The organism is Pseudomonas sp. GW101-3H06 (assembly GCF_059424605.1).
In genome coordinates this window covers 397,877-455,377 of the sequence record NZ_JBWKZO010000001.1, presented here as the reverse complement: position 1 = coordinate 455,377, position 57,501 = coordinate 397,877, and the positions used below count along the sequence as shown (strand labels likewise).

At 56.6% G+C, this 57,501-nt stretch carries 53 protein-coding genes and 2 tRNA genes (2 of these 55 only partly in view); 32 read left to right on the top strand and 23 right to left on the bottom strand.

The genetic code is table 11. The features are described 5' to 3' along the window. The 4 genes from AC07ZE_RS02135 to AC07ZE_RS02120 form a co-directional block, all read left to right on the top strand. Positions 1-350 carry the 3' end of an AsmA family protein gene (locus tag AC07ZE_RS02135; RefSeq protein ID WP_207260606.1) on the top strand. The gene continues 1,879 nt to the left of window position 1, outside the view, so only the last 350 of its 2,229 coding nucleotides appear in the window; its start codon lies off the left edge, out of view; it ends in the stop codon at positions 348-350. Further along, a complete protein-coding gene (gene mutY, locus AC07ZE_RS02130; protein ID WP_207260590.1) occupies positions 347-1,414 on the top strand; it encodes an A/G-specific adenine glycosylase in 1,068 nt (355 codons plus the stop codon). The genes AC07ZE_RS02135 and mutY overlap by 4 nt, the downstream gene beginning before the upstream one ends. Further along, on the top strand, positions 1,411-1,683 hold the full coding sequence (locus AC07ZE_RS02125) for an oxidative damage protection protein (protein WP_095192313.1): 273 nt from the start codon (positions 1,411-1,413) through the stop codon (positions 1,681-1,683). Before mutY ends, AC07ZE_RS02125 begins: the two co-directional genes overlap by 4 nt. 102 nt (positions 1,684-1,785) lie before the next feature. After that, a tRNA-Phe gene (locus tag AC07ZE_RS02120) sits at positions 1,786-1,861 on the top strand. A 106-nt stretch (positions 1,862-1,967) separates the two neighbouring features. Here the strand turns inward: AC07ZE_RS02120 and AC07ZE_RS02115 are convergent. Then, the gene (locus AC07ZE_RS02115) at positions 1,968-2,417 is read right to left on the bottom strand and encodes a carboxypeptidase regulatory-like domain-containing protein (RefSeq protein WP_207260578.1); all 450 of its coding nucleotides are present in this window, start codon (positions 2,415-2,417) and stop codon (positions 1,968-1,970) included. A 276-nt stretch (positions 2,418-2,693) separates the two neighbouring features. Between AC07ZE_RS02115 and AC07ZE_RS02110 the strand changes: the two genes are divergently transcribed. The 3 genes from AC07ZE_RS02110 to AC07ZE_RS02100 are packed head-to-tail and all read left to right on the top strand — an operon-like array spanning position 2,694 to position 4,568. Then, the gene (locus tag AC07ZE_RS02110) at positions 2,694-3,656 is read left to right on the top strand and encodes an alpha/beta hydrolase family protein (RefSeq protein WP_207260576.1); all 963 of its coding nucleotides are present in this window, start codon (positions 2,694-2,696) and stop codon (positions 3,654-3,656) included. 36 nt (positions 3,657-3,692) lie between these two features. Beyond that, positions 3,693-4,109: a hypothetical protein gene (locus tag AC07ZE_RS02105; RefSeq protein WP_207260566.1), complete on the top strand. Its 417-nt coding sequence runs from the start codon at positions 3,693-3,695 to the stop codon at positions 4,107-4,109. A gap of 6 nt (positions 4,110-4,115) precedes the next feature. Then, positions 4,116-4,568: a hypothetical protein gene (locus tag AC07ZE_RS02100; RefSeq protein WP_207260565.1), complete on the top strand. Its 453-nt coding sequence runs from the start codon at positions 4,116-4,118 to the stop codon at positions 4,566-4,568. A gap of 87 nt (positions 4,569-4,655) precedes the next feature. Here the strand turns inward: AC07ZE_RS02100 and gabP are convergent, their stop codons facing one another. Continuing rightward, entirely contained in the window at positions 4,656-6,047 is a 1,392-nt protein-coding gene (gene gabP / locus AC07ZE_RS02095) for a GABA permease (protein WP_207260564.1), read from the bottom strand. A gap of 564 nt (positions 6,048-6,611) precedes the next feature. Between gabP and AC07ZE_RS02090 the strand changes: the two genes are divergently transcribed. The 14 genes from AC07ZE_RS02090 (at position 6,612) to AC07ZE_RS02025 (ending at position 21,534) form a co-directional block, all read left to right on the top strand. Then, positions 6,612-7,385 carry an ABC transporter ATP-binding protein gene (locus tag AC07ZE_RS02090; RefSeq protein ID WP_007972784.1) on the top strand — a complete coding sequence of 258 codons (774 nt, stop codon included), beginning with the start codon at positions 6,612-6,614 and terminating at the stop codon, positions 7,383-7,385. Positions 7,386-7,398: 13 nt separating this feature from the next. Then, positions 7,399-8,148, top strand: a complete 750-nt coding sequence (locus AC07ZE_RS02085; protein ID WP_207260561.1) for an ABC transporter substrate-binding protein — start codon at positions 7,399-7,401, stop codon at positions 8,146-8,148. 78 nt (positions 8,149-8,226) lie between these two features. Beyond that, positions 8,227-8,922 carry an ABC transporter permease gene (locus tag AC07ZE_RS02080; RefSeq protein ID WP_060544038.1) on the top strand — a complete coding sequence of 232 codons (696 nt, stop codon included), beginning with the start codon at positions 8,227-8,229 and terminating at the stop codon, positions 8,920-8,922. Beyond that, on the top strand, positions 8,919-9,608 hold the full coding sequence (locus tag AC07ZE_RS02075) for an ABC transporter permease (protein ID WP_095192339.1): 690 nt from the start codon (positions 8,919-8,921) through the stop codon (positions 9,606-9,608). Before AC07ZE_RS02080 ends, AC07ZE_RS02075 begins: the two co-directional genes overlap by 4 nt. After that, positions 9,589-10,818, top strand: a complete 1,230-nt coding sequence (locus AC07ZE_RS02070; RefSeq protein ID WP_207260559.1) for a methyltransferase — start codon at positions 9,589-9,591, stop codon at positions 10,816-10,818. Before AC07ZE_RS02075 ends, AC07ZE_RS02070 begins: the two co-directional genes overlap by 20 nt. Before the next feature lie 314 nt (positions 10,819-11,132). Then, positions 11,133-11,660, top strand: coding sequence for a serine acetyltransferase (locus AC07ZE_RS02065; RefSeq protein WP_207267747.1), 528 nt, complete (start codon positions 11,133-11,135; stop codon positions 11,658-11,660). A 104-nt stretch (positions 11,661-11,764) separates the two neighbouring features. Beyond that, positions 11,765-11,840: transfer RNA gene (locus AC07ZE_RS02060), tRNA-Thr, on the top strand. Between the two features lie 172 nt (positions 11,841-12,012). Beyond that, on the top strand, positions 12,013-13,335 hold the full coding sequence (locus AC07ZE_RS02055) for a tyrosine-type recombinase/integrase (RefSeq protein ID WP_207260557.1): 1,323 nt from the start codon (positions 12,013-12,015) through the stop codon (positions 13,333-13,335). Positions 13,336-14,540: 1,205 nt separating this feature from the next. After that, positions 14,541-15,518 (top strand): integrase domain-containing protein, encoded by a 978-nt coding sequence (locus AC07ZE_RS02050; RefSeq protein WP_207260555.1) that lies wholly within the window; start codon positions 14,541-14,543, stop codon positions 15,516-15,518. A 427-nt stretch (positions 15,519-15,945) separates the two neighbouring features. Further along, positions 15,946-16,845 (top strand): phosphoribosyltransferase-like protein, encoded by a 900-nt coding sequence (locus AC07ZE_RS02045; protein WP_207260553.1) that lies wholly within the window; start codon positions 15,946-15,948, stop codon positions 16,843-16,845. A 2-nt stretch (positions 16,846-16,847) separates the two neighbouring features. After that, positions 16,848-18,839, top strand: a complete 1,992-nt coding sequence (locus AC07ZE_RS02040) for an ORC-CDC6 family AAA ATPase (protein WP_207260550.1) — start codon at positions 16,848-16,850, stop codon at positions 18,837-18,839. Continuing rightward, positions 18,836-19,738: a hypothetical protein gene (locus AC07ZE_RS02035; RefSeq protein WP_207260548.1), complete on the top strand. Its 903-nt coding sequence runs from the start codon at positions 18,836-18,838 to the stop codon at positions 19,736-19,738. Before AC07ZE_RS02040 ends, AC07ZE_RS02035 begins: the two co-directional genes overlap by 4 nt. A gap of 28 nt (positions 19,739-19,766) precedes the next feature. Continuing rightward, positions 19,767-21,017 carry an Eco57I restriction-modification methylase domain-containing protein gene (locus AC07ZE_RS02030; protein WP_207260540.1) on the top strand — a complete coding sequence of 417 codons (1,251 nt, stop codon included), beginning with the start codon at positions 19,767-19,769 and terminating at the stop codon, positions 21,015-21,017. 358 nt (positions 21,018-21,375) lie between these two features. Further along, a complete protein-coding gene (locus AC07ZE_RS02025) occupies positions 21,376-21,534 on the top strand; it encodes a DUF4102 domain-containing protein (RefSeq protein WP_207267906.1) in 159 nt (52 codons plus the stop codon). A gap of 585 nt (positions 21,535-22,119) precedes the next feature. On the opposite strand, the gene AC07ZE_RS02020 is transcribed toward AC07ZE_RS02025, so the two are convergent. From AC07ZE_RS02020 to AC07ZE_RS02000, 5 genes are all read right to left on the bottom strand, one after another. After that, complete coding sequence (locus AC07ZE_RS02020; protein WP_207260538.1) at positions 22,120-22,893, bottom strand: NYN domain-containing protein; 774 nt, start codon at positions 22,891-22,893, stop codon at positions 22,120-22,122. 1,089 nt (positions 22,894-23,982) lie between these two features. After that, positions 23,983-24,648 (bottom strand): glycosyltransferase family 25 protein, encoded by a 666-nt coding sequence (locus AC07ZE_RS02015; protein ID WP_259331923.1) that lies wholly within the window; start codon positions 24,646-24,648, stop codon positions 23,983-23,985. A gap of 243 nt (positions 24,649-24,891) precedes the next feature. Next, positions 24,892-25,602, bottom strand: coding sequence for an SDR family NAD(P)-dependent oxidoreductase (locus tag AC07ZE_RS02010; protein ID WP_207260536.1), 711 nt, complete (start codon positions 25,600-25,602; stop codon positions 24,892-24,894). Between the two features lie 42 nt (positions 25,603-25,644). Next, on the bottom strand, positions 25,645-26,301 hold the full coding sequence (locus AC07ZE_RS02005) for a DsbA family oxidoreductase (protein WP_207260534.1): 657 nt from the start codon (positions 26,299-26,301) through the stop codon (positions 25,645-25,647). Further along, positions 26,298-26,516: a tautomerase family protein gene (locus AC07ZE_RS02000; RefSeq protein ID WP_095192344.1), complete on the bottom strand. Its 219-nt coding sequence runs from the start codon at positions 26,514-26,516 to the stop codon at positions 26,298-26,300. The genes AC07ZE_RS02005 and AC07ZE_RS02000 overlap by 4 nt, the downstream gene beginning before the upstream one ends. Positions 26,517-26,721: 205 nt before the next feature. On the opposite strand from AC07ZE_RS02000, the gene AC07ZE_RS01995 reads away from it, so the two are divergent. Next, positions 26,722-28,344, top strand: a complete 1,623-nt coding sequence (locus tag AC07ZE_RS01995; RefSeq protein WP_207260532.1) for a TIGR04141 family sporadically distributed protein — start codon at positions 26,722-26,724, stop codon at positions 28,342-28,344. 77 nt (positions 28,345-28,421) lie between these two features. On the opposite strand, the gene AC07ZE_RS01990 is transcribed toward AC07ZE_RS01995, so the two are convergent. Continuing rightward, the gene (locus tag AC07ZE_RS01990) at positions 28,422-28,706 is read right to left on the bottom strand and encodes a helix-turn-helix domain-containing protein (RefSeq protein ID WP_207260530.1); all 285 of its coding nucleotides are present in this window, start codon (positions 28,704-28,706) and stop codon (positions 28,422-28,424) included. A 478-nt stretch (positions 28,707-29,184) separates the two neighbouring features. On the opposite strand from AC07ZE_RS01990, the gene AC07ZE_RS01985 reads away from it, so the two are divergent. After that, positions 29,185-29,466: a DUF3077 domain-containing protein gene (locus AC07ZE_RS01985; protein ID WP_207260522.1), complete on the top strand. Its 282-nt coding sequence runs from the start codon at positions 29,185-29,187 to the stop codon at positions 29,464-29,466. Positions 29,467-29,535: 69 nt separating this feature from the next. Here the strand turns inward: AC07ZE_RS01985 and fic are convergent, their stop codons facing one another. From fic to AC07ZE_RS01935, 10 genes are all read right to left on the bottom strand, one after another. Continuing rightward, positions 29,536-30,660, bottom strand: coding sequence for a protein adenylyltransferase Fic (gene fic, locus AC07ZE_RS01980; RefSeq protein ID WP_207260520.1), 1,125 nt, complete (start codon positions 30,658-30,660; stop codon positions 29,536-29,538). A gap of 281 nt (positions 30,661-30,941) precedes the next feature. After that, positions 30,942-31,715 (bottom strand): DeoR/GlpR family DNA-binding transcription regulator, encoded by a 774-nt coding sequence (locus tag AC07ZE_RS01975; protein ID WP_207260518.1) that lies wholly within the window; start codon positions 31,713-31,715, stop codon positions 30,942-30,944. A 55-nt stretch (positions 31,716-31,770) separates the two neighbouring features. Next, positions 31,771-32,772, bottom strand: a complete 1,002-nt coding sequence (gene pdxA / locus AC07ZE_RS01970; RefSeq protein ID WP_095192348.1) for a 4-hydroxythreonine-4-phosphate dehydrogenase PdxA — start codon at positions 32,770-32,772, stop codon at positions 31,771-31,773. A gap of 5 nt (positions 32,773-32,777) precedes the next feature. Then, positions 32,778-34,058: a four-carbon acid sugar kinase family protein gene (locus AC07ZE_RS01965; RefSeq protein WP_207260516.1), complete on the bottom strand. Its 1,281-nt coding sequence runs from the start codon at positions 34,056-34,058 to the stop codon at positions 32,778-32,780. Continuing rightward, positions 34,055-35,068: a 2-keto-3-deoxygluconate permease gene (locus AC07ZE_RS01960; protein WP_095192350.1), complete on the bottom strand. Its 1,014-nt coding sequence runs from the start codon at positions 35,066-35,068 to the stop codon at positions 34,055-34,057. The genes AC07ZE_RS01965 and AC07ZE_RS01960 overlap by 4 nt, the downstream gene beginning before the upstream one ends. Positions 35,069-35,362: 294 nt before the next feature. Further along, on the bottom strand, positions 35,363-36,649 hold the full coding sequence (locus AC07ZE_RS01955; RefSeq protein ID WP_207260514.1) for an OprD family porin: 1,287 nt from the start codon (positions 36,647-36,649) through the stop codon (positions 35,363-35,365). A gap of 343 nt (positions 36,650-36,992) precedes the next feature. Further along, on the bottom strand, positions 36,993-37,205 hold the full coding sequence (locus AC07ZE_RS01950; RefSeq protein ID WP_207260513.1) for a hypothetical protein: 213 nt from the start codon (positions 37,203-37,205) through the stop codon (positions 36,993-36,995). Positions 37,206-37,450: 245 nt separating this feature from the next. Continuing rightward, on the bottom strand, positions 37,451-38,557 hold the full coding sequence (gene aguA, locus AC07ZE_RS01945; RefSeq protein ID WP_095192354.1) for an agmatine deiminase: 1,107 nt from the start codon (positions 38,555-38,557) through the stop codon (positions 37,451-37,453). Between the two features lie 5 nt (positions 38,558-38,562). Next, entirely contained in the window at positions 38,563-39,441 is an 879-nt protein-coding gene (gene aguB / locus AC07ZE_RS01940) for an N-carbamoylputrescine amidase (RefSeq protein WP_207260511.1), read from the bottom strand. A gap of 285 nt (positions 39,442-39,726) precedes the next feature. After that, positions 39,727-42,639, bottom strand: a complete 2,913-nt coding sequence (locus tag AC07ZE_RS01935) for an aminotransferase (RefSeq protein ID WP_207260509.1) — start codon at positions 42,637-42,639, stop codon at positions 39,727-39,729. A gap of 179 nt (positions 42,640-42,818) precedes the next feature. On the opposite strand from AC07ZE_RS01935, the gene AC07ZE_RS01930 reads away from it, so the two are divergent. The 3 genes from AC07ZE_RS01930 to AC07ZE_RS01920 are packed head-to-tail and all read left to right on the top strand — an operon-like array spanning position 42,819 to position 46,514. Next, entirely contained in the window at positions 42,819-44,627 is a 1,809-nt protein-coding gene (locus AC07ZE_RS01930) for a sensor histidine kinase (protein WP_207260507.1), read from the top strand. Continuing rightward, entirely contained in the window at positions 44,624-46,018 is a 1,395-nt protein-coding gene (locus tag AC07ZE_RS01925; protein ID WP_207260505.1) for a sigma-54-dependent transcriptional regulator, read from the top strand. Before AC07ZE_RS01930 ends, AC07ZE_RS01925 begins: the two co-directional genes overlap by 4 nt. A gap of 40 nt (positions 46,019-46,058) precedes the next feature. Beyond that, positions 46,059-46,514 (top strand): YiiD C-terminal domain-containing protein, encoded by a 456-nt coding sequence (locus AC07ZE_RS01920; protein ID WP_207260503.1) that lies wholly within the window; start codon positions 46,059-46,061, stop codon positions 46,512-46,514. A 61-nt stretch (positions 46,515-46,575) separates the two neighbouring features. Here the strand turns inward: AC07ZE_RS01920 and cysQ are convergent, their stop codons facing one another. Continuing rightward, on the bottom strand, positions 46,576-47,403 hold the full coding sequence (cysQ, locus tag AC07ZE_RS01915) for a 3'(2'),5'-bisphosphate nucleotidase CysQ (protein WP_207260501.1): 828 nt from the start codon (positions 47,401-47,403) through the stop codon (positions 46,576-46,578). Continuing rightward, positions 47,400-47,966, bottom strand: coding sequence for an ADP compounds hydrolase NudE (nudE, locus tag AC07ZE_RS01910; RefSeq protein ID WP_207260499.1), 567 nt, complete (start codon positions 47,964-47,966; stop codon positions 47,400-47,402). Before nudE ends, cysQ begins: the two co-directional genes overlap by 4 nt. 90 nt (positions 47,967-48,056) lie before the next feature. On the opposite strand from nudE, the gene yrfG reads away from it, so the two are divergent. Then, positions 48,057-48,719, top strand: coding sequence for a GMP/IMP nucleotidase (gene yrfG, locus AC07ZE_RS01905; RefSeq protein ID WP_207260496.1), 663 nt, complete (start codon positions 48,057-48,059; stop codon positions 48,717-48,719). Between the two features lie 121 nt (positions 48,720-48,840). Here yrfG and lysM read toward each other — a convergent pair whose 3' ends face one another. Beyond that, a complete protein-coding gene (lysM, locus tag AC07ZE_RS01900; protein WP_207260494.1) occupies positions 48,841-49,290 on the bottom strand; it encodes a peptidoglycan-binding protein LysM in 450 nt (149 codons plus the stop codon). 147 nt (positions 49,291-49,437) lie between these two features. On the opposite strand from lysM, the gene AC07ZE_RS01895 reads away from it, so the two are divergent. From AC07ZE_RS01895 to AC07ZE_RS01880, 4 genes are all read left to right on the top strand, one after another. Further along, positions 49,438-50,325 (top strand): LysR family transcriptional regulator, encoded by an 888-nt coding sequence (locus AC07ZE_RS01895; protein WP_207260492.1) that lies wholly within the window; start codon positions 49,438-49,440, stop codon positions 50,323-50,325. Between the two features lie 92 nt (positions 50,326-50,417). Beyond that, the gene (gene fdhD / locus AC07ZE_RS01890) at positions 50,418-51,257 is read left to right on the top strand and encodes a formate dehydrogenase accessory sulfurtransferase FdhD (RefSeq protein WP_207260490.1); all 840 of its coding nucleotides are present in this window, start codon (positions 50,418-50,420) and stop codon (positions 51,255-51,257) included. Continuing rightward, positions 51,254-53,602 (top strand): FdhF/YdeP family oxidoreductase, encoded by a 2,349-nt coding sequence (locus AC07ZE_RS01885; protein WP_207260488.1) that lies wholly within the window; start codon positions 51,254-51,256, stop codon positions 53,600-53,602. Before fdhD ends, AC07ZE_RS01885 begins: the two co-directional genes overlap by 4 nt. Before the next feature lie 359 nt (positions 53,603-53,961). Further along, the gene (locus AC07ZE_RS01880; protein WP_137805909.1) at positions 53,962-54,453 is read left to right on the top strand and encodes a glycine zipper domain-containing protein; all 492 of its coding nucleotides are present in this window, start codon (positions 53,962-53,964) and stop codon (positions 54,451-54,453) included. A 65-nt stretch (positions 54,454-54,518) separates the two neighbouring features. On the opposite strand, the gene AC07ZE_RS01875 is transcribed toward AC07ZE_RS01880, so the two are convergent. Both AC07ZE_RS01875 and AC07ZE_RS01870 read right to left on the bottom strand, forming a co-directional pair. Further along, complete coding sequence (locus AC07ZE_RS01875; protein ID WP_207260479.1) at positions 54,519-54,950, bottom strand: acyl-CoA thioesterase; 432 nt, start codon at positions 54,948-54,950, stop codon at positions 54,519-54,521. Between the two features lie 92 nt (positions 54,951-55,042). Then, on the bottom strand, positions 55,043-56,977 hold the full coding sequence (locus tag AC07ZE_RS01870) for a RecQ family ATP-dependent DNA helicase (protein WP_207260477.1): 1,935 nt from the start codon (positions 56,975-56,977) through the stop codon (positions 55,043-55,045). Between the two features lie 265 nt (positions 56,978-57,242). On the opposite strand from AC07ZE_RS01870, the gene AC07ZE_RS01865 reads away from it, so the two are divergent. After that, on the top strand, positions 57,243-57,501 hold the 5' end (the start) of the coding sequence (locus tag AC07ZE_RS01865) for a S8 family peptidase (RefSeq protein ID WP_207267744.1). Its footprint extends 806 nt past the window's final position; 259 of the gene's 1,065 nt are visible here — the first part of the coding sequence; its start codon is at positions 57,243-57,245; its stop codon lies off the right edge, out of view.

Below are 57,501 nucleotides of genomic sequence, written 5' to 3'. Positions count from 1 at the left end.
CGGACCTGAAAGTGCGCATCCCGGGCATGACCGTCAACGGCAACGGTGATATCGATCTGCGAGTACTGGGCATGGACTACCGCGTGGGCATCATCGTCGAAGGCGACAAGAGTGACATGCCGGACCCGGCTTGCCAGGTGAGCGAGAGATTCGTCGGCATCGAATGGCCGCTGCGCTGCCGTGGCCCGCTGGAACTGGGCGCCAAGGCCTGCCGGCTGGATAACGAGCGCATGGGTCAGGTCGCGAGCAAACTGGCTGGCGAGCGGATCAGCGACAAAATCGACGAAAAACTTGGCGACAAGGTCAGCCCGGAACTCAAAGATGCACTCAAGGGGCTGTTCAAGCGATGAGAGCCGAGCAGTTTTCAATGGCGGTGCTGGAGTGGTACGACCGCCACGGCCGTCATGATTTGCCTTGGCAACAGGACATCAACCCCTATCGGGTGTGGGTCTCGGAAATCATGTTGCAGCAAACCCAGGTCAGCACGGTGCTGAACTACTTCGACCGTTTCATGGCTTCGCTGCCAACCGTCGAAGCCCTGGCCGCCGCACCGGAGGACGAAGTGCTGCACCTGTGGACGGGCCTGGGTTACTACACCCGCGCGCGCAATCTGCAGAAAACCGCGAAGATCGTCGTCGAGCAATACGGCGGCGAATTTCCCCGGGACGTGGAAAAACTCACCGCATTGCCGGGCATCGGCCTGTCCACCGCCGGGGCCATTGCCAGTATCAGCATGGGCCTGCGCGCGCCGATCCTCGACGGCAACGTCAAACGGGTCCTGGCGCGATTTACCGCGCAAGCGGGCTATCCCGGCGAGCCAAAGGTCGCCAAGCAGCTATGGGCGAACGCTGAGCGCTTCACGCCACATGATCGGGTCAACGCCTACACCCAGGCGATGATGGATCTTGGCGCGACGCTCTGCACCCGCAGCAAACCGAGCTGCCTGCTCTGCCCGCTGGAAAAGGGCTGCGAAGCGCACATGTTGGGTCTGGAAACCCGTTATCCGATCCCCAAGCCGCGCAAAACCGTCCCGCAGAAGCGCACGCTGATGCCAATGCTTGCCAACGGTGAGGGCGCGATTCTGCTTTATCGCCGCCCTTCCACGGGCCTGTGGGGTGGTCTCTGGAGCTTGCCGGAGCTCGACGACCTCGATGACCTGCAGCATCTGGCTTCGCAACATTCGCTGGAACTGGGCGTCCAGCAGGCGTTGCCGAGCCTGGTGCACACCTTCAGCCATTTTCAGTTATCCATCGAACCCTGGCTGGTTCAGGTCCAGGAGACAGGCCATCACGTGGCCGAGGCCGACTGGCTCTGGTATAACCTCGCCACCCCGCCGCGCCTGGGCCTCGCCGCCCCGGTCAAAACCTTGCTCGAACGCGCGGCCGTCGTATTGAACGCAGGAGAGTCGTCATGACCCGCACCATCATGTGCCGCAAGTACAAAGAAGAATTGCCTGCCCTGGAGCGCGCCCCGTTCCCGGGCGCCAAAGGCCAGGACATTTTTGACCACGTCTCGGCCAAGGCCTGGGCCGATTGGCAAAAGCACCAGACCCTGCTGATCAATGAAAAGCGCTTGAACATGATGAACGCCGAAGACCGCAAATATCTTCAGGGCGAGATGGACAAGTTCTTCTCCGGCGAGGATTACGCCAAGGCTGAAGGTTACGTGCCGCCCGCTGAGTAACCCCGTGAAATCGGGGGTCGGATCGTAAGCGACGGTAATAATTAAATTTTTTTGAAAACTTGCTTGACGACCCCCTGAAAAACCCGTTTAATGCGCCCCGTTGCCCAGATAGCTCAGTCGGTAGAGCAGGGGATTGAAAATCCCCGTGTCGGCGGTTCGATTCCGTCTCTGGGCACCAAATACCGAAAACCCTGAATCGAAAGATTCAGGGTTTTTTTTATGCCTGCGGTTTGATAAGTGGCCTCCCTGCCCGACTCCATGAGATAGCTACCCGCCCCCGCGCCTCAGCTATCACTGTTCCAGTGGAAGACCAGATTACGAGCCGCACCGCTTCCTATATCCGCAGTATCACGCCGTACCTCGCCATTGCGCGTCGCGATCACGGTGTACTTGCCGGCAGGCAGCTGAACATATACCAGCGGTCCCGCCTCATTCAGCGTCAACACGGGTTGCCCTGAGGCTTTCTGGATAACGACATCCACGTCAGGAATGTATTTATTGTCCGGTCCGACAGCGAAGGTCATGTGCAAGTTGTAGCCAGCTGTTTGCTGGATGGCCTTCGACTCATCTACACCGATACCGCCCGACAAATAGGGAATCCCGTTTTGCTGCTGCTGTTGAACCTGCACGCCCGAGCTATCGATAGGCTCAAGATTGGCGGCAGTTGTCACACCTGAGAACATCAGCGCGCCGACTGCGGCAACGGGCAACATGAATGAATGGACATACTTCATGATGACGACTCCCGGGCTCTGAAGAACCCATCTGTTACTTAATTTTTGATTTCTGGCGCAGTCATCGGGTTTTAGATCAATTTGTGCTTGAGCTCACTACGAAACGTACTATGTGACACTCCCTATACCGCTCTTGCGCCCCGAAGCTGCTCCCGACAACGCCCAGCGGCACGGGATGCACGCCACCTGAACATCTCCGTGCAATCCAATGGGCCCTGTTGTCCAGACGTGGCGTGAAGATTATCGTGGGCAACTCCCCGCAAAGGTCCAACACCGATGAATTTGCAGGACACGCCCTCACGGGCCCCTACACAAATCGAGTTGCAGCTGACAGGCGATGTATCGGGTGAATATTTCAAGCAACCCGCCGCCGACGGTTACTTGTTGGGCGGTTTTACCTGGCGCCACGCTGCCCGGGATACGTCTCGCGCGGTCGTCATCATCAACGCCGCCACCTCCGTCCGCTGCCGACACTACTCGCGCTTCGCCGATTACCTGTTTGCCAACGGCTTCGATGTCATCACCTATGACTATCGCGGTATTGGCGAGTCGCGCCCGGCATCGATCAAAGGATTGAAGGCGTCATGGTCCGATTGGGGGGCCCTGGATTTCGAGGCGATGCTCAAGCGCGCACAGCATGAGTTTCCCGGCCAGCCGATCGATGTCGTCGGTCACAGTTTTGGAGGTTGTGCAGCGGGCCTGGGAGCGTCCGGACAACTCATCCGACGCTTGGTGACGGTCGGTGCGCAGTTCGCTTACTGGCGCGATTACGCGCCGGCCCATCGCTGGCGGATGTTCGGCAAATGGCATGTGGTGATGCCGATAGTGACGATGATTTGCGGTTACTTTCCCGGCAAGCGCCTCGGCTGGCTCGAAGACACGCCGGCGGGGGTGGTTCGTGACTGGAGCACGCCCACACCGCTCTACGAAAAGCGCCCCAGCGGCCAGGACAGCCATGTCGGGAACTTCGCCGCGGTCACCGCGAAAACCCTGGCGATCAGCATCAGCGACGATCCCTACGGCACCATCCCGGCCATCGAACGCCTGCTCGGCTACTTCACAAGCAGCACCAACACCCACCTGCGCATCGCCCCCGAAGACATCGGCGAAGCAGAAGTCGGACATTTCGCCTTTTTTCGCAGCGCATACCAAGCCACACTATGGCCCATTGCATTGTCCTGGCTACAAAACGGCGAACTGCCCCCCGAGACACCCGGGCGAACAGTGCCACGCAGCTGAGACACTGCCCTCTCAACGAATGACGGAACGACGCCCATGGCCTCCGCCAACAAGCAGCAAAAACGCGCCTCCCGCGCCAAGGCCAAGGCCAAGCAGAACCGCAGCCAACGCGCCGCCGCGCCGGTCGAACTGGACCCGAACGATGATCGCATCGATTTCGAGTCGGTGGACCTGACCGAACTGTTCAAGAAAATGATCGACGCGCAAAAAGTCAGTCAGCAAGCCATGTGCATCGCCTTCCTGGAAGACCCGCTGCTGGAGCTGGTGTACGAGCAGGAGGGCGAAGAAGGTGCAATGGACTTCATCCTCGCGGCGTTGATCGAATACCGTCAATGGTCCGCCGAAACCGACGAAGCCGGCGCCCTGGCGTGGATCGAATCCCCAGCCTTCCAGGCTGACTACGTGGCAGCGTCCGACGTTATCGCAGCCCAAACCCAACAGAAACCGAACTGAGTTCCCATGGCCTCCCTGAACAAGCAACAGAAACGCGCCAAACGCGCCAAGCTCAAAGCCAAGCAAATCAACATCCACGGCAGAAAGCCCGCCGCGCTTGACGATGACCTGGGTGAAATCGGCGAGCCGATCCCGGAATACACCCTGGCGATGTTCAGCAAGATGCGCGATGCGGAAGCTGTCAGCCGTAGTGAAATGCTCGCCGTACTGCTGACGAACCTCGCTTTTATCATCATTGACCATCCAGAACTGCTGGACATGGAAAACGCCGACGACGAAGGCATGGCCGCTACCCACCTGGCCGCCGACATGCTGATCGACTACCGCATGTGGGCCGACGGCATGGACCGCGACGCCGCTCAGGCTTGGCTGACCGACCCACAGTTCATTGCTGACTTCGGCGACGCACTGGACGTCTACCGCCAGTCGGTGGATGCGCCGGAAGAAAAAACCGAATAAGGCTTCCAACTCAAACAAAAACGGCCGCTCGTCATCACTGACAGCGGCCGTTTTTTTACTTCAACAATCTGCCTTGAGTCAGAAGACTCAGCGCGCGACTGCCGCCACACCGCGCTCGATGCGACGACGGCGGGCAACCAGCAAGCCGGCAGCCACCACCAGAGCGCTGAGCAGGCCGGTCGCAAGGATTTCCACGCGGTGGGCGTCCTGGAACAGCATGATGGTCAGGGCCGCGACGATGAATACAATCACCGCGTAGGTAAGGCCCGGAAACAGCCACATGCTGAAGACGATTTTCTCGCCGCGAGCCATGCGCTGTTTGCGCATGCGCAGTTGCGAGATCGCAATCACCAGGTACACCAGCAGCGCAATCGCGCCAGAGCTGGCCAGCAGGAATTCGAACACCGCCGCCGGGGCTACGTAGTTGGCGAAGGTTGCCAGGAACGCTGCGCCAGTGGACAGCATGACCGCCCAGTACGGGGTGCCGCTTTTGTTGGTGCATGTGGACACGGCCGGTGCATCACCGCGCTTGCCCAGGGAGAACAACATGCGCGACGACGTGTAGAGCGCCGAGTTCAGGCAGCTGGTCACGGCGACCAGTACCACGATGTCGACGATCATCTTGGCATTCGGGATACCCATGCGCTCAAGCACGGTCTGGTAGGAACCAAGGCTGGCCAGAACCGGATCGTTCCATGGCACCAGGGCCACGACGATGAAGATCGATACGAGGTAGAACAAGCCGATGCGCCAGATCACCGAGTTGGTGGCCTTGGAGATTTGCTTGCCAGGATTCTTCGATTCCGCGGCCGCGATGGTCACGATCTCGGTACCCATGAAGGAGAACATGGTGGTCAGGATGGCACCCAGCACCGCGCCCATGCCATTTGGCAGGAAGCCTTGGGTGTCGAACAGGTGTGAAACGCCGCTGACCTGGCTGCTCGGCAGGAAGCCGAAGATCGCCAACACGCCGAGGACGATGAAACCAATGATCGCCACAACCTTGAGCAGGGCAAACCAGAACTCGAACTCACCGTAGTTTTTCACGCTGAACAGGTTGGTCACGGTCAGCAGCATGGTAATGACCAGGGCAAAGGCCCAGATGTCCACGCCAGGAAACCAGGCGTGCAGGATAGTTGCGGCGGCGTTGGCCTCCAGAGGGATGACGAGCACCCAGAACCACCAGTACAACCAGCCGATGGTGAAGCCGGCCCAGTGACCGATTGCACGATCGGCGTATGTCGAGAAAGAGCCGGTGTCTGGCGAGGCAACCGCCATTTCACCCAGCATGCGCATCACCAACACCACCAACATACCGGCGGCGGCATAGGCCAACAGCACGGCCGGGCCTGCAGCAGCGATGGCGTGGCCCGAGCCAACGAACAGGCCGGCGCCGATAACCCCGGCGATCGACAGCATGGTCACATGACGCGGTTTAAGCCCCTGTTCGAGGCCGTTAGAGCTTTGGGTACTGCTCATTGAAACTACCTTTGTAAGGAAAAGCGAATGCATGCATCCCGTTTGAATTTCCCTTCTGTAAAAAGAAACAAACGGGGCGTTCCGGAATCTGCACGCAATAATTGCGCCAAAATGTTTCAAAACCCTCTACCCCGGCGATCTCACCCTGACCGGACAGTCATCGCAACTCATTGATAATAATGGCACTTTGCCAAATCGTTACCCTGCGACTCACTTTGTGAACGAAACAGCGCACCGGGAACACACCTCGCAATCCCTTAACGCACAGTAAAAGTGCGGATCGGCAACCTTTGGCCTGTTAGCGCTTCCAACCCCCCGCCAAAGCTGGCAACATCGCGCCCTTTTTTACGCGACAGCCACCGCGCTTTTACCTGCGGGCAGGGTTCAAACGGCTGTTCGGTTGTTGATGGGGCGACAGTCTGCTGCGTCGATGCGACAACCTGTCACATGCCACCTGCTTACTGCCCGTAGCGCTGTTGGCTGCCTTTGAAACGCTATGCTAGCTTGGCCGCCTCGCCAGGAAGGCCACCAACAGCAGGAGCGAATACACAATGAGGAACGCACATGGCTGAGGCCACGCCCGCGCTTGAAATCCGCAACTTGCACAAACGCTACGGCTCGCTGGAGGTGCTTAAAGGCATCTCGCTGACCGCCCGCGACGGCGACGTGATCTCGATCCTGGGTTCCTCCGGCTCCGGCAAGTCCACGTTCCTGCGTTGCATCAACTTGCTGGAAAACCCGCATCAGGGGCAGATCCTGGTGGCCGGCGAAGAACTCAAACTCAAGGCCGCGAAGAACGGCGAGCTGGTCGCTGCCGATGGCAAGCAGATCAACCGCCTGCGCAGCGAAATCGGTTTTGTGTTTCAAAACTTTAATCTTTGGCCGCACATGAGCGTGCTCGACAACATCATCGAAGCCCCGCGCCGCGTGCTCGGCCAGAGCAAGGCTGAAGCCATTGAAGTAGCCGAAGCCCTGCTGGCCAAGGTCGGTATCGCCGACAAGCGCCACGCCTACCCGGCGCAACTGTCCGGCGGGCAGCAACAACGCGCAGCCATCGCCCGCACCTTGGCCATGCAGCCCAAGGTCATCCTGTTCGATGAGCCGACCTCCGCGCTTGACCCGGAAATGGTCCAGGAAGTACTTAATGTCATCCGCGCACTGGCCGAAGAAGGCCGCACCATGCTGCTGGTAACCCATGAAATGGGCTTTGCCCGTCAGGTCTCCAGCGAAGTGGTGTTCCTCCACCAGGGCCTGGTAGAAGAGCAAGGATCGCCACAGCAGGTGTTTGAAAACCCGCTTTCGGCGCGCTGCAAACAATTCATGTCCAGCAACCGCTAACGGAGCTACCCGCATGCAGAACTACAAAAAGGTCTTCCTGGCTGCCGCCGTCACCCTGGCCTTTAGCGCCAGCGCCATGGCCGAAAACCTGAAGATGGGTATCGAAGCGGCCTACCCGCCGTTCAACAACAAAGATGCCAGCGGCAACGTTGTCGGCTTCGACAAGGAAATCGGCGACGCCCTGTGCGCCAAGATGAAAGTCGAATGCACCGTCGTCACCTCCGACTGGGACGGCATCATCCCGGCCCTGAACGCCAAGAAATTCGATTTCCTGATCTCGTCGATGTCGATCACCGACGAGCGCAAGCAAGCGGTGGATTTCACCGACCCGTACTACTCCAACAAGCTGCAGTTCATCGCCCCGAAAAACGTCGATTTCAAGACCGACAAGGCTTCGCTGAAAGGCAAGATTATCGGCGCCCAACGAGCGACCCTGGCCGGCACTTGGCTGGAAGACAACATTGGCGATGACATCACCATCAAGCTCTACGACACCCAGGAAAACGCCTACCTCGACCTGACCTCCGGTCGTCTGGACGGCATCCTGGCCGACAAATACGTCAACTACGAGTGGCTGAAAAGCGACGCCGGCAAGCCCTACGAATTCAAGGGCGACCCGGTGGAAGAAAGCGACAAGATCGGTATCGCGGTACGTAAAAACGACCCGATTCGCGACAAGCTGAACACCGCGCTGAAAGAAATCGTCGCTGACGGCACCTACAAGAAGATCAACGACAAGTACTTCCCGTTCAGCATCTATTGATACTGACCTGCCGGACCGGCGTCGCCTTGTGATGACGCCGGTCCCCGGCCTTGCCTGCCGCGATTTGAAAAGAAATCCATGATTATCGACCTCTACGGATTCGGCCCGGCGCTCGCCGCTGGCGCGCTGATGACTGTGAAACTGGCACTCTCGGCCCTGTGCCTGGGGCTGGTACTCGGTCTGCTCGGCGCCTTGGCCAAGACTTCCCCGTACAAGCCGCTGCAATGGCTTGGCGGTACTTACTCGACCCTGGTTCGCGGCATCCCGGAATTGCTCTGGGTACTGCTGATCTATTTCGGCACGGTCAACCTGATGCGTGCGCTGGGCGAATTCTTCGGTAACCCCGACCTGGAACTCAATGCCTTCGCCGCCGGTGTGATTGCGCTGGGCCTGTGCTTTGGCGCCTACGCCACGGAAGTGTTTCGTGGCGCGATCCTCGCCATTCCCAAAGGCCATCGTGAGGCCGGCGTAGCCCTGGGCCTGTCGAAATGGCGGATCTTCACCAAGCTGATCATGCCGCAGATGTGGCGCATCGCCCTGCCCGGCCTGGGCAACCTGTTCATGATCCTGATGAAAGACACCGCGCTGGTATCGGTGATCGGCCTGGAAGAAATCATGCGTCACGCACAAATCGGCGTGACCGTGTCCAAACAACCGTTCACCTTCTATATGGTGGCCGCGTTCATGTACCTGGGTCTGACGATTCTGGCCATGACCGGCATGCACTTCCTGGAAAAACGCGCCGCTCGCGGCTTCGCGAGGAGCACCCAATGAACTGGGAAGTCATCATCAAGTGGCTGCCGAAACTGGCCCAGGGTGCAACCCTGACCCTGGAACTGGTGGCCATCGCCGTGATCGCCGGCTTGCTGCTGGCGATTCCACTGGGCATCGCCCGCTCGTCGCGCCTGTGGTGGGTGCGGGCATTTCCCTACGGCTACATCTTCTTTTTCCGTGGCACACCGCTGCTGGTTCAGCTGTTCCTGGTCTACTACGGGCTGGCGCAGTTCGATGTCATCCGCAACAGCTCGATGTGGCCTTACCTGCGCGATCCGTTCTGGTGCGCCACGGCGACCATGACCCTGCACACCGCGGCCTACATCGCCGAAATCCTGCGCGGCGCCATTCAGGCGATTCCACCGGGCGAGATCGAAGCAGCACGCGCGCTGGGCATGTCAAAGCCCAAGGCGCTGTTCTACATCATCCTGCCACGGGCGGCACGTATCGGTCTGCCGGCCTACAGCAACGAAGTGATCCTGATGCTCAAGGCCAGCGCCCTGGCCAGCACCGTGACCTTGCTGGAACTGACCGGCATGGCCCGCACCATCATTGCCCGGACCTACCTGCCGGTAGAGATCTTCTTCGCTGCCGGCATGTTCTACTTGCTGATGGCTTATGTGCTGGTGCGCGGCTTCAAGCTGCTGGAGCGTTGGCTGCGCGTCGATGCCTGCCAAGGGCGTTGATTCCCGCGTGTTGACGGGCGAGGCCCTGCTCGCCCGCTTCACGGCGCTGGATGCTTTTCTGACAACGCATCAGGCCCTGTGGAAACCACGGCCGTTCACGCACCTGCAACTTCCCTGGGAAACTTCCTACACTGAGTTGGCCCTCTGGCTGCGCGGACGGTCGCTGGAAGATGCGGAAAACGCACACAACCAACCTGCCCTTTTAGATGCGCCGGAGCCTTTTGCGACCTTGGCGGCGAAGTCTCTTGCGCTGAGTAGCGTGGATGAATTGCCCGCCCACGCGCTGGAAGCGGCGGGCCATCGATTAAATGTCGATGTGCCGGGGCGCAAGTGGCAGCAAATCGAAGCCTTTGCCAGTCGCCTGCTGTTCACCCATGCGCCCAAGCATTGGCTGGACTGGTGTTCGGGCAAAGGGCACTTGGGAAGACGCTTGCTGCAAACCGGCCAACAGCTGACTTGCCTGGAATATGACCCGGCACTGGTCGCCAGCGGCCAGGCTTTAAGTCAGCGCCATCAACTGCATGCGCTGCATATCGAGCAGGATGTACTCGCTGTCGATGTGGCCACGTTATTGAACGCCCAACACACACCCGTCGCACTGCACGCCTGCGGCGATCTCCACGTGAGGTTGATTCAGCTCGCCAGCGCTGCAGGCTGCAAACAACTCGCCATTGCTCCTTGCTGTTACAACCGAATCAGTCTTCCCCGGTACTCGCCACTTTCCTCGGCCGCCATGGCCGCCGACCTACAGCTGTCTCTCGATGATCTGGCGTTACCAATGAGCGAAACCGTCACCGCTGGTGCACGCGTCCGACGCCAACGCGACAGCTCCATGGCCCGACGCCTGGCCTTCGACCTGCTGCAACGGCAACTGCGCGGCGTTGACGAATACCTGCCAACACCTTCCCTGCCCAGCGCCTGGCTGGACAAGCCCTTCGCCGATTACTGCCAGCATTTGGCCCACCTTAAAGATTTATCCACAATCGGCCCGCAGGATTGGCCGGTTCTGGAAGCCGCAGGTTGGCAGCGCTTGGCGCAGGTGCGCAATCTGGAGCTGCTGCGCGGACTGTTTCGACGCCCACTGGAGCTTTGGTTGGTACTCGATCGCGCACTTTTCCTCCTCGAACAGGGTTACAAGGTTCGTCTCGGCACTTTTTGTGAAACCCCGCTCACACCGCGTAATTTCCTGATATTGGCAGAACACACCTAAGACCCGAACCTGTGGATAACTCTGTTGATGAAATATCGTGGATCCAATATTTTACAGCTGTTTCAGGGGTGAAACGTCACTGTTCAGTTTTCGTACACTTGGATAAAAAACCAGAAAAACAGTGATTTGCGAACAGTTGAGAACGGATCCACAAATTCGTCATATACCCCGTGCATTGCGAATCCCGTTGTGCATAAGCATTTAAGCAAAAGACATATCTGTTGAAATTTGGGCAGAAAGTGAGCGTAGGAATCGTGATAGCCAGCAGCTACTATCAAAGACCTCACAACACCCACAATCAACAGGGCCATGTTTTGAATCTGGACACCTTGGTAGAACATTGGCGGTCGGAAGTCTCGAACAAGAAAAAACGCGGAAGCCGCACGGGGCTCATCAGCAACATCCTCAAGCGGACTCGCAAGAACAATGCCCTGCGCTACTTGTTCATGTTTCGACTGGCCCAGTACTTTTATTCCGGAAACGGTTTTGCGCGCTGGTATGCCAAGCGTCTTGAGAGAAAACTCAACCTCAAGTACGGCGTCGACATCAGCATCGACGCCCAAATTGGACCGGGATTTCGCATCGGCCACCTGCCGGGCGTAGTGATCACCGGCGAAGTCAAAATCGGCCGCGACTTCTTCATCCGGCAAAACACCACGATTGGCATCAAGACCCTGGGACTGAACAGCTACGACCTGGTCATCGGCGACAATGTCAGCGTGGGCGCCAACAGTTGCATCATCGCGGACACCCTGACAATCGGCGACAACGTCATCATCGGGGCCATGTCGTTCGTCAACAAAGACATCCCGTCGGGCACCACGTTTTACAACCCTCGATGAGGCTCAGTGCACACCAGAAATCTTCCACAAAGGCCTGCGCAAAAATAGTCAGAATTCAGGGGTTTACAGAACCAACCCAATCGCTATAATCGTCGCCCTGACACGCCGGTATAGCTCAGATGGTAGAGCAACTGACTTGTAATCAGTAGGTCCCGGGTTCGATTCCTGGTGCCGGCACCATCCAAGGTTCCATAGAAAGCTTTCAAAATCTCTGGAACCCCCGAAAAACCCGCCTTCTGGCGGGTTTTTTCGTTTTGGCGTTCCGTCAGATTCCGTCAAAATCTGTTGGATTCCGACCGTTTTAGGGATAGATATAGGGGTAAGGTCATTCGATAAAGGGAGGAGTACCCTTATGTCGCGCACCACTGCACCACTCTCCGATTCGGCTTGCCGCGCAGCCAAGCCCACCGACCGCGCCTACAAGCTTTTCGACGGCGACGGCCTCTACCTCCTCGTCCAACCCAATGGCCGTAAAGGCTGGCGTCTCAGGTATGTAAAACCTGATGGACGCGAAGGACTGACTTCGTTCGGCAACTACCCCGTGGTTGGTCTCGCCGATGCGCGCCACAAGCGCCTGGAGCTCAAGCGGATGTTGGCGGAAGGCGTCGACCCCATAGAGTCCAAACACCAAGCCAAGACGCAGGCCGCAATCCAAGGCCGAACCTTTGAAAGCGCGGCCCTGGACTGGCACAAAGCGATGTCTGCCAAATGGGCACCGGGCCATGCCAAGACGGTTCTGAGCCGCCTCAAAACCCATGTCTTTCCACTGATCGGCGCTCGCTCTATTGTCGACTTGGACACCCATGACCTGATGCAACCTCTGGAAGCGATCCAGGAGCGCGGCACAATTGACGTAGCTTTAAGGGTACAAAACTACCTGCAAAGCATCATGCGCGAGGCGAAGCGTGCTCGACAGATCGCGGCAAACCCTGCCTCCGACCTTGAAGGTTTGATCAAAGCCCCGAGGGTTGTTCACCGCCCAGCGTTACCCTTATCGCGTCTGCCTGAATTGCAGGAGCGCATTGAGGGTTATAACGGCCGCGTACTTACCCGGCTGACGGCCATGCTCTCGCTGCATGTATTTGTCCGCTCCAGTGAACTGCGCTTTGCCCGTTGGAATGAATTTGACCTCAAGCGCGGCACCTGGGAGATTCCCGACACCCGTCCCGCGTTGGACGGCGTCCCCTTTTCCACAAGGGGTACAAAAATGGCCGGGGATATCCATCTTGTACCCTTATCGCCGCAAGCCGTGGCCCTGCTTGAACAGATCCGCGTCCTCACCGGTAAATTCGACCTGGTGTTTGCAGGCGATACCAAGCCCTGGAAACCCATGTCTGAAAACACGGTGAACAGCGCGCTTCGAAAGATGGGCTACGACACCAAAACCGAAATCTGCGGCCATGGCTTTCGTTCGATGGCCTGCAGCGCACTGATCGAATCAGGATTGTGGTCGGAGACAGCCATTGAACGGCAGATGAGCCACAAGGAACGCAACAACGTCCGCGCCGCTTACATCCACAAGGCCGAGTTCATCGAGGAGCGCAGGCTGATCATGAACTGGTGGAGCCGGTACCTGGAGGCCAATCGGCAGGAGCATGTCACCCCGCACGAATTTGCCAATCAGACCGGGGCGAACGTCACGCGACTCAAGGCGAAAAGCCGCTTGAGGGAGTAGGCCGTTAGCCTACTCCTCGTCCTGCCCACCCATGTGCGCTTTGTACGCCTGCTTTTCATGAGTCTGCCCCAAGCATCGATCATCGGCGCGTCAATATGATTGCTCAACAAGCAGCCATCATCGTTTCGCTGCATATCCAGTTCGACGTTATGTTCGGAGCTAGCCCCGTTATGTTCGGAGCTGCTGGCGTAATGTTCGGAGCTCTGCAGCGGACCTACGAACACTTGCTCCCGCGTAGGCAGGTCACACGGCCAAAAGCCAATCGCCAATCGCCAATCGCGGCGCAGCAAAGTAAGCGTACGTTCTCGAAATCTCGATGATCCGCTTGTCCACGCGGGTCCATCCAAACAGGGCTGCAAAGCCGCCCTGCTTGGATGGACCTCACTTAAAAAATCTAAAACCCATGCAACTGTCTGTGGAAAACCACAGATTTCCACCGGTGGATAATTTCATCCACAGCCGCAGAACTCCCGAAAATTAGAGTCTTGACCCGAATTATCCACAGGCGTAGAAAAGATCGGGCAAAGTGCTGTCGTTGACAGCAACCCAGGTAGCCAGAACCTTTGAGGCTACGCCACACCGTGGTGGTTCTCCCCAAGTGCGATTAGCGTCCGGCGGCTCGCACGGTCACAGCGATGTGATGGATGCCTACTTTTACCAGTGTGCCCACTGCGGCAACTCATCCCCTTTCATAGCTGCCCTGCAGCAACCTATCCGCGTAGTCATTTCCTTGCGCCAACCTGCGCCCGTCTCTTTCTCCAGGAAAGAGACGGGCGCTCCTACCGCTGCTGCAGCACAACTCGTACAAGGCTTTGCGGCATTCCCCCTCGTGACAATCGGCGCGACAAACACCGAAGTCACCAGCAACAGCGTTGCGGATGATGGTGCCGCAGCCCACGGAATGGACTGCACCTGACTGACAGTCAGGCATGCCCCGGTCATCGCATAGCTGCCTTCACCCAACTCAGGATCTCGCGGCATTGGTCTCGTCAGCCAATGCAGCCTCCACCCGCCCACTTTCTCGGAAGTGCTCAGGAGGCCAGATCATGAGATGCCCAAGCTCCCGGTCGTAAGGAGCCGCCAGTCCCGCGTTAGTGGACAACCCTCACAGGTCGCAGGGGCCTTGATCCCTGATAACACTCAACATTCGTGGCGGGATGACGTGGGGAAAGTTTTACAAGTGTGGCTTCGAGAGGGGATTGGTCATGGGATTGGTCGGTAGACGTGAAGGGCGCAATTTTGGATGGGGCCGGCAAATGAGCTATGCAGGACCACAGGCATTAAAGGATATGTTTGGAGAAGGTCACTACGGCACGGTCAAAGCACACAGCGACCGCTGGCAGGCCTTTGTGCGTTGGTGCAGATCAAAAGATGGGCCGGGATTCAATGATGCGAGGCAAATTGATCGACAGACGCTGGCGGACTATGCCGCACATTTACGCGGCTTGGTAGAGCGCGGTGACTTAGCGATTTCCACAGCACATAATCGTCTGTCAAGCGTGAACAGAACACTGGCCGCGCTTCGGGCCGATCGATGCGTGAAATTGACCAGTCCAAGTGCGGCCCTAGGAATGCGGCGAAGAACTGTTCGTACTGTGGCTCCACAAGGACAAGACGCCATGCAAGTGGCTCTGATCCTGAATTCCTTACACGATAGATACCCTATTGCAGCGGCTATAGCTCTACTTGCCCGCGCTACCGGCATGCGTTTACGCGAAGCCATTTTGGCCGACCTACCCCGACTTACGCGCGAAGCCGACCGCCTTGGTAGGATCAATATCCAGGATGGCACTAAAGGCGGCCGCCGTGGAGCCAACGCGCCGCGCTGGATCAATCTGGACCGTTCCATTAGCTACGCTCTCAAATACGCCGAGCAGATGTCACCCAAGGGCAGTCACAACTTACTAGCTTTGGAACAAAGCTACCGCGACTTTCAGCAGAAAGTTGTACGCCCTGCACGATTACTGCTACACGAAAATGGACTCAAAGGCTTTCATGAACTGCGAGCAGCTTACGCGTGCGGCCGCTACGAACAGATCACCAACCATGCAGCCCCCATCAACGGCGGAAAGTGTAGGAAGCTTGATCCAGGCCTCGATAAAAGTGCAAGACTCAAAATAAGTTACGAACTTGGACATAGTCGTATAGACATCGTCTCAGCCTACATAGGTGGGCAAACATGAGAGAATCAGTAGATATTAGACTTTTTCTTACTGCTGTACTGTCTGGAGCGACAAGTACCCGAATACGCCATGTCAAACAAGGAGAAATCATACAACTGGCCATTTCGAAACGCTGGAGCAAAAAATCTCCTTGGACTTGGCAGAAGAAACATCTGCTTTGGTTCCTCCAGCAAAGTCGAACAGTGCATTCACCTGCTACGCATTACCGCTATGTTCTCACCATTCAGCTCATTGCGACCAGGCTCGGAAAACCATGGAAATTTTAACAGCGTTGTCGCCTAGGACACGGAGCACCGGTGTAGATTCGCGGCTAACAATTTGCTAGGCTGCATCCAGTTCTTATTTCAGGCCCCCTAAAAAAACGAGCCGTGACACTGGAAGAGATCAAGCCAATGCACCGAGTCGAAACCAGATCAAAGGATAAGATATGACCTCTTACAAGGAGTTACTCGACGAAACCCAGGAATACTCCTTAAAAGTCAAACAGTATGCCAAACTCCAGATTGAACAACGCATCTGGGACTCAATTACCAGTAATGATTTAGACAATTGGCTTAGCAATTTCAAAAATACTGAAGAGCAATTGCTATCAGCAATACTTCTAGAGAGCTTAATATCACGCTCGGAAGCCCAGACGACCTCAATATTAACAAGCGCATTACAATGCTCGCTACCCAATGCCAAATACAATACGCCAGAAGAAATATTCGAAGGAGTTGACTACATCAAGCAACTCACTTCCAGGCAAGTAATAGACTCAATTCGAATTGTACCTGTAATTAGAGACTTAGACCCTCCAACCAAAAGTGGACCTTCCATCGCCAGAATGTACAAGAGACAACTAGGCGTTAACGAAAAGTACATGATCTGGCCATGGCTAATAAAAGATAGCATCCCAAAAGGGACAAATTCGTTTGTATTTATTGACGACGTATTAGCTAGCGGCCAGCAAGCATCTGAGTTCTTTACAGCCTACGAACTACACAAGTATGAAGAAGTACACTTCTCATACATACCTCTTCTGGCGCATGAAGAAGGTATTAATCGATTGAAGCTGGACCACCCATATATAAACATCAGTCCAGTGGAAAGAATAGACCACGGTAACAGTCTATTTAAAAATGAACGTTTTAGCAGCATCACAGACCTAGAACAACTTTATTTGAAAGTCGCGAAAAAATATATAAATCGAAGACTATTCAACCAGATGCCGACTGGATACAACTCCCTCGCATTGACTTTCTCATATCACCACGCAACGCCCAATGCTAGCCTACCGCTATATTGGTATGAAAGCGACAAATTTTACCCATTGGTGAGGCGTTAATAATGCATGATTCCACATCTGAAATATCACAAGTCAAACACTCGCTGACCAAAAATAGATCAGAACATCTTGGAAAAGATGTTTGGAGCGATTTCGTAATACCACGATTTTTTAATCGAGTACCTCTGATATCGACCATGCCTATCAGGCTGGAAGGTGGCCGTGGCAGCGGAAAGACAATGCTTCTACGATACCTGTCATACCATAGTCAATTTTCTGGGGATCGGAAGAAGCTACCAGAGAATGCTGCTGACAGCGTGGGCCTATACTGGAAGGCCGACACCCAATTTCTTCGCATAATGCAGAAGCGCAGTCTGTCTGATGAAGACTGGTCCCCAGTATTTGATCATTACCTAAATCTCAGACTTGGACTTGAAGTTTTATCCAGCATAAAATTAATTGCAAATAGCGCTTATGAGGCAGTGGATAAAGTCTCGCTCACCAATGTTATTTTTGAAGGCGCCTTGGACTTCGGATTTGAAAACACAAGCTTTGAAGGTGTTCTCAAGGAAATCGGAAGCCGAATTCGAAAGACAGATACGATAATTCAAAACGTAAGCGGAATTGACACCTTAGAGAAACTCCCAGTTTCCTTCTTACACTATTTAGTGGAATCAGCAAAAGAGCAGATCCCAGGTTTGGAGCAAACAGTTTTTTCTGTATATATAGATGAATATGAAAACTTGCTAAACTACCAGCAACGGATAATAAACACCAGAATCAAACACTCCGAACCGCCACTTATTTTCAACATAGCCATTAAACTCAATGGCATGTCAGAGACACAAACACTTAGTGACGAGCGCTTGGAGAACAAAGCCGACTACGCAATCGTCAACCTTGACGCAGAAATTGAACGAAGCGGGTTTGATGATTTCGTCTCCGAGATATTTCTTAAAAAACTCAGCGAAGCTTCGCCGACTATAGCTAAAGAGCTGAAAATCGACCTGAATGCCTGCTCCAATCCGGATAACCTGGAATACAGATTCAGCGCTGAGTATCGAAGACATTGCCGGGAAATTGTCGAAGGTATATTCCCTGGTCGCTCACATCAAGATCTGGCAGACGAAATATTCGAAACATCAAGATACTATAATAAACTAACGTCTGAAATAGAGCGCGCACTAATAATGCGTCACTCCTCACTTAAAGCAGAAGACTTCATTCTTCAAAACTATCGAAAGGCGTCCATAGTTTGCTCTTCCTTGCTTTACAGAAGGAACTTAGACCCAGAAAAAATCAAAGCAGAACTTGATAAGCTAGTAAGTAATATCGACAATAAATTCACTAACAAGACAGACTGGGAGCATAACAACTTCATCGGTTGTTACCTAAGAATAATCCGTTCGCACAAGGCAGGAAGCACATTTTACTCAGGATTTGATGTGTACTCGGCGCTTTCGGGGAAAAACGTTCGTCACTTTTTAGAGCTTAGCAAAAGCGCATTTAGCTTGCTCGACGATTCCACGCTTACTGAAAAATTTATTATAGACAGAGCTTTGCAACACATTGCAGCAAAAAACACTAGTGATGAGCTAGTGAAAGAGATTACTAGGTTCACGCCCCTCGGCTCACAGCTTAGTAATTTTGTGAAAGCACTAGGAAGAATCTTCCAACTTTGCCAGGACAAAGAGACTCAAAGCGAAACAGAAGTAACTCATTTCGGAATTAAAGAAGATGATAGCCCGCTAACTGAAGAAGATGACAAGTTTTTCAAAGAGGCTGAAAAATGGGGCGTTCTTCAAGCTATCGAATCGACTAAGAACAAGTCCAGTGCATCCGCAGCAATTTATGACTATGTACTAAATCCCGTGTACTCTCCATTTTTTCTTATAAGCTATCGCAAGGGAAGGAAAATCGAGATAGAATCATCTACCATTCGTCAAATGTATTTGCTTGGCGAAGCCGCAATTACTAAAGAAGTTCGAAAAAAAATGCGATTGTCTGGACTAGAAGACTCCACCGTTCAGCCGAAGCAGGCGACATTATTATGATAGACATTCGGTCGGCCTATACTGAAGAAGATTACTCATTCAAAACTGAATTCTCACTTGGAATTTCAGGCTGCGCCATTGACGATCGAACCAGATATTCTATTGAAATTGTAAAGCGCCAGTCTGCGAACTCTTTAACCATAGAATATAGAAAGGAAACCCTTGACCTTGCCGTAGGGGGAGACTCTATCGAATGCCACGAATTGGCCTCATACCTGCAAAGCCTGGAGCTCACATCTATAATAATTGACTCTACGAGTCTGGACATTCCGGAACTAGCGTTAATCTTGAAATCATTGCACAGTCTCAAAGGCCTAAAGATTGTAATTATGTATGTAGAGCCTGCCGAGTACTCAACCGGTGCAAAAAAGATGTTGGAGCATGAGGAGTTTTCTCTATCAGATGAGATTTCTGGATTCGAAGGAACAGGTATACCAACCATTTCTATGCCAGTCGAAAGCGAACTCGGTCGTAGGTTTATTTTTTTTGTAGGATTTGAGGGTGGCAGGCTCCAAAATGCTATAGAAACATATGATGTAGCAACTGATGAAGCGCGAATTTATTTTGGCCTACCTGCATTTAAACCGGGCTGGGAAGTAAAATCAATTCGTAGGAATCTACAAGCTCTGCACGATCAATCCTTCAGTACTAGAATAGGATACTGTAGCGCCAGCAGTTGTACAGATGCGCTAAAATCCATATACAAAGTCAAATCTAACGATGCAGAAACGATTAACTACCTCGTACCATTAGGCACGAAACCTAATTCATTAGCTGCGATACTGATGATGCTAGAGTTTCCAGACACGACCCGATTACTGTACGATCAGCCTGACAAGCGTAGCGAGCGAAGCCGGGGAGTCGGGCGTCGCCATTACTATCATTACATGGTTCCGTAAATTGCACTATCATAGAACGCCGCATGCCGTGGTTAAGCTTTTGAAACGGCACGTACCAAAAACTGCTAAAAAAATATTGGAACCTGCGGTTGGAGAAGGTGCGTTGCTTGATGCGCTGTGTAGCTCTCAACTCAACGAGAGTTTGACACTTTTAGATATAGACCCTAAGAGGCTAGACGCGATACGCGTCATGCATAGCGGTCTCTCATTAATTTCTGCCGACTTCATTTCATGGTCTTCAGAAAACCATGATCATAAATATGACTTAATTATAACCAACCCCCCATTTTCTGCCAGATCAGAAAATTGGATAAGCCATGAGAACAAGAAACTTCCCATAGAGCTGGTTTTTTTTAGGAAGTGCGTAAGTCTTCTCCAAAAAGGCGGTACGCTTTTGGCAATAGTGCCAGACACTTTAGTCAACTCATCGCGACTGGAAGATGAACGAAAACAATTCGCTTCTGAGGGCGCATTTGTTTATGCATATCAGCTACCGGCAAGAACCTTTTTCAATATCGAAGGGGCATTCTATCTGCTGGTATTTAAGAAGGGCATAAAACAGTCTTGCGTGACCCTTCGAAACACTAATGGCAGTGCAGATTTAAAAATCTCCGCTAAAGACTTTGCACGCCTTGGGCACCGACTAGACCACTCATTTTATAAAAGTACTTTCTTGCTTGAGAGACTCGTTTCATCAAGCGCACAACCCCTTCTGAAATTATGCAAAATTGGTCGCGGACCAATCCGAAATAACTACAAAGATAAATCTTACGTTCATTCTGACTCTTTTGAAAACGGAGCTTGGCGCAGTTATCGCAACTCCCCATCTGAAGCTCTATGCATTGGAGTTAAGCGAGTATCCAGAGATGCACATCTTTCATTTGGACTATTCCCTATTAGCGCTATTCCCAGTAGCACTGACTGCATAATATTTATACAGCCGCACACAGCCGACGTGCTTAATATATTATTTTATTTGAAAGCTATTTTTTCAAATGACTCCGGAAAATCTATGCTCCTAAAGGGAGCAGGCGCAAAGTTCATCCAGGTTGATGCATTAAACAAGCTTCCTTACTTCAACCTTGCTGAAAAATATCCTTCGGAGTTTATGGCTTATAAAGAATCATATGAAAGCTTTGATTTTTCGGCTTGTACAAAAATCGAAGCTGCAGTCTACACTTCAATGATTTGGGGCTCAAAAGTTTCCACAATTCACACGATTCGTGGTCAAACTCAAAACACTAAGCCATCCCTACTCCAGGCGGCCATAACAAGCTAAGCTGAGTCTGGCTAAGCTTTAATTAAAAACCATAATCCCTCTATATTGCTTACCATGCTCGTCCGATAATAGCTCTAACGCTCAACCGTTGAGACTATGAGAGGATAATCGATGGGGTATAATTTTTCTGTTCGAAAAAAATTATCAACAAAAATATATAGTTATATTTAGGTTCGACTCCTGGTGCCGCACCACATTAGGCTCCATTGCATTCCATCGAATGCTCTGGAAGCTCCGAAAACCCGCCCTTTGGCGGGTTTTTTCGTTCCATGACCCTCTGTCGGGATCCAATAAAATCCCCCTTCCCCGAGGGTATGTTAGGGGTACTGCGATTTTCCGGTCAGGAGCGCGTACCCCTATGCCACGTCTAGCGATCCCTCTCAGCGACCTGGAATGCCGCACGGCCAAAACCCGCGAACGCGCCTACAAACTGTTCGACGGCGGCGGCATGTACCTTTTCGTCAAACCCAATGACGTGAGACGGGCGCTCCTACCGCTGCTGCAGCCCAACTCGTAAAAGGCTTTGCGGCATTCCCCCTCGTGACAATCGGCGTGACAAACACCGAAAAGTCACCAGCAACAGCGATGCCGATGATGGTGCCGCAGCCCAAGGAATGGATTGCACCTGACTGACAGTCAGGCATGCCCCGGTCATCGCATCACTGCCTTCACCTGACTCAGGATCTCGCGGCTTTGGTCTCGTCAGCCAGCGCAGCCTCCACCCGCCCACGTCTTCGGAAGTGTTCAGGAGTCCAGATCATGAGATGCCCAAGCTCCCGGTCGTAAAGAGCCGCCAGTCCCGCGCTAGTGGACAACCCTCACAGGTCGCAGGGGCCTTGATCCCTGATAACACTCAACATTCTTGGCGGGATGACGTGGGGAGAAGCTTCAACGTTTTGACTTCGAGAGGAATTCGAAGAGCTTGACGCTAAACATAAAATCCAAAATTGCCATGGTTATTCCTCTTGGAGTGTTCAAAATTCGTAAAGCTACGCAGACGCTTTTGAACATTCGAAATCTGTTCTGAAACAAATCTGAAACCATTATGAACACGTTCAGAGTCAAATCTGAAAGCTTTCAGAACGTGGTCTGAGGCTTGTAACTACGATGTGCTCGTTTCGGCCTGGTGGGGCGTCGTGAGGCTTGATTTACGTGTGTTCTTGATAAACATCGCGGTTCCTCCGTGGCGCATATCGATCTCGAACAGCTCAGACATGCGAATGAGATCGCCCAGCGTACGATGCCCGTAATTGACTGCTGAGAACGAGCTGTTGTTACGGATGAATTGACCGACCTGACTGAGATGGGACCACCCTGCATCGTCTGCGGTTTTCTCTGCTGCTGTCCTCAGCAATCGGACAAGGGACGTGTCGCTGCGCAGCTCGTTCCGGGTTCGCTTCGTGGATAGCGGTGGATCGCCCTCGGCAGCTTTCTCCTGATCGTCGCTCATCAGGTTCTCTGTGTAGATAAACTGAGAGCAGGCATCTACGAACGGCTTGGGAGTCTTCTTCTCGCCAAAGCCATACACTGGCAGGCCGCTTTCAAGCAGTCGCAGCACAAGCGGGGTGAAGTCACTGTCGCTGGTCATGAGTGCGAAAGCATCGACGTTTTTGCTGTACAGCAAGTCCATTGCGTCAATGATCATTGCAGAGTCAGTGGCGTTCTTGCCTTTCGTGAAAGCGAACTGCTGCATGGGTCGAATAGCGTAGGGGTGGACCTTCTCGACCCAGCCTGCAAGGTGCGGAGAACTCCAATTGCCGTGAGCGTGCCTGATGTTCACCATGCCATATTTGGCAAGCTCATCGAGCACACCGCCGATAGCGGCGTGGCTAACGTTGTCGCAGTCAATCAGCAGTGCTATCCGTTTCGACTCCACGATGAATCCTTATCAGTCTCGATGAGTCGCCACTATGTCATCAGGCAAGCACGGCCTTCAAGACTCAGTGCTGGCCTGTGGTGCGGCTGGAGTTGGGACACTCACGCCAGACATTTCATTTTTCACAGTCGATGTGCAGTGTCGTCGTAAGCGGGCTTTTTCTCTATCGCTGCGCTGGTCCCTCAGGCCGACATGGAGACGTGCTTCGGGTCGATTGCAGCCCTTCGCGTCAGGCTGCTATCGGCCATCTGCTGCCTGCCGCCACGGCAGCTTTTGGCAGATTCCTGCCTATTCTCTACGGAAGGGATGATCGACAACGCTCAAATTCAGGAGGTTTACCATTCGTATGCGGCTCTGAATTACTTACAGACCGACAATGTGCTGACATCTAAAAAATCCCGAATTCGATTCCACCGAACGCCATAACTAGCTGATTTATTTATAGTTACTAGTTGGGGTACGCCGAATTTTCCAGCGAACTCCAGACGCCCGGAAAACCTAGTCTCAGCGAAACATACCGTTCGTCTGGTGCCGCACCATACAAAACAAAGGCTCGCAGCAATGCGGGCCTTTTGTTTATCCGCAATACGTAACAAGCGACCTAATAAGAACGCCGTCTTTCGAGTCATCATCACCTGTAGGAATACGGTCATGTCGTGGATCGACTATGCGTTGAGTCTTATGGACAAAAGCTGGCTGGTACGCTGCTTGGGATCGTAGGTCTCATTTTCGGCTTGGTGACCTACCTATGGACTCGCAAGCGCACCAGCTTGGGCTATGTCCACCTGGGCGAGCATTTATTAGGCAGTACCTCAGATACATTGCGGATCTGCTCCACGTACTTTTCAAGGCGCAGGTATCCAAAGAGTCTTCATACAGAAGCTCTTGAATAAGGCTTGCGCGCGCCTGCCCGCAATAACTCAACCGCGCTTTTTGGGTTGACCCAAGGGAAAGTGGGTTAGGAAGGTTAGTTTCTTTCTGCTCGCGCTATAAGCCTTGTGCTGCGCGGTTTTGCGACGACCATCACCGGTTAGGTTTTGGTTAGCGAAAGGTTATTTCCTAACCTTTATAAATGTTAGATACCCAATCTCAGAACCTTACCCGCAGCACCGTTCGCCAAATATTCTTGAGCAACGATCGCCGGTGTTTTTTCCAGTTGCGCTCCCACCACTCATCTTCATTGATGGCAACCTCCAGGATATTACTGCCTGCCACAGCCGCCCCGTGCTGACGAAAAAGCATGGGAAACACGCAATGTTGTTTGATCTGCTGCTTGAACACGACATCGACTGGCTTGCCGGAGTAAGGCGTTTCGGCCAAGACCCGGCAACCTTCGCGAGAGATGATGTAGGCATGGAGCGCAACCACTTCACCCCGGGCAACGAATGGGAACCACGTCAGCCACGTTCGGCCCATGCTGTATCCCAGATGCAGTGACTGGAATTTTTTGCCCCGTACAAACCGATTTACCCATCGGACCTGCGTGGCGCAAAGTTTGTAGGGTTTCGCGTCGTCCTCGAAGATCAGGACTCTTTGCCAATTTTCAGCCAGGGCCCTTCTGGCGAGTGCTTGATGCGACTCAAAACATCCCTGTACCGGGTCGCTGCAGCGTTCCGTAACGAAGAATTCAATCGGGTTGGAAATCAGGGTTGCGACCGCCTGTTCGAACAATGCACGTCGGTCTTCGCGTTCACTCAATGAAATGCAGAACACGCGATCAACGTCGAAAGAGACCTTTTTCAGTGTGCCCTCCATCAACGGCGGTCCATTTCCGACAGACCGTGATCGCGATGCAGCTTCAAGTACTCCACTGGAAATCCTTCAGTGACCTTCCCGTGACCCCGTGCCACGGAAAAGCACCAATGATCATCAAGAAGTCGCCACTGCGTATGTCAGACGCTTCTGAAAATGCAGCCCCTCACCTCACTTACCCCCCAAAAACAAAGCCCTCGTAGCAATACGAGGGCTTTGTTGTTTCTGTCGTTGAAAACCCAGGTCTTAGTGACCCGCGCTCTGACCGCCATCAACGTGCAGGATTTCGCCGGTTACGAACTTGGCGCCGTCCAGGTACACGACTGCGTTGGCGATGTCATCGATGTCGCCCATGTGACCGACCGGGTGCAGTGCGCCCAGCGCGGCGTGGGTTTCTTCGCCGTGCATCGGAGTTTTGATGATGCCAGGCGAAACTGCGTTTACCCGAATGCCGCGCTTGGCGTACTCGATGGCCAGGGATTTGGTCGCCGCGTTCAGGCCACCTTTGGTCAGCGAGGCCAGTACTGATGGCACGCCGTCGATGGCGTGATCAACCAGGCTGGTGGTGATGTTGACGACGTGGCCGCTGCCCTGTTTTTCCATCTCGGCGATGGCCAGCTGGGTGATGTAGAAGAAGCCGTTGACGTTGACCGACAACACATTGGCGTAGTCTTCAGCGGTGTATTGGGTGAACGGCTTGGCGATAAAGATGCCGGCGTTGTTGACCAGCGTGTCGATACGGCCAAAACGGGCGATGGCTTCACGAATCACGCGCTGGGCGGTTTCCGGTTCGCCGATGTCGCCTGCCACGGTGAGGATGTCCGGATCGGTGGACGGCTTGATCGAACGCGAAGTGGCGACGATCTGGTAGCCGAGTTCACGGAAGGCCTTGACCATGCCGTCGCCGAGACCTTGGGACGCGCCAGTGATGACGATGACTTTTTTCGAATTGCTCATGATGTATACCTCTAACAATAGTGGGATTTGAAATTCGATAAATCAGGCTTCAGCAGGGGCCGTCGCCATTTGTCTCAACATTTGTTCGTAGTACTCGACCGATTGCGAACCGGACACCAGGTGACGGCCGTTCAACACCATGGCCGGGACTGAATTGATGCCGTGCTGCTGGTAAAACGCCTCAAGCTCACGCACTTCCTCGGCAAAGGCACCTGACACCAGCACCTGCTGTGCACGGGCCTCGTCCAATCCCGCTTCACCCGCCAACCGCACCAGCGTCTGCTGATCACTCGGGTTCTGGCCTTCGCTGAAGTAAGCGCGAAGCAGGATTTTCTTCAGCGCCACCTGACGCCCTTCTTCCAGTGCCCACAGCAACAAACGGTGAGCGTCGAAGGTGTTGTAGAAGTGCGTGCGCTTCTCCAGATCGAACTTGAAGCCAATGGCCGCCCCGCGCTCGATCTGCATCTTTTTGCCGGAAGCGACGTCCTCGGCAGTGCGCCCGTATTTGCGCATCAAGTGCTCGACGGCTTTCTCGCCTTCGGGCGGCATGTTCGGGTTCAGCTCGAACGGCTTGTAAGTCAGCGCTACCGAAACCTCGCCCGCCACGTTCTCGATCGCCTGCTCCAGCGCCGTTGCGCCCAGGGCGCACCATGGGCACACCACATCGGAGATGAAATCGATGGTCACCGACGCCGTCATGACTGCCCCTCTTGCGCCAGTTGCTTGCGGTATTGAGTGGTGGTGATCCCGGCGTAGCCCCAGTTATCGGTGTCGACTTCCTCGATCACGATGTGGGTCAGGTCTGGGCGCTTGTTGAGGACGCGTTCCAGTGTTTCAGTGATTTCGGCGATCACCTGAGCTTTCTGCTCAGTGGTAACGCCGTCGCGGGTAATGCGTACGCTTACGAAAGGCATTGAGGAATCTCCAGTGACCTGCCCGTCGGGGTGATGGGTAGGTGTTGGAGCTCAATGTAGGGAGTTCGCTGGAGGGGATAAAGGTGGGGGCGGGAACATCATTAGTTACGTGGTGTAATTAGTCACAAATTTGTAGGGGCCTACCCCTAATTAATTTCATTTTGATATCATTTCTGGACCCAAGCGTCTCACGGAAAGAATCGCTATGCTCAAACCAAAAGAAAGAAAAGAGCGCAAAGAAAAGCTATCGATATATTTAGCGAAAAATCATAAAAGCAATGACCTCGAGCTATTAAAATTGGAGAATGCCAACTCTCCGATAGAGCTAAAAATTTCAGGTGTAGAAAATGCTCACTTGTACATTAAAAAAGAACCACCTATACACTCACCTCCTTGGACTCAACTATTCAAATCAAGACCTGAAGTACCTATAGGTGCGTTTGGAAACAGTAGCAGTGTTGGCGCAGCCCTTATAATCGGAGTACATCAACACAAATTCATATTGACATTCGGCACCGGCTTTCACCTTCTACATGAAGAAGCCATTGAACGAGATTTTGGATTAAAAGTCACATTAAACTCTGTACACCCAGATAAACTTCGAAGCTTAGACAAATCTAGTTATGACCACAACCCGTTAAACTCCAGAACCCAAAGCACAAAAGAAGTCGATATTTTTGACCTTCATATAGATGCAGAAATCGAAATGCTTTACGCTGTAACAGGAAGTTCAACAGTTGATTTATTTGGAACTCATGTCACTGGTCGCGATGCATTCACTATTACAACCAGCTTAGACCTAGACCACCTATATGAGATCTTGGAAGAGACGATAGTCAGGTACAAGCAAAAACTTCCTGAAATATTTGAATGGGTGGACAACGTAAGCAAAGTTCGGGACTCTGACCATATTGCCATTCTTGACTTGGAACTAGAAAAGGTTTTATCCGGCCCCAACCTTTCAAGTCTCTGGCTCGGCGAACCTGAGATCGTCGACTGGGAAAGCCAGATTGGTTACTCATTCGACATGTACCCCAGAACTGAGCGATATGCGGTACTTGATTTCCAGCATTTGCTAGCACACTTAAAATCGAAATCAATGCCACTGAGCATCGACTCGCTTAAACACACTCTCGTGCACATTAACGATCATCAATACCACTCTATAAAAAATTGGTCTGCATATAAATGTCTCTATGCAGAAATCAACTACAGCGGAGACCATTACATACTGCGAAACTCAATCTGGTATAAAGTCAACGATGAATTCGTAAAATCAATTGATCAACACCTTTCAAAACTTACAACCTATAACCACACTTTCCCAATTTACACCCAGAGCAGGGAAGATGATTATAACCTTGCCCTTATCAGTGACCCGTCATTTGAGTTACTTGACAAAAAAAATATTAGAATCGGAGGATCATACGACAAACTTGAGTTCTGCGACCTAATAAGAAATGGTTCCGACTTAATTCACGTGAAATATTATAGAAGTTCAAGCACCTTAAGCCATCTATTTTCACAAGGATGCGTCTCGGCTGAAGCTTTTATCAGAGATGTAGAATTCAGAAAAAAGCTGAATTCCAAGCTGCCACCGTCAATTCAGTTGACAAACCCAACACTCCGCCCCAACCCTCATGACTACAAAGTAATATACGCAATCGCCACATCAAAAAAAATACCGCAGGAACTACCATTTTTCTCAAAAGTAACATTGAAAAACGCACTAAAAGTCTTATGGGGATTAGACTATGCTGTAGAAATCGCTGCGATTGCTGTCGATCCATTACTTAAGATCAAAAAAACCTACAAACCAAAGCAATAAAATACCAAATATGAAAAACGGACAGATTCATTTTTGAACCATCGGTACTACCTCACAATGAAACCCGTTCATTTAAATCAGATCCTTTGAAGGTCACGTAATGCTTCAGGATGCTGACTCGCGACACGCAGCAGCGTCTGTGCCGCTCCTGTCGGCTGCCGCCGTCCTTGCTCCCAGTCCTGCAACGTCCGCAAACTTACCCCAATCAGCTTCGCGAACGCGCTTTGGGAAACACCTACTTTGGCCCGCGCCTTAGCCGCCGCTGACAGCGGCACCTCTGTCACACGGGCAGCTTTGTCGGCTTTCATTTGCCGCACAGATTCCAGAAAATCCTGCTGGAATTGCTCCAGTTCATTGACCATTGCAGATTTCCAGGACTGTGAAGATGAGGCCGACCATACGGCTTTGCCGTATAGATAAGCAATGCACTTTTGCTATTCGATCAGCGGCGCAAGATCTCACAAAGGCAACCTCTCCACCTTACGCCACCACCTGGCCACGATTGCGCATCTTCCTCCCTCAAGCTACCTTCGTGCCGTCGCTGCCAATTCAGCGACCGGGCCTGATAACCCGGGTAATATGTAGGCGCTTCAGCGCCCAATCACGATTGTCGGCGTTTTTTTATACCCGCTCATTCGTGCAATGGCGGCTGTGCGTGGGAGACCTTCGAGTCTGCCGGTTTCCTACATTTCCGGTTTATCAGCCTGCGCACAGCTGCCACCCATTCGCCTGATAACGAACGTGACAGCTCTACCAAATGTAGGAGTTGCTAATGAACGCAGTAGATCCGTCTAGACCACCGGTCGTACACCACCACCGCGCAACTGCCGGAGGTGCCCAATGACCAACCCCCAAGACCTGAAAACCATCGGCCTCACCCCCTTCTCCTACCACGCCAACGAACCGCTGTTCCGCATCAGTGCCGGTGTTCCAGTCGTTCAGGCGCTGTACCACGCCTCCGACTTACTCCACGTCGCCAAACTGCTCGCATCAGACGCCGCCATGGTTCGCGATAGCGACCGGCATGCCTGGGCGTCGCACTTTTTGCAGGATATGAGTAAGGCGATCATTGATGATGTGGTGAAGGTATTGGACGCGCCGATGAACAATCGCGGTCAATAGCGCCATTACATAGATCCAAGCACACTAAAAAGCCCCGAATCATTCGGGGCTTTTTTTTCGACTCACGTGTTAGCCGGCGTAATGTCTGAACTCATTACTATCGCGACTAAGCAACTGCATCAGCTTCGGATGGATAAACAGCTTCTCTTTACCTACCTGAACCTCCTCAAGCACACCAATGCTCACCAAATCTTTCAGGTGACGCGAAGCAGCCTGCCGCTGAGCAACCTTCTTGTCGACCACGTTGCTAATGCGGCAATAGGGTTGTTCGAAGATGACGTCCACCAATTCCCGTGAGTAGGTTTTGGGTAATTGGTCACGCACAAATTGAGTGGTGTGTTCGGACAATGCGCGTATTGCGGCAATTTTGGCTGTCGTCCAACGCGCGGTTTCCTCTACTGCACTGAGCATGAACAACAGCCATGGCTCCCACGCCTGTTGGGTCGTCACCTCCAGCAGGAGTCGATAGTAGTCAGCACGCTGGGCAATGATGTAGCGACTGAGGTAGAGAATCGGCAGATTGAGCAGGCCTTCTTGAATCAAAAACAACGTATTGAGGACCCGTCCGGTACGACCATTACCGTCGACAAAAGGATGGATAGCTTCAAATTGATAATGCCCGACCGCCATGCGAACCAGAGGGTCTAGATCGGTTTCGTTGTGCAGAAAGCGCTCCCAGTTGGCGAGAAGGTTGCGCAGGTGGTCTTCTCCCTCGGGCGGGGTATAGATGACTTCACCGGTCCGGTCATTGGCGAGCTGCGTACCGGGTGTGCGGCGGATATCCAGTTTCGCGCCCTTCAACGTGCGGCAGATTTCCACGGCGGTGTTGGTGGAAAGCGGCCGTTCAGTCAGGGACTGGAAGCCTTGGCTCAGTGCCGTTCGATAGCGCAACGCTTCTTTGGTCGCCGGGTCTGCTTGGTTTTCCATGTCCTGGGCATGCTGGAACAGCAAATCCGTGGTGGTGACGATGCTTTCTATTTCAGAGCTCGCCTTGGCTTCCAGCAACGGAATGGTATTGATCAGAACGGTCTGGTTAGGAATCAACTCTGCTGCCTGTTTCAACTCGGCCAATGCAGTCCGTGCCTCAATGCATTTTTTGAGGACTGCACGTGTTTCCAGCTCAATTTCTGGTGGTAACAGTGGGAGTTGGTTGTATGGCCTGTCAGCCTGCCATGGCAGCAGCGGTTCGGTCATGGATGCGATCCTGATCATTTTGTATGTTTTTTGAGCAGAGATAGCCCTCACTCATGTCGCCAGTGTAGACATGTGTGCTTAACGTGTCGCAATTTTCGACTTTTTGCGACACGTCTTGGGAACGTGTCGTCGCGGACGACATGTTGGCGACACGTGTTATCGAAAATGAGTTTTGGCGACATGAGTGCTGTGGCGAGAGAATCTACGCGCTGGATATCAGATTTTCTGGGGCCGCTACGCAGCCCAACGCGAGCAAGCTCGCTCGCCACAATGTTTGAGTGTCAATCGACCGATACGGTTTCCACAGTGATTTGCGCAATCGCGTGAAACGGCGCAAGCAAAGCCTCATCGGCGGTAGCGCCGGTGATCAACCGCCATTCCCGCTCGATCGGCGTCCAGTGTTGCTGGCGAGCGCGGCCCAGTTTGTCGGTGTCGGCGAGGACGACGATTTGGGCGGCACGTTTGATGATGCATTCCTTGAGATACGCCTGCTGCGCACTCGCTTCGCACAAGCCGAATTCCGCGACGACACCGTCCGCGCCGAGGAAGGCTTTGTCGACGCTCAACCGGCTCAACGTCAGCTCTGCCAACGGCCCTAACGTGCTCATGCTCGAACCACGCAAGTCACCGCCGATCAGGGTCAGGCGCACGCCCGGTGCGTTGGCCAGGGTCATCACGGCGAGCAGGTTGTTGGTGACCACGTGCACGTCCTGGCGCGAGCACAGGTGATGGGCCAATGCCGCGCAGGTGGTGCCGCCGTCGAGCAGGACGGTGTCGCCGTCCTGAACGTGGGCCGCTGCTGCAAGGGCGATGGCGTCCTTCTGTTCCCACTGGCTGGTCTTGCGCTCTTCCAGCGAGGCTTCCGGCTCATGGACGCCCACCACCGCGGTGGCGCCGCCATAGGTGCGGACCAGGTGTCGCTGTTTGGCGAGCATGGTCAGGTCGCGTCGCACGGTTGCTTCCGAAACCCCGAGCGCCGCGCTCAATTGCTCGACGTTGGCATCACCGATGCGCACGAGTTCGAGGATGGCGCGGTGACGTTCGGACACTTTCATGGCGGGTCTCGTTGTTTGGACGGTGGTCGATCTTACACGACAGCGCCGCCGCCGCTCATCCCCGTCGCGTGGCCAGCTCCGCACCCTGACGCAGGGCTTCGAGCAGGCTGCGTTCATCGGCGATGCCCTTGCCGGCGATATCGAAGGCGGTGCCGTGGTCGACCGAGGTGCGGATCACTTCCAGGCCCACCGTCACATTCACCCCGGCTTCCAGCCCCAGCACTTTGACCGGGCCATGCCCCTGGTCGTGATACATCGCCACCACCAGGTCGAAGTCACCGCGTCCGGCGCGGAAGAACAGCGTGTCGGCCGGCAACGGGCCGGTCACGTCCAGACCACGCTCCTGCAGTAGCTTCACCGCCGGGATGATTTTTTCTTCCTCTTCGCCATAACCGAACAGGCCGTTTTCACCGGCATGCGGGTTGATCCCGCACACGCCAATTCGCGGACGGGCGATGCCGGCCTTGATCAATGTAGCGTTGCCACGCTCGATGGTGCGCTGGACCAGGCCCGGCTCGATTTTGCGGATCGCGTCGATGATGCCAATGTGGGTCGTGACGTGGATCACCCGCAGCTGCGGCGCCACCAGCATCATCGACACTTCGTCGACGTGGGTCAGGTGCGCGAGCATTTCAGTGTGACCCGGGTACTTGTGACCGCCGGCGTGCAGCGCTTCCTTGTTCAGTGGCGCGGTGCAGATCGCGTCGATCTGCTTGGCCTCGGCCAGCTCCACGGCGCGGGCGATGTACTGATAGGCGGCGTCACCGGCAATGGGCGACAGCTCGCCGAAGGGCAAGTCATCGGGGATCAGGTCGAGGTCGATACAGTCGATGGTGCCGGCCTCGTAGCGCGCCTGGGAGGCGTCCTCGATACGGCGTACTTTGGCGCTGCCGCCGACGATCACATTGGCCTGCTCCAGGCGTCGCGCATCGCCGATCACCAGCGGCCGGCACTGTTGGTAGACGATGTCGTGGGTCAGGCTCTTGACGATGATTTCCGGACCGACACCCGAAGCGTCGCCCATGGTGATGCCAATGATGGGGAGGTAGTTGCTCATAGTGTTCATTCGAGTCCCTGGATTCGTGGGCGTTGGAGCTGGGAGCGATCGTTGATGTCGCTCAGGTGTTGCCATGCCGCATACAAGGCGCGGTCGGTGCCGAACGCGCCTGCCTTGGTAATGATTGCCGGGCGATAGCCATAGCGGGAGGCGCAGGGCCGACCGAAAGCCACACCCGCTTCGACTTCCGCCAGCAGTTGCAGGCTGTCGATGCCGACGGTGGTCAGAATGGCCCGCGCCGTCTCGCCGCCCGTGGCGATCAGGCCACCGACCTTGGCGAAGTGCGGTTCGACCATCTCAGCCAGCATGGTAGAAAGGTGCGCCCCTTCTTGCGGGTCGAACGCTTCGTCGCGGCCGATGCGCAGCAGAAGGTCACTCCAGCCTTCGAGCTGTTCGCCGATGCGGGCCTGCCAGGTCGCCCAGTCTGGATGCTTGCTGCCTTGGCGCAGTACCGCGGGCGGAACGATCAATTCGCTCAGTCCTGCCTGCGCTTTCAATACCGTGCATTGCCGTTCGCAGACGCCGGAGAGACTGCCAACCATCACTAGAGTCGACGCCGGATTTTTCTCGCTATCGGTGCTTTCGATACGCTGATTCGATGTGTGGAAAAAGTCGGGCAGTTGGGCGATTTCCCGCGCCAGGCCACCCGAGCCGATCCAGAACAGTGCCTGGTCCAGTGTCGCGGTCAAACGCGCCAGGGTCAGCAAATCGTCTTCGGTTTGTGCATCGACGATCACTGCCTGCGTATCACTGCGAGCGAGTTCGGCGAAATAATGCGCGAGTGCATCCGGGTCGCCGCGCAGGGTATAGAGGTCCAGTTTTGCGGTGCTAAGGCCGGTGGCGACGAGCATGGCTTCGACATCCGCCGGTCGGTCGGCGTTTTCCAGCTTCCAGGTATCGGTGGTCTCCAGCGGCTGACCGTTCACGAATACCCGACCGCCGCGCAGCGTGCGCCCGGTGGCGGGGAACGCCGGGGCGACGATGGCCAGCCCCGCCAACGGTTGCAGGGCGGCGACTTCCGCCGCCCAGTTACCGCGCAAGGTCGAATCGATTTTCTTGTACAACCGCTGCCCGGGTTTACGCAGCGCCTTGAACGCCGCGACAGTGCGCTCGGCTGCCTGCTCGGGCGACAGGCGTCGCGTGTCGGTATCGGCGGCGATTACCTGCGCATCCGGCTGATCGTTCAAGGCGTCGAGCGTCACCACGGTCTGCAGCCCGACACTGGCAAAGCCGATGGCGCAATCCGCCGCGCCGGACAGATCGTCGGCGATGATCAGAATACTCATCGCAAGGCTTCCCGCTTTTGCGGTTTGAGGTCCGGCTCGGGGACCACGGCGGCGTTACGCTGCTGCACGCGTTTGGCGACTGCAGCGGTGAGTATCGGCGCCAGGATCGCGGTCACCACGACGCAGGCGGCTACCAGTATGGTCGCGCTCTTGGCCGCCTCGGCGTATACCGGGTTTGCCGCTGCAATCAGCGCAGGTACGGCGGCAGCATTCCCGGCGGTCGTGGCTGCCGCAACACCCGCGACGCCGGTGCCACCGGTCAAACGATCAGCAAAAAACAGCGGGATACCGGTCAGCACGACAACCGCGACACCCATGGCAAGGCCCAACAAACCGGCTTGCCAGACGTTATGCAGATCCAGACTCGCACCAAGGGCCAGGGCGAAGAACGGGATCATCACCGGCACGGCCTTGGCCAGGAAGTCACGCATGTCACGGTCGAGGTTGCCCAACAACATGCCGAGGGCCAGCGGCAGGATGCTGCCCACCAGCGTCGGCCAGGGAAAGGCTGACAGACCGGCAATGCCCAGCGTGACCATGGTCAGAAAGGGGCCCGACTCCAGCGACATCACCGAATAGGCACCGACATCTTCGGAGCGGCCGTACTGCCCCATCAACGCCATGTACAAGCCGCCATTGGTGTCGTTCATCGCAGCGACCACCGCCAGTGTGGAAATGCCGGCGAACAGTCCTGACGAGATCGGCTGCTCACCCAGGAATTGCCCGAGCACGATGCCCAGCAGCATGGCGATGCCGACTTTGGTGATGAGCAGCGTACCGCCCTTCTTGAGCAGATAAGGCGTGGCCTTGATATTGATGCTCGCGCCCATGCACACGTAGAACACCGCCAGAATGGGCAATGCACCGGTGAACAACGCGTTGGTGAAAGAACCGAAAAACTTGGGGGTGTCAGGCGTGAAGGTTGCGACCAGCGAGCCGATCAGCAGGGGCACGATCATCATGCCGCCGGGGATGCGTTCAATGGTGCGCTTGATAGGAATCTGGGCCACGAGGGTCTCCTTTTATAATTGTTGGGTAAGACGTGTATCACCTCGAAACTGACTGAACTGATCACGCAATGATTAGTTCAGTCAAAATAATCTTAGGGCATTGTCTGATTTTGCGCAATTCAATCAACAAGAATGCTCATTTCGATCATTCGAGGTGGAAAACGTGACGGCGACAGACCATTGAATTGTCCTGAGGCGCAGACCAGAGCCCTGCAGCGCCCATAAAAAAGCCCCGAACCAGTCGGGGCTTGTTTTTTTTGGCCTTGAATCAGGCCTCGATACCGTAACCGATCATCAGAAAATGTTGATCGGGTAATCCACGAACACACGCACTTCGTTACCGCTGACGTTGTATTCGCTCGATTTCTGCGACACGCGCAGGATCGAGCTACGCAGTTTTACGCTCAGGTCTTTGGCCGGGCCGCTTTGCACGACGTACTTGAACTGGTTGAAGATTTCACGCTCGGTACCGCCTTCGCTGGTGGACGTGGTGATGTTGTCACCGCGCACGTAGGCGAAGTTGTAGCTCAGGCCCGGAACACCGAAGGTGCTGAAGTCCAGGCCGTAGCCCAGTTGCCAGCTGCGTTCGTCTTCGGCGTTGAAGTCGGACCAGTAGGAGTTGGCCAGGTAGATGGTGTTGCCACCGTCGCCGACGCGGTTCTGGTCTTTCTGGTAGCCACCATACGGGTAGCCCAGGTTGCTGTCGCCGGTGCTGCGCTGGTAGCCGAGGGTGAACGAGTGCGGGCCGGTGGCGTAGATTGCGGCCAGGCTCCAGATTTTGTTGTCGTCGCCGGTAGCACCGACGTCTTCAACATAGGAACTGTCCAGCTTGGTGCGGTAGCCGTTGAAGTCCAGGGTCAGGGACTGATCCTTGGCCAGCGGGAACACGTAGTTGGCGTTCACGTATTGCTTCTTGAGCACGTCTTCGACGTCGGAGGCGTACAGGGAAGCCTTGAACTGTTCGGTGAACTGGTAGCTGCCGCCCAACACGTTGATCGACTTCAGGCCACCGCTGTCACGGCCTTCAGCGCTTTTACGCGATTCGGCGGTGAAGCGACCGGCGTTCAGTTCCAGGCCTTTGATCTCCTTGGAGGTAATCAAAGTACCGGTGTAGCTTTCCGGCAGCAGACGCACAGTGTCGTAGCTCAATACCGGCAGGGCCGGCATCTGGTCGCCATAGGTCAGCGTGGTGCTGGAGAGACGGAATTTGACGGCGGCGCCAGCCTTGGCGAGGTCGTCAGCTGCGCTGCCGCTGTCACCTTGCTTAAAAAAGTCGATACCTTGTGCGCCGCTTTTGCCCTTGCCACCGTCCAGGCGCAGTGCGTACAGACCGAAGGCATCCACGCCCACGCCCACGGTACCTTGGGTGAAGCCGGACGAGAACGTGCCGATAGCCGCTTGGCCCCACTCGGCTTTATCGTCGTTGCCGTCTTTGTAGTCACGGTTCATGTAGGCGTTGCGCAGCAACACTTTAAGGCTGCTGTCTTCGACAAATCCCTTGGATTCGGCCTGGTCGTTAGCCATGGCCTGTGAAGCGCTCAAAATCCCCAGAGCGATCAGGCTGATTCGCTTGTTCAACATTTTATTTTCCTTATTACGGGTTGAAACGCGCTGTGTCGAACGGCTGAAACGGCACTATCGCGCTCTTTTTCATTCCGCAAACAAAAAGCCCGCCCACGATCACTCGCGGCGGGCCTTTTTATTATTTTAGAGTCATGGCGGTCTGCCACAGGCGTTGGCCGAATCGTAGCCGTGCCCTGAACGTTGTGTCAATTTCATGAATCGTCTGGAATTAGGCAAAAATCGTCTAAGAAATGATTTTGCGCGGCAGAAAAATTCAATTCTTACTATTCATTAGTCGTCCATAAAAAAAGCGCTGCCATCCCGGCAGCGCTTTTGTTTTATCAATCCGTTGTTTTTCTACTTATCCTTCCATCACATCCCATAACGCATCCAGTTCCGCTTCGCTGAATAAACCAGCGGGGTAGCGCTCGATCATTGTCCGGCGCGGATCAGCCTCGCTGATCGGACGCGTTCCATTGGACTTGAACCAGTGCGCCAGAATCTGGAGCGATTCGCCATTGACTGCCAGGGGATGCAACGCCCGCTCGCTCACCACATTTACTTCGGCGTTCATTTCAGCGCTCTCTCCTGGTTTGTGAGCGGCTAACTTATCCAAGGTTTATGACAGAACATCGCAGTTCTCCCCCTCCCCGAGTTGCCTCATGAGAGATACAAGAGCTATGCCAATGTGTCTGGATTGTCGATAAGCGGATACTAAAAAGCCCGCAATCCTGAAGGGCTGCGGGCTCTGTGCGAGGTAACGAGCGAAAACGTTTGCGTGAATGATTTGGCAATCAACTCAAGCTGTTACGAGGTCACTCATTCCTTGTGCGGTGCTGGCTGTTGTTGGGTAAGGCAGTGAATGTTGCCGCCACCCAGTAACAGTTCGCGGCCAGGCACCATCACCACTTCGTGCTGCGGGAACAGTGTCTGCAGAATTTCCTTGGCGGGACCATCCAGAGGGTCGTCGAAACTCGGCGCGATGATGCCGCCGTTGACGATCAGGAAGTTCACATAGGAACCGGCCAGACGCACCGATGGATTACGTTCCTGGGTGCCATCCACGGGGTCGACACCGGCGCATTCTTCTTCGGTCGCGTACAGCGGCCCCGGAATCGGCATCTTGTGCACCGTGAACGGGCGACCCTTGGCATCCGTGCTGCTTTGCAGCACCTTCATGGCCGCCTGGCAACGCGGGTAGTTCGGGTCCTGCGGGTCGTCGGTCCACGCCAGCAGCACTTCACCCGGACGCACGTAGCAGCAGAAGTTATCCACATGGCCGTCGGTTTCGTCGTTGAACAAGCCGTCCGGCAGCCAGATGATCTTATCCACAGCCAGATTGTCTTTGAGCACCGCTTCGATTTCCGCGCGGTTCAGGTGCGGATTGCGATTGCGGTTGAGCAAGCATTCTTCGGTGGTGATCAGCGTGCCTTCGCCATCGACGTGAATCGAACCGCCTTCGAGCACGAAGCCCTCGGTGCGGTAGCGCGGGCTGCGCTCGATCTCGAGGATTTTGCCGCCCACCTGCGAGTCGCGGTTCCACGGTGAATACAGGCCACCGTCGAAACCACCCCAGGAATTGAAATCCCAGTTCACGCCACGGACTTCGCCGCTGTTGTTGATGACGAACGTCGGGCCGGTATCCCGGACCCAGGCGTCGTCGCTGGACATCTCGACCACACGGATATTCGGTACGTCGAGGCGGGCACGGGCGTTTTCGTATTGGCCGGCGGAGACCGCCACGGTGACCGGTTCGAAACGCGCGATGGCCTTGGCCACTGCCACGTGCGCCGCTTGCGCCGGTTTGCCGCCCAGGCGCCAGTTGTCCGGACGCTCGGGCCAGATCATCCAGGTCTGGGTCTGGGGTGCCCACTCGGCCGGCATGTAAAAGCCGTCTGCGCGAGGGGTGCTTTTCAAAGTGGTCATGTCGATCAGGACTCCAGGGTACCGTCGAGGGTTTTCAGCGCGCCGTACAAGTTCGGACGACGGTCACGGAACGAGCCCCACGCGCTACGGATGTGTTCCAGTTGGTCGAGGTCGAAGGTGTGAACCAGAATGCCTTCTTCGGTTTCATTGAGTTCCTGCACCTTCTCGCCGAACTGGTTGGCGATGAACGACGAACCATAAAAGGTAATGTCGTAGCCGTCTTGTTCTTCATTGCCGATACGGTTACTGGCGATCAGCGGCATCAGGTTAGCGCCGGCGTGGCCCTGTTGCACGCGTTGCCAGTGATCGCGGGACGAAATGGTCTTGTCGTGGGGCTCGCTGCCGATGGCGGTCGGATAGAACAGGATTTCCGCGCCCTGCAGCGCCATGCTGCGCGCCGCCTCCGGAAACCACTGGTCCCAGCAGATGCCCACGCCGATTTTCGCGTAGCGGGTGTCCCAGACCTTGAAGCCGGTATCGCCCGGGTTGAAGTAATACTTTTCGTGGTAGCCAGGGCCGTCCGGGATGTGGCTTTTCCGATAAATCCCGAGGTTGCTGCCGTCGGCGTCGATGATCGCGATGCTGTTGAAACGCGCCCGCCCCGCCAGTTCGTAGAAGCTGATCGGCAGCACCACTTGCAGTTCCTTGGCGACTTTCTGGAAGTGCTTGATAGCGACGTTGTCTTCCACGGTCGTAGCCAGTTGCAGGTAATCCGGATTCGGCTTCTGGCAGAAGTACGGTGCCTCGAACAACTCCTGAATCAGGATGATCTGCGCGCCTTTGGCAGCGGCTTCACGGACCAGTCTTTCAGCGACCTCGATGTTGCCTTCAAGGTCCCAGGAACAGGCCATCTGGGTGGCGGCAACGGTAACGATACGGCTCATGAATCATCTCCGGGCAAGTGCTTGACGGTCGGGCATGGCTTATCCGTGCCCTGGCAGTGGCGACTTTATAACCGATAAAAATCGGCTTTTGAAGCTGTAAATCTGCCTTTTGTCATAAATCAGGCACTTAAACCCGATAACAATCGAATTAAAACCGCAAAATAAATGTGGGAGCGGGCTTGCTCGCGAAAGCCTCGGCTCAATCAACATTAATGTTGAATGACACACCGCCTTCGCGAGCAAGCCCGCTCCCACTTTTTTACCGTGTACCCGTGGGGGATATGTTTACAGGTCTTCGGCGAGCACCTTCGAAAGCATGTCCACAAAGAAATCCACGCTCCGACGCGATGTCACCATCGGCGGCTTGATCTTGAGCACGTTCAGGTAATCACCCGTCGGTTGCATGAAGATGCCCAGGTCGCGCAAGCGATTGCACAATTCTGTGGTCTCTTCGGTCGCCGGCTCCAATGTTTCGCGATTGCGGATCAACTCCACGCCCAGATAAAACCCGGAACCATGCACCGCGCCCACCAGCGGATGAATATCGATCAGCGCTTCGAGTCGCTCCTTGAAATACCCGCCCACGACCTGGGCGTTTTCCCACAGTTTTTCTTCTTCCATCACATCCAGCACTGCCATGCCGATCTGGCAACTGACCGGACTGCCGCCCGCCGACGAGAAGAAATAGCCCTCCGCTTCCAGGGCTTCGGCGATTTCCCGACGGGTGATCACCGCGCCCAGTGGCTGCCCGTTGCCCATGCCCTTGGCCATGGTGATGATGTCCGGCACCACGCCTTGCTCTTCGAAACCCCAGAAGAAATGCCCCATGCGTCCGTAGCCCACCTGCACTTCGTCGGCGATGCAAACCCCGCCTTGGGCGCGGACCCTTTCGTAAACCTGTTTCAGATAACCCGGTGGCAGCGAGATACCACCGGCATTGCCATACACGGGCTCGCAGATGAAGCCGGCCAGTTGGCGTTTCTGCTCGGCGATTTTCGCCAGGTTGTGTTCGACACTGCGCACGTAGTCCGGCGCGCTGTCCGGGCCACGGAACTCACCGCGGTAGGTGTTCGGTGCAGTGACCGGATGCACCCAGTCCGGGCGACTTTCCAACGCCTTGGGGTTGTCGGCAATCGAGGTCGATACCGCATCCGCGCCCACGGTCCAGCCGTGATAGGCCTCCAGCACGCTGACAATGTCGCGGCCGCCGCTGTAGGCCCAGGCCAGACGGATCGCCAGGTCGTTGGCCTCGCTGCCGCTGTTGACCAGGAACACGCGATCCATGGAGTCCGGGGCCAGCTTCAGCAAACGCTCGGAAAATTCAGCCACGGCGGCGTAATTGAACCGTGAGTTGGTGTTGAGCAACGACCACTGGCGGCCGGCGACCGCGGCCATGCGCGGATGGCCATGGCCGAGTACCGCGACGTTGTTGAGCATGTCGAGGTACGAGCGGCCCTGCATGTCGATCAGGTGGTTGCGCCAGCCACGCTCGATACGCGGCGGATCGACGTAATAGTGTTTTTGCGTACGGGCGAAACTGGCATCACGACGGGCCAGCAAGGTTTGCGCATCGAGTTCCTCTTCGGCATCGCAAGCCAGCCCCAGCAGCGCCGCCGGTGAAGGGCACAACGCTTTCCAGGCCGGTGCGCGGGTCGGCGTGCAGAACAAAGGCGCGGTAAACGACGCCCCGCGGCACAGTTGCACCATCAACGGCCCGCTGACCGAGCCCAGCACCTGGCCTTTGACCAGCGCAGCGCCTGTATGCAGCGATGACGTAACGCCCCATAGGCGCACACTCAGTTGCGGGCCATCCAGTTGCAGCACTCCCGGCAACGGCTGGTGCACCACCCCGGCGAACGGCGCCTCGACTGCCGTGCCATGGGGCACGCGCAACTCGACGTGCAACGGGCAGGTGTCCGGTTCGATGGCGCTGTCCGGGCGAGTGCGGGACAGGCGGTATTGCCCATAGCGGCTGGCCGCCAGGCCGTGGGCGGCGGCCGCTTCGTCCAGCAGGCGTTGATCGACACCCTCCTGCTCCCAGTTACCAGCCTCGAAATGCGGGCTGAGTACGCCCAGGTCGATCAAGGCAAACTCACGTCCCACCAGGCTCGGCAGCAGCGGTGCAAAACCGTCACCGGCTATGCCTGGCAGATTCTGCCCGACAGCGGTCAGGATCGCGGCTTCCATCAGCGCCAACGGCACCGAGGTCGCCACGCGGAAAATTTCCCACTCGTGAGTCAGGTTGTCGCGACTGTAGGCGTTACCCGGATCGATGCTGACCTGCTGCTCACCGCTGAGCACCAACACCGCGGCACGGGCGACAATCAGCGGCCACAACGCCAGCAGCTCTTCATGCTGCAAGGGATTGACCGCGTGATAGGCCTGTACCGCCGGCAAAATGCAGAACGGGTCGCCATCGGCGTGGTGCAACAATGCCGCGCAGGTGACCGACAGATCGGTGATGCGCCAGGTGCGGATCAGATCGCCGAAATCGATCACGCCCTGCAACTGCCATTGGCGCGCTGAGTCGCGCTGCCACACGACGTTGTCGTCAGTGATGTCCATGTGGATGGCCTGGATCGGCAACTTGTCCACCAAGGGCTGCAAGTGACGTTCGGCTTGCTCCGCCGCTTCGGCGACCGTTTTGCGCTGCGCGTCATCCTGGATGACCGGCAACAAATGCGCGATCAATGCCTGGGCATGGCGCGCATCCCACTGCAGGGTGCGCTCCAGCCCCGGGTGGTCGAATTCCGCCAGTGCCAGGTCCATCTCGCCGCACAAGCGGCCGAAACCGGCCACCACCGTGCGGTTGAAATGATCGAGGTGCGTCAGGGACTGGCCCTCGATGTAATCCAGCAAGCGCACATGCACCGCTTGGCCGGCGACATCCAGAGACAGCAGGTCCGCACCGTTTTTCGCCGGGATCACGCGCGGCACATGCACGTCGGGGTGCTGCGCCAGGTGCTTGAGCCCGGCATGTTGGGCTTGCAACTCCTGCGCCGAATAATCGCCCCGGCAGATTTTCAGGACGAAACGCCCCAGATCGCTGTCGACGCGGTAGTTCAAATCCTGCTGACTGCCCAGGGCCTGCAACCTGCCGCCCAGCCCGTAATGCTCCTGCAACAGTTCAAGCGCTTGCTGCGCAGAGACTTGCGGACCGGGCAAACTGGCGCGATGAATCAACGTGGCGAGCGGCATGAAACAGACCTCTTCAATGAAGGTGTTAAATTTATTAGGCGCCTATATCGCCACTGCTCGGGCCGATACGCAACCCCCTGTTCGCCAGCCTGACGAACAACCGTCGGTCATCAACGGCTCGCAGACTGTGCCCGCAAGCCTAGGCATAATGTGCCCATACCCACAGGCGCTCGATGCTCATGACTCCGACCCTCCCCCGCAGACCCCGCTGGCGCAGCCTGGCCCTGCTCGCCCTGTGCCTGGCACCGTTGTTGTGGCCGCTGGAGCATCTGGCCGAGCGCTACTACCGCAGTGAACTGGCCGGGCAGAACCGCCAGACCCTCGACCTCTACGTCGCCAACCTGCTGGGTACCCTGCACCGGTATGAAGTGCTGCCGCAGATCCTCGGCGATCTGCCGGCCCTGCGCGCCGTTCTTGGTGCGCCGGACGATGGTGTCACCCAGGGCAATGCCAACCGCCTGCTGAAAAACATCAGCACCCAGACCGGCGCCGAAGTCATGTACCTGATGGACACCACGGGCAAGACCCTGGCGGCCTCCAACTGGGACAAGCACGACAGTTTCGTCGGGCGCAATTTTTCGTTTCGGCCGTATTTCAGCGAAGCCATGGCCGGGCGGCTGGGGCGATTCTTCGGACTCGGCACCACGTCCGCCAAACGCGGCTACTTCTTCGCTGCAGCCGTGCGCCAGGGCGAGAAAATCATCGGCGTACTGGTGGTCAAGGTCGACCTCGACCACACCGAAAGCCTCTGGGGGAAAACTCCGGAACAGCTGCTGCTGACCGATCACAACGGAGTGGTCATTCTCACCTCACGACCTGAATGGCGCTTCCGCTCGACCCGCCCGTTGAGTGAAGACGAACGCAAAGCCATCATCGCGATCCAACCCTATCCAACCCGCGATCCGAAGCCGTTGAATCTCAATCCCGATGCCTGGCTGACCCAGACTCAGGCCATCGCGGAAACCGGCTGGAATGTCAGCATCCTCGCGCCACGCACCCTGATCGACCGCCCGGTGCGCACGGTGGTCGCCATCGGGGGCGCGACGCTATTGGTGGTGATGCTGTTGCTCGGCCTGATGATGCAGCGCCGCCGTCATTACCTTGATCGAATAGCCTTCGAAGCCAAGGCCCGACGTGAGCTGGAAGGCCGGGTCGCTGAACGTACCAGCGACCTGGAGGGCCTCAACCGTCGTCTCAAGCAGGAAGTGCTGGAACGCGAACAGGCCCAGCAAGAATTGGTACGCGCCCAGGATGATCTGGTGCAGGCCGGCAAACTGTCGGCACTGGGAACGATGTCGGCGAGCATCAGTCACGAGCTCAACCAACCCCTGGCCGCCATCCGCAGCTACGCGGAAAACGCCGAAGTGTTGCTCGACCATCAGCGCACCGACGATGCCCGCGGCAATCTCAAGCTGATCAGCGAACTGACCGGGCGCATGGCCTCGATCATTGCGCATCTGCGCGCGTTTGCCCGACGCGATCGCCACGCCCCGGAAAGCGTCGCCCTGCAACCTGCGCTGGACGACGCACTGGCCTTGCTCGCCAAGCGTCGGCGCAGCATGGAAGTCGAACTGATACGGGATTTGCCCGCCGCGACCTTGTGGGTCGAGGCCGGGGAAACCCGCCTGCGCCAAGTGCTCGGCAATCTGCTGGCCAACGCTCTGGACGCCCTGACGGAAAAAGGCCCGCCTCGTAAACTCTGGCTGAGTGCCCAATCCAGTGCCGATGGCGTCAACCTGTACATTCGCGACAATGGCCCCGGCTTCTGCATGGAGGCCCTTGGTCGCGCCAGCGAACCTTTCTACACCACCAAGACCCGCACCCAGGGGCTTGGATTGGGACTGGCGATCTGCGAGACCCTGATGCGCGCCTTCGGTGGTGAACTGCTGTTCGCCAACCACAAGGAGGGCGGCGCCCTGATTACCCTGAAACTGCGCGCAGGCGCGCCGGGTGTGAGCCTGCAACCGTCCGAGGACCGAAGTGCATGACCATCGACAATCGAATTCAGGTTGTGTTGATCGACGATGATCCCCACCTGCGCCAGGCCCTGAGCCAGACCCTTGATCTGGCCGGCTTGAAAATTCTGCCGCTGGCCGAGGCCAAGGGGCTGGCCGGGCAACTGGAACGCGACTGGCCGGGGGTGGTGGTCAGCGACATTCGCATGCCCGGCATGGACGGAATCGAACTGCTGACCGAACTCCACGCCCAGGACCCGGAGCTGCCGGTGTTGCTGGTCACCGGTCACGGCGACGTGCCGCTGGCCGTGCAAGCCATGCGCGCCGGGGCCTATGACTTTCTGGAAAAGCCCTTCGCCAGCGATGCCCTGCTCGACAGTGTGCGCCGCGCCCTGGCCTTACGCCGCTTGGTGCTGGATAACCGCAGCCTGCGCCTGGCCCTGAGCGATCGCAATGAGCTGAGCACACGTCTGGTCGGGCAATCGCCTTCGATGCTGCGCCTGCGCGAGCAAATCGGTGCCCTGGCGGCGACCAAAGCCGATGTACTGATCCTTGGTGAAACCGGTGCCGGTAAAGAAGTGGTGGCGCGGGCGCTGCATGATTTGTCGAGCCGCCGAAACGGTCCCTTCGTGGCGATCAACGCCGGAGCGCTGGCCGAATCGGTAGTCGAGAGCGAGTTGTTCGGTCATGAGCCGGGCGCCTTCACCGGTGCGCAGAAGCGGCGCATCGGCAAATTCGAATTCGCCAACGGCGGCACGTTGTTCCTCGATGAAATCGAAAGCATGAGCCTGGACGTGCAGGTGAAGTTGCTACGCTTGCTGCAAGAGCGGGTGGTCGAACGCCTGGGCGGCAATCAGCTGATTCCACTGGATATCCGCATCATCGCCGCCACCAAGGAAGACTTGAGGCAGGCCGCCGATCAGGGGCGTTTCCGCGCCGACCTGTATTACCGCTTGAACGTCGCGCCGTTGCGCATTCCACCGCTGCGTGAACGAGGTGAAGATGCGCTGGTACTGTTTCAGCACTTTACCGATGAGGCCAGTAAACGCCACGGCTTGCCGCCTCATGAACTGCAACCGGGCCAACGCGCACTGCTGCTGCGCCACACTTGGCCCGGTAACGTGCGCGAACTGCAAAACGCCGCCGAACGCTTCGCCCTGGGCCTGGAACTGGCGCTGGACAACAGCGAGTCGCAAGGCGCCGCCGGTACCCTGGTGGAACCGGTCAGCGGTGGCTTGAGCGAGCAAGTGGAAAACTTCGAAAAAACCCTGATCGCCGCCGAACTGGCGCGCTCCCACAGTTCCGTGCGCAGCGTCGCCGAAGCCCTCGGCATTCCGCGCAAGACCTTGCATGACAAACTGCGCAAACATGGCCTGAACTTCGCCGACAGCGGAGCCTCCAGCCAGTCCGACGAACTCGATTGAGCCACCGTCCAATCATCCACCCCATACAAGAGGCCTCTGAATGAGCCGCGACAGTCGTCAACTGGAATCCGTCCTCCACCATGACATTCCCCTCACGCGGGACATGGGCCTCAAAGTGCTCGACTGGCACGATCAGCAACTGCGCCTGCATTTGCCGCTGGACGCCAACGTCAACCACAAGAGCACTATGTTCGGTGGCAGCCTGTATTGCGGCGCGGTACTGGCCGGCTGGGGCTGGTTGCATTTGCGACTGAAAGAAGAAGGGATTGCGGACGGGCACATCGTGATTCAGGAAGGGCAGATCAACTACCCGCTGCCGGTGACCGGCGATGCGCACGCCATTTGCCAGGCGCCTGGCGCACAGGTGTGGAAGAAGTTCCTCGCCACCTACCACCGTTATGGACGAGCGCGACTGGCGCTGCATACGCGGGTGGTGAATGCGGGCAGTGATGAGGATGCGGTGAGGTTTGTCGGGCAGTATGTGTTGCACCGCTAGGGCTTGCTCGCGAACGGCTGCGCCGCAGCCGCAATTCAGACAACAGGATTTAGCGTGAAGCTCAGGAGCGTGCGAGGTTCAGCAGTTTTTCACGCCACGCCGCCTTCGCCGGCAATGCCAGGAAAAACTCATTCAACAGCGACTCCCGCGCCGGATAACAGAACGGCGCGCCGCTCAAATCCAGCACTTCACCGCCCGCCCCTTCCAGCACGCCTTGCGCCGCCGCCGTGTCCCACTGCGAAGTCGGAGCCAGGCGCGGATAACAATCGGCCGCACCTTCGGCCAACAGGCAAAACTTCAGCGAGCTGCCAATATTGGCCAGTTCCAGCTCACCCAGGCTGGCGCTCAACCCGGCCAACAGGCGTTCCTGCTCCGGGCTGGAATGTCGGCGACTGGCGACCACGGTGAACGCCGCATTCGTCGGCGGCACTTCGCGAACCTGAATCGGCAGCGGCTCGGCGCCCTTGTCGCCGCGCCATGCGCCCAACCCGGTGCCACCCACGTAAAAGCGCCCACTCGTCGGCATCGACACGACGCCAAACACCACGCGCCCCTGCTCGATCAATGCGATGTTGACCGTGAACTCCTCACTGCCGGAGATGAATTCCTTGGTGCCGTCCAGCGGATCCACCAGCCACCAGCGCTGCCATCCGGCGCGTACGCTTTGAGGAATGTTGGCATCTTCTTCGGACAACACCGGGATGCTCGGGTCCAGCGCGGTCAAGCCGGCAACAATCAGGTGATGGGCGGCCAGGTCGGCGGCAGTGACGGGTGAGTCGTCAGCCTTGGCGGTCACCGTCGTGCCGATGCGCCAGAACGGCAAAATCGCTTCGCCAGCCTTCAAGGCCAGCTCTATCACCGGTGCCATCAGCGGATGGGGAAAAATCATGGCAGGAACACTCCACGCTGGGTCAGCAGATCACGGGCCAGGTACAGCGCCGCCAAGGCGCGGCCCTCGGTGAATTGGGGGTTCTGCGCCAGTGCCGACAACTCCCGCAGGTTGACCTTGCCCACCCCCATCGGCTCCGGTTCGTCACCTTCAAGACGCTCTTCGTACAAATCAGTGGCCAGCACCACCTGGATTTTCTGGCTCATGTAACCGGGCGACAACGACAGTTCCGTCAAATGCTCAAGCTGCCGCGCGCCAAACCCGGCCTCTTCCTTAAGTTCGCGCTCCGCCGCTGCAAGCACATCTTCACCGGGTTCGACCAGGCCTTTGGGCAGCGACAGTTCGTATTCATCGGTTCCGCCGCAATACTCCTCGACCAGCACCGCATGATCCGCATCGAGCATCGCCACGATCATCACCGCGCCATAACCGGTGCCTTTGCCGACCAATCGCTCGTAAGTGCGCTCCTCACCATTGGAAAAGCGCAGTTTCAGCTCCTCGACGCAGAATAAACGGCTGGTGGCGACGATCTCGCGGGCGAGGATGGTGGGTTTCTGGCGCATGAGCGGCTCCTGAGCGATAGCGGGTTACTATACCCGGCCTATCCTGATTGTTGTCCCCGGATACCTTTTTTATCGCTGGAGAAGTTTTTTATGTCCCCGTTGCCCTGGCACGACATCGACACCGTTCTGCTGGACATGGACGGCACGTTGTTGGACCTGCACTTCGACAACCATTTCTGGCTGGAGCATCTGCCCCTGCGTTACGCCGAACTGCACGGGGTGAGTCGGGCAATGGCCGAGCTTGAGTTGCAACCGTTGTTCGAGCGCCACGCCGGTCAGTTGCAGTGGTACTGCCTGGATTTCTGGAGCGCCGAGCTCAAGTTGTCCGTGCGTGAACTGAAACTGGAAACTGCGCACCTGATTGCCCTGCGCCCGGACGCGGATACCTTTCTGGAGGCGCTCAAAAAGGCCGGCAAACGCGTGGTGCTGATCACCAATGCTCACCGTGATTCTCTGTCATTGAAGATGGAAAAAATCGAACTGGCGCCGTATTTCGAGCGCTTGATCAGCTCCCACGATTATGGCTTCCCCAAGGAAAACCCGCAGTTCTGGGACGCCTTGAGGGAGGACATTGATTTCGATCCGGCGCGCAGCCTGTTTATCGACGACACCTTGTCGATCCTGCGCAGTGCGCGGGATTTTGGTGTGGCGCATTTGCTGGCCGTGAGCGAGCCGGACAGTCGTCAGGGGCCGAGGGACACGGCGGAGTTTGCAGCGGTGGAGGATTATCGGGATCTGATTGCCGGGCTTTAGACCGAGTCGCCTATTTCGCGAGCAGGCTCGCTGCCACAATGGATCTGCGTCGTGCACACACTCTGTACTCGCTACAGATCAAATGCGGGAGCGAGCCTGCTCGCGAAAGCGGTCTTGAAGATTACTCAGGAATCCGCAACACCTGCCCCGGATAGATCTTGTCCGGGTGCTTGAGTTGCGGTTTGTTGGCCTCGAAGATTTTTTGGTACTTGTTCGGATCGCCATACACGCGCTTGGAAATCGCGCTGAGCGTGTCGCCCTTCTCGACCGTGACAAACTTCGCGGCCGCAGCCACGGCGCCCGTCACCGTGATCTGATCGTCAACACCACTGACGCCGGCCACGTTACCCAACGCCAACAGGATTTTTTCCTTTTCCTCCTGGCTGCCCGCTTCACCCGTGGCGATGACTTTATCGCCCTCGACTTTCACCTGAATCCTGGAAGTATCGATCCCAGTCAGCGCGCTCTGCACATGCTTGGTCAACGCTTCACTGTTGGCTTCGGCCTTGTCCGGCGTCAGCGCATCAAGGATTTTTTCACCGGCTTCTTTAAGAAAACTGAACAGGCTCATCGTGTGCTCTCCCTGGGAATTAGTGTCCAGACGCAAAAGCCTAGACCACGGTTGCCAAACACGACTTCAAACCGACCAATGACGCCGCTGCGCGCCAAGCGATAGAATCCACCCCTGCTCACCCCCTGGATCCGCCCTGGAGCGAAGATGGACATCAAGCAACTGAAATTCCTCATCGCTCTCGACGAAACCCGACACTTCGGCCAGGCAGCCGCGCGCTGCCACATCACCCAACCGACCCTTTCCATGCGCCTGCGCAGCCTCGAAGAAGAACTCGATCTGCCGCTGGTCAATCGCGGACAACGCTTCGAAGGCTTTACTGCGCCGGGCGAACGGGTGCTGGCCTGGGCGCGCACTGTACTGGCAGCCTATGACGGTTTGTACGCCGAGGCGGCCGCCTGTCGCGGCAATCTGGTCGGCACCTTGCGCCTGGGTGTGGTGCCTCTGTCGAGCTTCGACCCACTGCCGCTGTTGCAACGCTTGCATGCTGAGCACCCGAACCTGCGATTTGAATTGTCGGCACTGAGCTCGGAGCAAATCCTCGAACAACTGGCGAACAATCGCCTGGATCTTGGTGTGTCGTACCTGGAACGCCTTGATGCCGAACACTTTGACTCACTCACATTCAGTGAAACCCGCATGGGTCTGCTTTACGATCAGCGCTTCTTTACCTTTGGCGAGAAGCCGCTGAGCTGGGAATCGTTGATCGAGCTGCCGCTGGGCATGCTCACCAGCGGCATGCACTTTCGCCAGTCCATCGACCATAACTTCCACAGCCGCGGGCTCACCCCGCAGCCGTTGTTGCAGACCGATGCCGTGCATCAACTTTTACAGGCTGTGCATGGCGGCTTGTGCTGCGCCGTGATGCCACTGGACGGTGGCCTCGAAGACCTGACTGATCATTTACGCCTACAGCCGATCGAAAACGCCCAAACCCTTGGCCGCCTGGGGCTGATCATGCGTCGCACCGCCCCTCGTTCAGCGCTGGCAGAAGCGTGTTTCGCGGTTTATCAGCAATCGCTGATGGGTGTTTGATCGACGGCCTCTATCGGCAGATCAGTAATAGCGATTAGACGCGACAGTTTGCCGCGCCTAGTCTTTAAGCTGATCAACCCCTCGGTGATGCCATGAACGCCAAGCGCCCTTCCTGCCCGGCGCCCGCCCTCGAAACGCCCGCGCCTGCAGCCAGCCAGACATACAGCTACAGCAACATTGAAAACGCCGAATCGGCCAGCACTGCGTTGGCCGAGGAAGTGGCGTTGGCGATTGCCTATAACGGCATCAGCCAGGCCGTCATGCTGGTGACACCGACCGATCTTGAAGACTTTATCGTCGGCTTCAGTTTGGGTAGCGGCATCATCGAAGACGTCAATGAAATCTACGACCTGCAACTCAGCGGGTCGGGGTCGGCGCAGTATGCGCAGGTGACCATCGCCAACCGTGCCTTCTGGAACCTCAAGCTGCAGCGTCGACAAATGGCGGGCACCAGCGGTTGCGGGCTCTGCGGCGTGGAGGCGGTCGAGCAAGCCTTGCCGGATCTCAAGGTGTTGCCCGGCGCGCCACTGCCGCCCGCCGAATGGCTCGACGGCCTGCGCCAACGCATCGGCGCATTTCAGCCGCTGGGGCAGTACAGCGGCGCGGTGCACGCGGCGGTGTTCATGAACGACAAGGGTGAGTTGTTGCTCGGCCGTGAAGACATCGGCCGCCACAATGCCCTCGACAAGCTGATCGGCGGGCTGATCCGTCGCCACATCCCGATCACGGGTGGACTGGCGATTGTCACCAGCCGTTGCAGCCTCGAATTAATCCAGAAAGTTTTGCGCGCCGGCATCCAGACCCTGGTCAGCCTGTCGTCGCCCACGGGCCTCGCCGTGCAATGGGCCCGTCGCCACAACCTTAACCTCATTCATCTGCCACAAAAGAATGCGCCACGGGTCTACAGCCCAGCGTTGGAGAATCAAGCGTGAGTCAACACCGTCAAGCCGACCAGCCCCCCGTCCCTCGCTACAAGCCCTACAAAGGCCCGGCCGGTGGCTGGGGCGCACTGATCAGCGTCGCCCAAGCCTGGTTGACCAGCGACAACGCTCTGAAAAACCTGCGCATGATGCTCAAGACCAACAAGAACGGCGGCTTCGATTGCCCCGGTTGCGCCTGGGGTGATTCGCTCGAAGGCGGCATCGTGGCGTTCTGCGAGAACGGCGCCAAAGCGGTGAACTGGGAAGCAACCAAGCGCCGCGTCGATGGCAAATTTTTCGCCAGACACAGCGTCACCTCGCTGCTGGAACAGAGCGACTACTGGCTCGAATACCAGGGCCGCCTGACAGAACCGCTGAGCTACAACGCTCAAACCGATCGCTACCAACCTATCAGTTGGGACGATGCGTTTGCCCTGATCGCCAAGCACCTGCGCGGTTTATCGAGCCCGGATCAAGCCGAGTTCTACACCTCGGGTCGTGCCAGCAACGAAGCGGCTTTCCTCTATCAGTTGTTCGTGCGCGCCTACGGCACCAACAACTTCCCCGACTGCTCGAACATGTGCCACGAAGCCAGCGGAGTTGCGTTGTCGCAAAGTGTTGGCGTCGGCAAAGGCACCGTGACCTTCGACGACTTCGAACACGCCGATGCGATTTTCGTCTGGGGCCAGAACCCGGGCACCAACCACCCCCGGATGCTCGAACCACTGCGAGAAGCGGTCAAACGGGGCGCGCAGGTGGTGTGTATCAACCCGCTGAAGGAACGGGGCCTGGAACGTTTCCAGCACCCGCAACATCCGATCGAAATGCTCACCAACGGCGACAAACCGACCAACACCGCGTACTTCCGTCCGGCACTGGGCGGTGACATGGCGGTGCTGCGCGGCATGGCCAAGTTCCTGCTGCAATGGGAGCGCGACGCGCAGAAAGCTGGCACCGAGGCGGTGTTCGATCACGATTTCCTCAATGCACACAGCGTCAACGTGCTGGACTACCTGGCCGTCCTCGACGACACCTCGTGGGAGCAGATCGTCGAGCAGTCGGGCTTGTCCCTTGTTGAGATCGAGCAAGCGGCGCGCATGTACGCCAAGGGCAAGAACGTCATCATGTGCTGGGCCATGGGCATCACCCAGCATCGTCACTCGGTGGCGACCATCCAGGAAATCGCCAACTTGCAGCTGCTGCGCGGCAACATCGGTCGGCCAGGCGCTGGCCTATGCCCGGTGCGTGGCCACAGTAATGTGCAGGGTGACCGGACCATGGGCATCAACGAACGCCCGCCAGTGGCGTTCCTCGATGCGCTGGAGCGTCGCTTCCAGTTCAAGGTCCCCCGTGAAAACGGCCACAACGTGGTCGAGGCGATTCACGCCATGGCCGAAGGTCGGGCAAAAGTGTTTATCGCTTTGGGCGGCAACTTCGCCCAGGCCACCCCTGACAGCCCACGGACCTTCAAGGCCCTGAGCAATTGCGACCTGACCGTGCAGATCAGCACCAAGCTCAACCGCAGCCACTTGGCCCATGGTAAAGACGCGCTGATCCTGCCATGCCTCGGCCGGACCGATATCGACCGGCAAGCTGAAGGTCCACAAGCGGTGACCGTCGAAGACTCATTCAGCATGGTCCATGCCTCCAACGGTCAACTGGAGCCGCTGTCGAACCAGATGCGCTCGGAGCCGGCCATTCTTGCCGGAATCGCCGCTGCCACGCTGGGCAGCCACCCGGTGGACTGGAACTGGCTGGTGGCGGATTACAGACGCATCCGCGAGCTGATTGCCGACACCATTCCCAACTTCAAGGACTTCAACGAGAAGATCAAGAATCCTGGCGGTTTCTATCTGGGCAACAGTGCCGGTGCTCGCAAGTGGAACACCGCGTCGGGTCGGGCCAATTTCCGTCCGAACGTATTGCCCAAGGATCTGGTGCACGAGCGCACCCGCGCCACTGGCGTATTGCCAGACCTGATCCTGCAATCGATGCGCTCGCACGATCAGTACAACACCACGATCTATGGCCTCAACGATCGTTATCGCGGCGTGAAAGGTCAGCGTGATGTGCTGTTCGTGAACGAAGCCGACATCATTCGCCTGGGCTTCAAGCCAGGGCAGAAGGCTGACATCGTGTCACTGTGGGATGATGGTGTCGAACGTCGGGTGAAAGGCTTCACACTACTGGCGTTTGATATCCCGGCCGGGCAAGCGGCAGCGTACTATCCGGAGGTGAATCCGTTGGTGCCGTTGGAAAGCACCGGGGACGGCAGCCATACACCGACGTCGAAGTTCGTGGCGATCCGGCTGGAAGCGGCGAGTGAGACCGGGTTGATCATGGCCAAATCGGCTTAACGCGGTGTTTGATCTGTCGTCTTCGCGAGCGGGCTCGCTCCCACATTGAATCTTTTGTAGGCACAGGCATTTGTGCTCGCTCCGGCCCCACTGTGGGAGCGAGCCTGCTCGCGAAAGCGGTAAGATGTTCAACACGTTTTCCGAATCGAATACTTTCCTAACGCCCACAAAAAAGGCCGTTTTCTCACAAAAACGGCCTATCCGAAGTAGCTAAAGACCGGCGAAAAACACTTAAGTTCCGTCTAAAAAACAGTAACTTATAGAAATGTGCTCAAGTCGTGTTACTCGTCGGATTTCGATTGTCACGCCCATGCCACGGCCTCAGGATCGCGACGTCATCCCCTTGAGGTTCCTCCTCCATGAAGTTCTCCTCGATTCTCTTGTTGTCCCTTGGCCTGGTCAGTGGCATTGCTTCTGCTGGCGGCACCACCGAAGCAGGTGTGGGTGGCGCATTGGGCGGGGTTCTAGGCTCGGTCGTCGGCCAGTCAATTGGCGGTAATACAGGTTCCACCATCGGCGCGGCCCTGGGCGGGGCGGGTGGTAGCGCAGTTGGCGCGGACAAACACAGCCGTGGCGAAGCCGCCATCGGTGGTGCGCTGGGCGCGGCAGGCGGTAACGTGGTCGGCCGTAGCATGGGCGGCACCACTGGCAGCCTGATCGGCTCCGCAGCAGGCGGCGGCGCCGGTGGCGCGCTGGGCAACTACATGGGCAACAAATACGATGATGACGACGATGATGATCGTCGCTCCTATCGTGACCGTGACCGTCGCTACTACCGTGACGGCCACCCGGGTCGCGGTCATGCCTATGGCCATCGCAAGCATCACAAGCACTACCGCCATCGTCACTGAGACCGAAGCGGTTTCGCTGGCAGGTAAAAAATCGCAGCCCCAGGGCTGCGATTTTTTTGCCTGAACTAAACCACCAGACGTTCCAGGGCGTTGCGCAGTCCGGCCGGAATTGCCACCGGCTGGTTCGACGCCCGATCCACAAACACATGCACAAAGCGCCCCGCCGCGCAGGCCTCGTCCTCCCCCTGCTTGAATACCGCCAACTCATACTGCACCGAGCTGTTGCCCAGTTTGCCTACCCGTAGACCGATCTCGATCCGATCAGGAAATGCGATGGAAGCAAAGTAATCGCACGCCGAGCTCACTACGAAACCCACCACCTCACCATCGTGGATATCCAGGCCGCCGACTTCGATCAGGTAGGTGTTCACCGCCGTGTCGAAAAAGCTGTAGTAGGTAACGTTGTTCACGTGACCGTAGGCGTCGTTGTCATGCCAGCGGGTGGTGATGGGCTGGAAGTGCGGGTAGTCGGTGCGTTGAGGCATCGGGTTGGACATCAGTGTCGGCTCCTGAGGTTGGATGGCCAGTTTAAAGCGAATACGGCGTAATCGTTCTTCGCGAGCAGGCTCGCTCCCACATTTATCGCATCTCAATCAGACAGATGATGTTCAGCCCACGCGCGCACCTCGGCGTAGGAATAATCCTCAAGCGCTGCATACCCGGAAATCGTCCGGACCTTGAGCTTGGTGAACAGCGGCACACTGATCCCGCACAGAAACCGCGTCACACGCTCCGCAGAAGGCAAACTGCCGGTGTGCTGCTCATGCCTGTGGATAAAGTCGCCGCACAAGGCCTCGAAATTTTTATCTGCAAGCGCCGGCAATGCCGGTGGCTCAGGCAGACGCGCCACCTGCCCATGACAGACAGAACAATGCCCACACTGCCGAGGCGCATTTTCATCACCGAAATACTCGGCCAGCCGATAACCCAGGCAATGGTCGGTGGCGAACAGATCGAGCATGGCGTGGATTCGTGCGATTTCGGTTTGCTCATGCCGAGTGAAGTCAGCGTGCAGTTCTTCGCTCAATGCGGCGCTGTCAAAGTCCGATTGCAGCAAGCTGTAGACCTCGGTCATCAGTTTGCTTTCAAGCTCCACCCAGCCCTTCTCCTGAAAGTAATCCAGCGCCTTGACCACCCTGTCCCGCTCAGCCTGATACTGCTCGTACAGCGTATCGAAATTGACCGTGGCCCAAGTCCGGGCGCGGGAGGACGTCTGAATGATCGCCGCGACGAAATCCCTGCGCTCACCTTCGAAACGGGCCAGCAGTTCCTGCGGTTCCAGCAAATATTTGAAACGGTACTCGGCGTAGTACGCGTAACGCGGGGCGATGATTCCACGCAGTTCCAGCTGAACCAGCAGAGTCTTTAACGGCAGCTGGCGAATGTTGCTGTTGTCCGCCAGCGGCCCCAACAGAAACTCCCACTGCCCTTCAGGCGCACATGCTTGCAACTCGTCGAGCACACGGCGTATGCCGTCGCACTCCGGCGTATCGCCGTAGACGAAGTTCTCCAGCACGTTGAGGCTGTCACGATTGGCCAGTACCAGGCAGTCGGACGGCTGCCCGTCACGCCCGGCACGACCAATTTCCTGGCTGTAGTTTTCGATGGATTTGGGCAGATCGAAATGCACCACGTTGCGGATGTCGCTCTTGTCGATGCCCATGCCGAACGCGATGGTGGCTACGATGCAATTGGACTGCCCACCCATGAAGCGCTTCTGGATACCGTCGCGCTGATCATTTGGCAAACCTGCGTGATAGGCCTCGGCCTGAATGCCGTTACGGCTCAGATGCTCGGCAATGTGCTCGGCGGTTTTTTGCAGGGTGACGTAGACAATGCTCGGCTGGTCGGGACGCTCGCTCATCCACTCAACCAGGCGTCGGCGCTTGTCCTGCCCACGCACCGGTTCAACCCAGAGCTTGAGGTTGGGCCGATAGAATCCGGTGGTCACTACATCCTCGGGAGCGATGGCGAATCTGGCCTGCATGTCGGCGATCACCTTGGGCGTCGCAGTGGCCGTCAGCAGCAGGACTTGAGGGATGTTGAACTGACGTTGGTAGTCCGGGAGCTTGAGATAATCCGGACGGAAGTTATGGCCCCACTCCGAAATACAATGCGCCTCGTCCACCACCAGCAACGAGATCGGGACCTGCTGCAAAAAATGGCGGAAACGTTCGTTCTTCAGGCGCTCCACGGAAATCATCAGGATCTTCAATTCGCCAGACCTGGCGCGTGCCATGACATCGCTGGCGTCATCGCGGCTCTGCGCCGAATCGATACTGCCTGCCGCAATGCCGCGGCGTTGCAGGAACGCCAACTGATCCTGCATCAACGCCAACAGGGGCGAGACCACCAGCGTCAGGTGCGGCAGCATGACCGCCGATAACTGATAACACAGGGATTTGCCGGAGCCGGTGGGAAAAATCGCCGCCGCCGAACGCCCGGCCAACACTGCGCTGATCGTTGCTTCCTGGCCGGGTCGAAACAGTGGATAACCGAAAACCTGCTCCAGGGTGTTGTGCATAAGCTGTCACTCCATTGACCGCTGCGATGGACAAAGCCTAGCCGGCGATCGCAGCGAGTCGAGAAAAGGTCGGGGCAAAAAACGATACCGGATGATACAGCCTCAACCCACGCTGCTTGCGCCACAGATTGAAATACACGGAGCACTTTGCCACCTGACGACCACTGCCCATCCACGGGTAAGGTTCGCAACCAACAACGCAAATCTGCGCAAAACTTCATCGGCAAGCAGCCTGGAGGACGCAGACCCATTCGAAGGACCGAGTATGTTCCAACCCCCAATTTTTCCATTGGCTCTCGTACTGACCATGCCTCTGCTTCTCGGCGGATGCCTGTCGCCTCCCAAACAGCCCCCTATCGAAGCAGACCCATTCAATACGCCCGAGTATCAGGCTCAAAAAGGGCTGGCAGTCATCAAGGCATCACGACTCTATGCCCGAGGCGGTACTGGTCAGGGCGTGACTGTCGCGTTGATCGACTCCGGCCTGAACACCGACCTTCCGGAATTTGAAGGCAGGGTCTTTG

Excerpts from the sequence above, each read along its gene's own strand:
- AC07ZE_RS01990 (WP_207260530.1), bottom strand. The coding sequence starts at position 28,706 with ATGGTCAATGAACTGGAGCAATTCCAGCAGGATTTTCTGGAATCTGTG.
- AC07ZE_RS01880 (WP_137805909.1), top strand. The coding sequence starts at position 53,962 with ATGAAGTTCTCCTCGATTCTCTTGTTGTCCCTTGGCCTGGTCAGTGGC.
- AC07ZE_RS01930 (WP_207260507.1), top strand. The coding sequence starts at position 42,819 with ATGACTCCGACCCTCCCCCGCAGACCCCGCTGGCGCAGCCTGGCCCTG.
- yrfG (WP_207260496.1), top strand. The coding sequence starts at position 48,057 with ATGTCCCCGTTGCCCTGGCACGACATCGACACCGTTCTGCTGGACATG.
- AC07ZE_RS02015 (WP_259331923.1), bottom strand. The coding sequence starts at position 24,648 with ATGGAGGGCACACTGAAAAAGGTCTCTTTCGACGTTGATCGCGTGTTC.
- AC07ZE_RS01965 (WP_207260516.1), bottom strand. The coding sequence starts at position 34,058 with ATGAGTATTCTGATCATCGCCGACGATCTGTCCGGCGCGGCGGATTGC.
- AC07ZE_RS01875 (WP_207260479.1), bottom strand. The coding sequence starts at position 54,950 with ATGTCCAACCCGATGCCTCAACGCACCGACTACCCGCACTTCCAGCCC.
- AC07ZE_RS01985 (WP_207260522.1), top strand. The coding sequence starts at position 29,185 with ATGACCAACCCCCAAGACCTGAAAACCATCGGCCTCACCCCCTTCTCC.
- aguB (WP_207260511.1), bottom strand. The coding sequence starts at position 39,441 with ATGAGCCGTATCGTTACCGTTGCCGCCACCCAGATGGCCTGTTCCTGG.
- AC07ZE_RS01995 (WP_207260532.1), top strand. The coding sequence starts at position 26,722 with ATGCTCAAACCAAAAGAAAGAAAAGAGCGCAAAGAAAAGCTATCGATA.
- fic (WP_207260520.1), bottom strand. The coding sequence starts at position 30,660 with ATGACCGAACCGCTGCTGCCATGGCAGGCTGACAGGCCATACAACCAA.
- AC07ZE_RS02070 (WP_207260559.1), top strand. The coding sequence starts at position 9,589 with ATGCCTGCCAAGGGCGTTGATTCCCGCGTGTTGACGGGCGAGGCCCTG.
- pdxA (WP_095192348.1), bottom strand. The coding sequence starts at position 32,772 with ATGAGCAACTACCTCCCCATCATTGGCATCACCATGGGCGACGCTTCG.
- AC07ZE_RS01925 (WP_207260505.1), top strand. The coding sequence starts at position 44,624 with ATGACCATCGACAATCGAATTCAGGTTGTGTTGATCGACGATGATCCC.
- AC07ZE_RS02075 (WP_095192339.1), top strand. The coding sequence starts at position 8,919 with ATGAACTGGGAAGTCATCATCAAGTGGCTGCCGAAACTGGCCCAGGGT.
- AC07ZE_RS02005 (WP_207260534.1), bottom strand. The coding sequence starts at position 26,301 with ATGACGGCGTCGGTGACCATCGATTTCATCTCCGATGTGGTGTGCCCA.
- AC07ZE_RS01955 (WP_207260514.1), bottom strand. The coding sequence starts at position 36,649 with ATGTTGAACAAGCGAATCAGCCTGATCGCTCTGGGGATTTTGAGCGCT.
- AC07ZE_RS01870 (WP_207260477.1), bottom strand. The coding sequence starts at position 56,977 with ATGCACAACACCCTGGAGCAGGTTTTCGGTTATCCACTGTTTCGACCC.
- AC07ZE_RS02010 (WP_207260536.1), bottom strand. The coding sequence starts at position 25,602 with ATGAGCAATTCGAAAAAAGTCATCGTCATCACTGGCGCGTCCCAAGGT.
- AC07ZE_RS02125 (WP_095192313.1), top strand. The coding sequence starts at position 1,411 with ATGACCCGCACCATCATGTGCCGCAAGTACAAAGAAGAATTGCCTGCC.
- AC07ZE_RS02115 (WP_207260578.1), bottom strand. The coding sequence starts at position 2,417 with ATGAAGTATGTCCATTCATTCATGTTGCCCGTTGCCGCAGTCGGCGCG.
- AC07ZE_RS02055 (WP_207260557.1), top strand. The coding sequence starts at position 12,013 with ATGTCGCGCACCACTGCACCACTCTCCGATTCGGCTTGCCGCGCAGCC.
- AC07ZE_RS02025 (WP_207267906.1), top strand. The coding sequence starts at position 21,376 with ATGCCACGTCTAGCGATCCCTCTCAGCGACCTGGAATGCCGCACGGCC.
- AC07ZE_RS02035 (WP_207260548.1), top strand. The coding sequence starts at position 18,836 with ATGATAGACATTCGGTCGGCCTATACTGAAGAAGATTACTCATTCAAA.
- fdhD (WP_207260490.1), top strand. The coding sequence starts at position 50,418 with ATGAACGCCAAGCGCCCTTCCTGCCCGGCGCCCGCCCTCGAAACGCCC.
- AC07ZE_RS02090 (WP_007972784.1), top strand. The coding sequence starts at position 6,612 with ATGGCTGAGGCCACGCCCGCGCTTGAAATCCGCAACTTGCACAAACGC.
- AC07ZE_RS01975 (WP_207260518.1), bottom strand. The coding sequence starts at position 31,715 with ATGAAAGTGTCCGAACGTCACCGCGCCATCCTCGAACTCGTGCGCATC.
- AC07ZE_RS01895 (WP_207260492.1), top strand. The coding sequence starts at position 49,438 with ATGGACATCAAGCAACTGAAATTCCTCATCGCTCTCGACGAAACCCGA.
- AC07ZE_RS02000 (WP_095192344.1), bottom strand. The coding sequence starts at position 26,516 with ATGCCTTTCGTAAGCGTACGCATTACCCGCGACGGCGTTACCACTGAG.
- AC07ZE_RS02050 (WP_207260555.1), top strand. The coding sequence starts at position 14,541 with ATGGGATTGGTCGGTAGACGTGAAGGGCGCAATTTTGGATGGGGCCGG.
- gabP (WP_207260564.1), bottom strand. The coding sequence starts at position 6,047 with ATGAGCAGTACCCAAAGCTCTAACGGCCTCGAACAGGGGCTTAAACCG.
- AC07ZE_RS02080 (WP_060544038.1), top strand. The coding sequence starts at position 8,227 with ATGATTATCGACCTCTACGGATTCGGCCCGGCGCTCGCCGCTGGCGCG.
- AC07ZE_RS02045 (WP_207260553.1), top strand. The coding sequence starts at position 15,946 with ATGACCTCTTACAAGGAGTTACTCGACGAAACCCAGGAATACTCCTTA.
- AC07ZE_RS02110 (WP_207260576.1), top strand. The coding sequence starts at position 2,694 with ATGAATTTGCAGGACACGCCCTCACGGGCCCCTACACAAATCGAGTTG.
- AC07ZE_RS02085 (WP_207260561.1), top strand. The coding sequence starts at position 7,399 with ATGCAGAACTACAAAAAGGTCTTCCTGGCTGCCGCCGTCACCCTGGCC.
- AC07ZE_RS02100 (WP_207260565.1), top strand. The coding sequence starts at position 4,116 with ATGGCCTCCCTGAACAAGCAACAGAAACGCGCCAAACGCGCCAAGCTC.
- nudE (WP_207260499.1), bottom strand. The coding sequence starts at position 47,966 with ATGCGCCAGAAACCCACCATCCTCGCCCGCGAGATCGTCGCCACCAGC.
- cysQ (WP_207260501.1), bottom strand. The coding sequence starts at position 47,403 with ATGATTTTTCCCCATCCGCTGATGGCACCGGTGATAGAGCTGGCCTTG.
- mutY (WP_207260590.1), top strand. The coding sequence starts at position 347 with ATGAGAGCCGAGCAGTTTTCAATGGCGGTGCTGGAGTGGTACGACCGC.
- AC07ZE_RS01950 (WP_207260513.1), bottom strand. The coding sequence starts at position 37,205 with ATGAACGCCGAAGTAAATGTGGTGAGCGAGCGGGCGTTGCATCCCCTG.
- aguA (WP_095192354.1), bottom strand. The coding sequence starts at position 38,557 with ATGACCACTTTGAAAAGCACCCCTCGCGCAGACGGCTTTTACATGCCG.
- AC07ZE_RS01920 (WP_207260503.1), top strand. The coding sequence starts at position 46,059 with ATGAGCCGCGACAGTCGTCAACTGGAATCCGTCCTCCACCATGACATT.
- AC07ZE_RS02105 (WP_207260566.1), top strand. The coding sequence starts at position 3,693 with ATGGCCTCCGCCAACAAGCAGCAAAAACGCGCCTCCCGCGCCAAGGCC.
- AC07ZE_RS02040 (WP_207260550.1), top strand. The coding sequence starts at position 16,848 with ATGCATGATTCCACATCTGAAATATCACAAGTCAAACACTCGCTGACC.
- AC07ZE_RS01935 (WP_207260509.1), bottom strand. The coding sequence starts at position 42,639 with ATGCCGCTCGCCACGTTGATTCATCGCGCCAGTTTGCCCGGTCCGCAA.
- lysM (WP_207260494.1), bottom strand. The coding sequence starts at position 49,290 with ATGAGCCTGTTCAGTTTTCTTAAAGAAGCCGGTGAAAAAATCCTTGAT.